The 56920-nt window shown below is 60.9% G+C and carries 50 protein-coding genes (1 of these 50 running past the window's edge); 30 read left to right on the top strand and 20 right to left on the bottom strand.

All coding sequences use genetic code 11. The features are described 5' to 3' along the window. The first annotated feature begins 259 nt into the window (after positions 1-259). The 7 genes from CAG02_RS22790 to CAG02_RS22820 all read left to right on the top strand — a co-directional run bounded on the left by CAG02_RS22790 (position 260) and on the right by CAG02_RS22820 (position 6687). Entirely contained in the window at positions 260-781 is a 522-nt protein-coding gene (locus tag CAG02_RS22790) for a spore coat U domain-containing protein (RefSeq protein WP_085712452.1), read from the top strand. A 71-nt stretch (positions 782-852) separates the two neighbouring features. Further along, positions 853-1386 carry a spore coat U domain-containing protein gene (locus CAG02_RS22795; protein WP_085712451.1) on the top strand — a complete coding sequence of 178 codons (534 nt, stop codon included), beginning with the start codon at positions 853-855 and terminating at the stop codon, positions 1384-1386. A gap of 19 nt (positions 1387-1405) precedes the next feature. After that, positions 1406-1942 carry a spore coat protein U domain-containing protein gene (locus tag CAG02_RS22800; protein ID WP_085712450.1) on the top strand — a complete coding sequence of 179 codons (537 nt, stop codon included), beginning with the start codon at positions 1406-1408 and terminating at the stop codon, positions 1940-1942. A 4-nt stretch (positions 1943-1946) separates the two neighbouring features. Next, the gene (locus tag CAG02_RS22805; RefSeq protein WP_085712449.1) at positions 1947-2447 is read left to right on the top strand and encodes a spore coat U domain-containing protein; all 501 of its coding nucleotides are present in this window, start codon (positions 1947-1949) and stop codon (positions 2445-2447) included. Positions 2448-2470: 23 nt separating this feature from the next. After that, positions 2471-3253, top strand: a complete 783-nt coding sequence (locus tag CAG02_RS22810) for a molecular chaperone (protein ID WP_085712448.1) — start codon at positions 2471-2473, stop codon at positions 3251-3253. 108 nt (positions 3254-3361) lie between these two features. Then, positions 3362-5719 (top strand): fimbria/pilus outer membrane usher protein, encoded by a 2358-nt coding sequence (locus CAG02_RS22815; protein WP_085712447.1) that lies wholly within the window; start codon positions 3362-3364, stop codon positions 5717-5719. After that, positions 5716-6687, top strand: a complete 972-nt coding sequence (locus CAG02_RS22820) for a spore coat U domain-containing protein (protein ID WP_085712446.1) — start codon at positions 5716-5718, stop codon at positions 6685-6687. The genes CAG02_RS22815 and CAG02_RS22820 overlap by 4 nt, the downstream gene beginning before the upstream one ends. A 5-nt stretch (positions 6688-6692) precedes the next feature. Here CAG02_RS22820 and CAG02_RS22825 read toward each other — a convergent pair whose 3' ends face one another. Together CAG02_RS22825 and CAG02_RS22830 are read right to left on the bottom strand one after the other, a co-directional pair. Then, positions 6693-7445 (bottom strand): anti-sigma factor, encoded by a 753-nt coding sequence (locus CAG02_RS22825; RefSeq protein WP_085712445.1) that lies wholly within the window; start codon positions 7443-7445, stop codon positions 6693-6695. Beyond that, entirely contained in the window at positions 7442-7948 is a 507-nt protein-coding gene (locus tag CAG02_RS22830) for an RNA polymerase sigma factor (protein ID WP_085712444.1), read from the bottom strand. The genes CAG02_RS22825 and CAG02_RS22830 overlap by 4 nt, the downstream gene beginning before the upstream one ends. Before the next feature lie 157 nt (positions 7949-8105). Here CAG02_RS22830 and CAG02_RS22835 point away from each other — a divergent pair, with 157 nt between their 5' ends. Then, complete coding sequence (locus CAG02_RS22835) at positions 8106-9200, top strand: catalase family peroxidase (RefSeq protein ID WP_085712443.1); 1095 nt, start codon at positions 8106-8108, stop codon at positions 9198-9200. Continuing rightward, complete coding sequence (locus CAG02_RS22840) at positions 9197-9742, top strand: cytochrome b (RefSeq protein WP_085712442.1); 546 nt, start codon at positions 9197-9199, stop codon at positions 9740-9742. The genes CAG02_RS22835 and CAG02_RS22840 overlap by 4 nt, the downstream gene beginning before the upstream one ends. 9 nt (positions 9743-9751) lie before the next feature. On the opposite strand, the gene CAG02_RS22845 is transcribed toward CAG02_RS22840, so the two are convergent. Further along, positions 9752-10960: an MFS transporter gene (locus CAG02_RS22845; protein WP_085712441.1), complete on the bottom strand. Its 1209-nt coding sequence runs from the start codon at positions 10958-10960 to the stop codon at positions 9752-9754. A gap of 149 nt (positions 10961-11109) precedes the next feature. Next, a complete protein-coding gene (locus tag CAG02_RS22850) occupies positions 11110-12261 on the bottom strand; it encodes a M14-type cytosolic carboxypeptidase (protein WP_085712440.1) in 1152 nt (383 codons plus the stop codon). Between the two features lie 97 nt (positions 12262-12358). On the opposite strand from CAG02_RS22850, the gene CAG02_RS29660 reads away from it, so the two are divergent. Further along, the gene (locus CAG02_RS29660) at positions 12359-12577 is read left to right on the top strand and encodes a hypothetical protein (RefSeq protein ID WP_134827404.1); all 219 of its coding nucleotides are present in this window, start codon (positions 12359-12361) and stop codon (positions 12575-12577) included. A 151-nt stretch (positions 12578-12728) separates the two neighbouring features. Here the strand turns inward: CAG02_RS29660 and CAG02_RS22855 are convergent, their stop codons facing one another. Beyond that, positions 12729-13067, bottom strand: a complete 339-nt coding sequence (locus CAG02_RS22855; protein ID WP_085712439.1) for a DUF6124 family protein — start codon at positions 13065-13067, stop codon at positions 12729-12731. A 129-nt stretch (positions 13068-13196) separates the two neighbouring features. Between CAG02_RS22855 and CAG02_RS22860 the strand changes: the two genes are divergently transcribed. Further along, a complete protein-coding gene (locus CAG02_RS22860; RefSeq protein ID WP_085712584.1) occupies positions 13197-13853 on the top strand; it encodes a LexA family transcriptional regulator in 657 nt (218 codons plus the stop codon). A 39-nt stretch (positions 13854-13892) separates the two neighbouring features. Here the strand turns inward: CAG02_RS22860 and CAG02_RS22865 are convergent, their stop codons facing one another. Genes CAG02_RS22865 through CAG02_RS22880 form a run of 4 tightly spaced genes read right to left on the bottom strand, consistent with a single transcriptional unit; the run spans position 13893 to position 19454 of the window. After that, positions 13893-15842 (bottom strand): acetyl/propionyl/methylcrotonyl-CoA carboxylase subunit alpha, encoded by a 1950-nt coding sequence (locus tag CAG02_RS22865; protein WP_085712438.1) that lies wholly within the window; start codon positions 15840-15842, stop codon positions 13893-13895. After that, the gene (locus tag CAG02_RS22870; RefSeq protein WP_085712437.1) at positions 15842-16657 is read right to left on the bottom strand and encodes a gamma-carboxygeranoyl-CoA hydratase; all 816 of its coding nucleotides are present in this window, start codon (positions 16655-16657) and stop codon (positions 15842-15844) included. Before CAG02_RS22870 ends, CAG02_RS22865 begins: the two co-directional genes overlap by 1 nt. A gap of 13 nt (positions 16658-16670) precedes the next feature. Then, positions 16671-18278, bottom strand: a complete 1608-nt coding sequence (locus CAG02_RS22875; RefSeq protein ID WP_085712436.1) for a carboxyl transferase domain-containing protein — start codon at positions 18276-18278, stop codon at positions 16671-16673. A gap of 12 nt (positions 18279-18290) precedes the next feature. Continuing rightward, positions 18291-19454 carry an isovaleryl-CoA dehydrogenase gene (locus tag CAG02_RS22880; protein WP_085712435.1) on the bottom strand — a complete coding sequence of 388 codons (1164 nt, stop codon included), beginning with the start codon at positions 19452-19454 and terminating at the stop codon, positions 18291-18293. A 201-nt stretch (positions 19455-19655) separates the two neighbouring features. Here CAG02_RS22880 and CAG02_RS22885 point away from each other — a divergent pair, with 201 nt between their 5' ends. After that, positions 19656-21353 (top strand): AMP-binding protein, encoded by a 1698-nt coding sequence (locus tag CAG02_RS22885; RefSeq protein ID WP_085712434.1) that lies wholly within the window; start codon positions 19656-19658, stop codon positions 21351-21353. 72 nt (positions 21354-21425) lie between these two features. Here CAG02_RS22885 and CAG02_RS22890 read toward each other — a convergent pair whose 3' ends face one another. From CAG02_RS22890 to CAG02_RS22910, 5 genes are all read right to left on the bottom strand, one after another. After that, the gene (locus CAG02_RS22890; RefSeq protein ID WP_085712433.1) at positions 21426-21785 is read right to left on the bottom strand and encodes a DUF6124 family protein; all 360 of its coding nucleotides are present in this window, start codon (positions 21783-21785) and stop codon (positions 21426-21428) included. Positions 21786-21873: 88 nt separating this feature from the next. Then, complete coding sequence (locus CAG02_RS22895; protein ID WP_085712432.1) at positions 21874-22239, bottom strand: DUF6124 family protein; 366 nt, start codon at positions 22237-22239, stop codon at positions 21874-21876. A 1050-nt stretch (positions 22240-23289) separates the two neighbouring features. After that, on the bottom strand, positions 23290-24189 hold the full coding sequence (locus tag CAG02_RS22900) for a hydroxymethylglutaryl-CoA lyase (protein WP_085712431.1): 900 nt from the start codon (positions 24187-24189) through the stop codon (positions 23290-23292). 142 nt (positions 24190-24331) lie between these two features. After that, a complete protein-coding gene (locus tag CAG02_RS22905; protein WP_085690041.1) occupies positions 24332-24733 on the bottom strand; it encodes a MerR family DNA-binding transcriptional regulator in 402 nt (133 codons plus the stop codon). Positions 24734-24788: 55 nt separating this feature from the next. Further along, positions 24789-25733 carry a LysR family transcriptional regulator gene (locus CAG02_RS22910; protein ID WP_011334997.1) on the bottom strand — a complete coding sequence of 315 codons (945 nt, stop codon included), beginning with the start codon at positions 25731-25733 and terminating at the stop codon, positions 24789-24791. A 177-nt stretch (positions 25734-25910) separates the two neighbouring features. Here CAG02_RS22910 and CAG02_RS22915 point away from each other — a divergent pair, with 177 nt between their 5' ends. Next, positions 25911-27140: an acyl-CoA dehydrogenase gene (locus tag CAG02_RS22915; protein WP_003223710.1), complete on the top strand. Its 1230-nt coding sequence runs from the start codon at positions 25911-25913 to the stop codon at positions 27138-27140. Between the two features lie 140 nt (positions 27141-27280). Here CAG02_RS22915 and CAG02_RS22920 read toward each other — a convergent pair whose 3' ends face one another. Further along, positions 27281-28615, bottom strand: coding sequence for a substrate-binding domain-containing protein (locus CAG02_RS22920; protein WP_085712583.1), 1335 nt, complete (start codon positions 28613-28615; stop codon positions 27281-27283). Positions 28616-28735: 120 nt separating this feature from the next. Further along, complete coding sequence (gene xthA, locus CAG02_RS22925; RefSeq protein ID WP_085712430.1) at positions 28736-29548, bottom strand: exodeoxyribonuclease III; 813 nt, start codon at positions 29546-29548, stop codon at positions 28736-28738. Between the two features lie 174 nt (positions 29549-29722). On the opposite strand from xthA, the gene CAG02_RS22930 reads away from it, so the two are divergent. The 8 genes from CAG02_RS22930 to CAG02_RS22965 all read left to right on the top strand — a co-directional run bounded on the left by CAG02_RS22930 (position 29723) and on the right by CAG02_RS22965 (position 42287). Beyond that, a complete protein-coding gene (locus CAG02_RS22930; protein WP_085712429.1) occupies positions 29723-30373 on the top strand; it encodes an N-acetyltransferase in 651 nt (216 codons plus the stop codon). A gap of 66 nt (positions 30374-30439) precedes the next feature. Next, positions 30440-32167, top strand: a complete 1728-nt coding sequence (locus CAG02_RS22935; RefSeq protein ID WP_085712428.1) for an autotransporter assembly complex family protein — start codon at positions 30440-30442, stop codon at positions 32165-32167. After that, entirely contained in the window at positions 32164-35838 is a 3675-nt protein-coding gene (locus tag CAG02_RS22940) for a translocation/assembly module TamB domain-containing protein (protein ID WP_085712427.1), read from the top strand. The genes CAG02_RS22935 and CAG02_RS22940 overlap by 4 nt, the downstream gene beginning before the upstream one ends. Before the next feature lie 118 nt (positions 35839-35956). Continuing rightward, positions 35957-37279: a hypothetical protein gene (locus tag CAG02_RS22945; RefSeq protein ID WP_085712426.1), complete on the top strand. Its 1323-nt coding sequence runs from the start codon at positions 35957-35959 to the stop codon at positions 37277-37279. Positions 37280-37516: 237 nt separating this feature from the next. Beyond that, a complete protein-coding gene (locus CAG02_RS22950; RefSeq protein WP_085712425.1) occupies positions 37517-37999 on the top strand; it encodes a MarR family winged helix-turn-helix transcriptional regulator in 483 nt (160 codons plus the stop codon). After that, entirely contained in the window at positions 37989-39458 is a 1470-nt protein-coding gene (locus tag CAG02_RS22955; protein WP_085712424.1) for an efflux transporter outer membrane subunit, read from the top strand. Before CAG02_RS22950 ends, CAG02_RS22955 begins: the two co-directional genes overlap by 11 nt. 15 nt (positions 39459-39473) lie before the next feature. Further along, positions 39474-40676 (top strand): efflux RND transporter periplasmic adaptor subunit, encoded by a 1203-nt coding sequence (locus tag CAG02_RS22960; RefSeq protein WP_085712423.1) that lies wholly within the window; start codon positions 39474-39476, stop codon positions 40674-40676. 81 nt (positions 40677-40757) lie between these two features. Then, positions 40758-42287 (top strand): DHA2 family efflux MFS transporter permease subunit, encoded by a 1530-nt coding sequence (locus CAG02_RS22965; RefSeq protein WP_085712422.1) that lies wholly within the window; start codon positions 40758-40760, stop codon positions 42285-42287. A 37-nt stretch (positions 42288-42324) separates the two neighbouring features. On the opposite strand, the gene lpxH is transcribed toward CAG02_RS22965, so the two are convergent. Both lpxH and CAG02_RS22975 read right to left on the bottom strand, forming a co-directional pair. Beyond that, entirely contained in the window at positions 42325-43077 is a 753-nt protein-coding gene (lpxH, locus tag CAG02_RS22970) for a UDP-2,3-diacylglucosamine diphosphatase (RefSeq protein ID WP_085712421.1), read from the bottom strand. Continuing rightward, positions 43074-43580, bottom strand: coding sequence for a peptidylprolyl isomerase (locus CAG02_RS22975; protein WP_085712420.1), 507 nt, complete (start codon positions 43578-43580; stop codon positions 43074-43076). The genes lpxH and CAG02_RS22975 overlap by 4 nt, the downstream gene beginning before the upstream one ends. A gap of 251 nt (positions 43581-43831) precedes the next feature. On the opposite strand from CAG02_RS22975, the gene CAG02_RS22980 reads away from it, so the two are divergent. The 3 genes from CAG02_RS22980 to CAG02_RS22990 all read left to right on the top strand — a co-directional run bounded on the left by CAG02_RS22980 (position 43832) and on the right by CAG02_RS22990 (position 48312). Further along, positions 43832-45532 (top strand): glutamine--tRNA ligase/YqeY domain fusion protein, encoded by a 1701-nt coding sequence (locus CAG02_RS22980; RefSeq protein ID WP_085712419.1) that lies wholly within the window; start codon positions 43832-43834, stop codon positions 45530-45532. A 20-nt stretch (positions 45533-45552) separates the two neighbouring features. After that, positions 45553-46935, top strand: a complete 1383-nt coding sequence (cysS, locus tag CAG02_RS22985; protein WP_085712418.1) for a cysteine--tRNA ligase — start codon at positions 45553-45555, stop codon at positions 46933-46935. A gap of 171 nt (positions 46936-47106) precedes the next feature. Beyond that, positions 47107-48312, top strand: a complete 1206-nt coding sequence (locus tag CAG02_RS22990; RefSeq protein ID WP_085712417.1) for an MFS transporter — start codon at positions 47107-47109, stop codon at positions 48310-48312. Between the two features lie 67 nt (positions 48313-48379). Here CAG02_RS22990 and CAG02_RS22995 read toward each other — a convergent pair whose 3' ends face one another. Next, positions 48380-49252 carry an undecaprenyl-diphosphate phosphatase gene (locus CAG02_RS22995; protein ID WP_085712416.1) on the bottom strand — a complete coding sequence of 291 codons (873 nt, stop codon included), beginning with the start codon at positions 49250-49252 and terminating at the stop codon, positions 48380-48382. Between the two features lie 133 nt (positions 49253-49385). Then, the gene (locus CAG02_RS23000) at positions 49386-51224 is read right to left on the bottom strand and encodes a sigma-54-dependent Fis family transcriptional regulator (protein WP_085712415.1); all 1839 of its coding nucleotides are present in this window, start codon (positions 51222-51224) and stop codon (positions 49386-49388) included. 249 nt (positions 51225-51473) lie between these two features. Here CAG02_RS23000 and CAG02_RS23005 point away from each other — a divergent pair, with 249 nt between their 5' ends. The 6 genes in view from CAG02_RS23005 to CAG02_RS23030 are tightly spaced (at most 47 nt apart) and all read left to right on the top strand, a layout consistent with a single transcriptional unit that may run on beyond the window. Then, on the top strand, positions 51474-52568 hold the full coding sequence (locus CAG02_RS23005) for an ABC transporter ATP-binding protein (RefSeq protein WP_085712414.1): 1095 nt from the start codon (positions 51474-51476) through the stop codon (positions 52566-52568). Further along, positions 52568-53677, top strand: a complete 1110-nt coding sequence (locus CAG02_RS23010; RefSeq protein ID WP_085712413.1) for an ABC transporter ATP-binding protein — start codon at positions 52568-52570, stop codon at positions 53675-53677. Before CAG02_RS23005 ends, CAG02_RS23010 begins: the two co-directional genes overlap by 1 nt. Next, positions 53674-54540: a carbohydrate ABC transporter permease gene (locus CAG02_RS23015; protein WP_085712412.1), complete on the top strand. Its 867-nt coding sequence runs from the start codon at positions 53674-53676 to the stop codon at positions 54538-54540. The genes CAG02_RS23010 and CAG02_RS23015 overlap by 4 nt, the downstream gene beginning before the upstream one ends. Positions 54541-54570: 30 nt before the next feature. Next, positions 54571-55365: a carbohydrate ABC transporter permease gene (locus tag CAG02_RS23020; protein ID WP_371856522.1), complete on the top strand. Its 795-nt coding sequence runs from the start codon at positions 54571-54573 to the stop codon at positions 55363-55365. 10 nt (positions 55366-55375) lie between these two features. Then, a complete protein-coding gene (locus CAG02_RS23025; RefSeq protein ID WP_039767461.1) occupies positions 55376-55648 on the top strand; it encodes a DUF2160 domain-containing protein in 273 nt (90 codons plus the stop codon). A gap of 47 nt (positions 55649-55695) precedes the next feature. Next, positions 55696-56920: the 5' portion of an ABC transporter substrate-binding protein gene (locus CAG02_RS23030; protein WP_085712410.1), read on the top strand. 518 nt of this gene lie beyond the right edge of the window; only the first 1225 of its 1743 coding nucleotides appear in the window; it begins with the start codon at positions 55696-55698; its stop codon lies beyond the right edge, outside the window.

Below are 56920 nucleotides of genomic sequence, written 5' to 3' on the forward strand. Positions count from 1 at the left end.
CCGGCTCCCCCCGAGCGCGGCGGCGTAGTGTAACCAGATGGGTAGTTTGCCTTCCACTGCGCTTTATCGGCCAACGGTCTTTCTGGACAGTAATCTGCGGCGCGTACAGGTTTTTTCAGGGCCATGGGGTAACGGATCGACAACTTTTCGAAACATATCCCGCACGTTCAGTGGATCCAATCGACTGGCGCAATCGGCGTCCGTTGCTAACCTGAAACACTGTAACGGCAGAGACGCTGTCGCCATCAAGGATCGGACGGTGAATGCAAGGGTGGTCTGGGCATTGCTGGGCGGGCTCGCAACACCGGTGCAGGCGGCCGACCTGCAGGTTGAAGTGCGGGTCGATGTGCAGCGCGGTTGCCAGTTGATCGGTCAGCAGCGCGGAGCCGGTATCGAGCAACTGGGTGTGCTCGATTTCGGCAGCACTGCACGCCTTGATGATCCGGCCGGGCCACTCGGGGCGGCGCTGATGAATGCGCGATTGCCGCGCCTGGAATGCAATCCCGACACGCCGTATCAGCTGCGCGTTGATGGCGGGCTGCATGGCGGGACCGGAGAAGTGCGCTACATGACGGGCGAGGCGGGTGGCAAAGCCATTCCTTACCGCTTGTACCAGGACGCCGCACGGCGGGTGCCGCTGGTGGTGGACGTGCCGGTCAGCGGGCGGGTGCCCGACAGCGGTTCGGTGGACCTGCCGCTGTACGGCCGGATCGAGCGGATGGCCGAGGTGCCGAGAGCCGGTCGTTATTCGGATCTGGTCAAGGTGACGGTGACCTGGTGATCGGCCGGGAGCGTGTGCGGAAGGAGCGTTCAATGACGAACGCAGTCAGGGATCGGAAGGAGTAGGGATGCATGACAGGCAAGCACTGGCTGGTCATCACCGCAGGCGCATTGCTGTTGCTCACCGAGGATGCCCAGGCGGCCATCAACGGGCAGATTCACGCCCGCCTGACCCTGATCGCCGGCTGTGAAGTGACCAATACATCCAGCCCCGCCAGCCCGGTAGGCGATTTCGGCAAGCTCGACTTCGGCCAGCAAGGCCCGACCTGGAACGCCCCCATCAAGGCCAGCCTGGCCAACGACAGCAGCGGCAGGCTCAACGTGGCCTGCAACCCCTCGGTGACCGGTTTCACCGTGAGCATAGACGGTGGCACTCATGGTGACGGCAATACCCGTCGCCTGAGCAACGGCCGCCAGACCATCCCCTATCAACTGTTTCTCGATGCCTCGGGCAGCCAGAGCTACAGCATCGGCCAACAACACAATTTCGCTGTCACCAGCGGCGCGCAGATACCCATCCCGGTATTTGGCTCGGTGGTGGCGAACACCCGTGCGGTACCGGCCGGTGTCTATACCGACACCCTGACGGTGACGCTCGATTGGTAAACCGTAGAGGAAGGACACCATGGGTACGATTGCATCAAGGATAGGTTTGTCGTTGCTCGGCCTGACGCTGGCCTCCAGCATCAATGCCGCCACCACGGTCACCGGTCAGATCACTTCCAGCCTGATCCTGATCAGCAGTTGCCAGGTCAACGGTTCCGGCGGTTCCACAGGCCTGAACTTCGGTGCCCTGAACTTCGGCACCGCCAACAGCCTGTTCACCACCGCGACCGGACAGGTGCTGGGCGGCGGTGGCGGGGCGTTGTCGATTCTCTGCTCGGCCGGCACCACGCCGTCGGTCAAGGTGCGGGCCGGTGCCCATGACGGGTTGTCGCCCGGCGGCACCCGCGCACTGTACGACGGTGTTGCCAACTACGTGCCCTACGACCTGTACACCGATGCCGGGCACTCGCAACTGCTGGCCATCGACGGCGTGATTAACCTCGCCGCCAGCACCGGCGTGGCGCAGACCGTGAACATCTACGGTCAGGCGGTGGGCAAGGCCGGCCTGCCGGCGGGCACTTACACCGACACGATTTCCGTTGAACTGACGTTCTAGTGCCATGGGCCGGCATGGCTGTGCAGCGCTGCTACTGCTGTGCGCGGGGGCTGTGCCGTTGCCGCTGGCGGCGGTGACCAGCCAGAGCTTTCAGGTCAGCGCAACGATCACACCGGGCTGCCTGGTGGTGGGAGGCGTGTCGAACTATGGCGGACTGAATTTCGGTTCGAGTTCGGCCCTGGCCACCGGCACGGTGCAAGTGGCATTGACCGGTGGCGTGCAGTTGCAATGCACGCCGGGGGTGACGCTGAACATGACGGTCGATGGCGGCCAGTACAACAGCGGCGGGCGCAGGATGCAGATCAGTGGTGGCAGCGCGAAGGTGGCGTATTCGCTGTTTCGCGATGCGGCCTACAGCCAGAGCCTGGGTATCGGGCAGAGCGTGGCGGTGGCTTATAGCGATGCGAACAACATCAGCCTGCCGATCTACGGTCAGGTGCAATTGCCGGGCAATCAGCCCGGGGGGACGTACAGCGATGTGTTGCAGGTGCAACTGTCGTGGTGATGAAAGGCACAAGGAGCGGGTTTATGGGGGTTGTCTCGTCACGGCTGTTGCGGGCGGGTTGCGCAATGCTGGTGTTGGCTTCACTCGGAGCGGTCAAGGCGCAGGCGGCCAGTTCTGTGCTGATCTGGCCGATCGATCCGGTGCTCGAAGCCGATCAGCAGGCCAGCGCGTTATGGCTGGAAAATCGTGGCGGTGAAACTGCGAATCTGCAGATCCGCGTGTTTGGCTGGAGTCAGAACGGCTTCCAGGAGCAATACCAGAATCAGCGTGACGTGATCGGCAGTCCGCCTGTGGCGAAGATCGAGCCGGGGCAGAAACAACTGGTGCGCCTGACCCGGACCAAAGAGGTGCCGCCCGGCCAGGAACTGGCCTACCGGATCATCATCGACGAAATTCCTTCGGCGCAGCCACCTGCCGCCGATGCCGGAAAGACGGCTGCGGCCATTCGCTTCCAGATGCGCTATTCGGTGCCCCTGTTTGCATACGGTGCCGGCCTGTGGAGCAAGGAGGACACCACCCGTCAGCGTGATCCCAAGGGCATCGGCCTGCCGCAATTGAGCTGGCGCACGGTCTCGGTCGACGGCAAACCCTATGTGGAAGTGCGCAACCAGGGCGCGGTGCATGCGCGGTTGACCGATGTCGCGCTCAAGCAGGGCGGGCAGAGCAAGCCGTTGGCGGAGGGGCTGTTGGGTTATGTGCTGCCCGGCGCGGTCATGCGCTGGCCGGCGCCGGGATCAACAACGGGAGAACTGGCCGGTCGGATCAATGGCGCGGCACAGGTACAGAGCATCGCTCCGGCGAAGTAAGGATTTCGGCCTGCGGGCCGGGTAGTGCGGGGCCGCCGGGCAAGCGATTGGCCGGCGGGCAGCAGCGGTTTCAGGAGGAACCAGTCCATTGACGGACGAAGCACGCTAATGAGCCCGGGATGGGCTCGCCGTATTCAGCGTCCGTTGTGGCTTGTCACCGGCGCGTGTTGCCTGATGTTCATTCATCCATCCGGGGCCGGCGAACTGCCGCCGCCCCCCAGCGGCATGGAGGCCGTCAGCGATGCACAGTTGTTTCTGGAACTGGTGGTCAACCAGATGAATACCGGACGCGTAGTGGCGGTAGAGCAGCGCGGCGGGCGGTTGTTCCTGCCGGCCAGTGTGTTGCGCGACACCGGCATGACACTGCCCGAGAGTGCCGCTGCCGAAGTCGATCTCGACGGTCTGCCGGGACTTCACAGCGACTACGACAGTGTCGGCCAGCGACTGCTGCTCGATGTGCCACCGGACTGGCTGCCGGAGCAGTTCATCGGCAATCGTCAGGTCTACCCGCGTACTCCGGCGCTGAGCAGTTTCGGCGCGCTGTTCAACTATGACCTGTACCTCAACGATACCGACGACGCGGGGACTTATCTGGCGGCGTGGAACGAGGTGCGGGTGTTCGACAGTTGGGGCACGCTCTCCAACACCGGGCAGTACCGGCGCACCTTGTCGGGTGATGCAGTCAGCACGCTGAACAATGGCTATTTGCGCTACGACACCACGTGGCGTTACTCCGACGACGAGCGGATGCTGACCTACGAGGCGGGGGACGTGGTCAGCGGCGCGTTGCCCTGGAGCAGCTCGGTGCGTCTGGGGGGCGTGCAGTTCTCTCGGGATTTTGCGGTGCGCCCGGATCTGGTGACCTATCCGCTGCCGCAGTTCGCCGGTGAAGCGGCGGTGCCATCCTCAGTGGATCTGTTCATCAACGGCTACAAGTCCAGCAGTACCGATTTGCAACCGGGACCGTATACCCTGACCAACATCCCCTTCATCAACGGCGCGGGCGAAGCCGTAGTGGTGACCACCGATGCGCTGGGTCGGCAGGTATCGACCACCGTGCCGTTCTATGTCACCAGCAGCCTGTTACAGAAGGGCTTGAGCGATTTCTCGATCAGCGCCGGTACGCTGCGCCGGGATTACGGGCTGAAGGATTTCAGCTACGGACCGGGCGTGACTTCGGGCAGCCTTCGTTACGGCATCAGCGACAGTTTCACGCTGGAAAGCCACGCCGAAGCGGCCGATTCACTGACCCTCGGCGGGCTCGGCGGCAACCTGCGGCTGGGCAATTTCGGGGTGCTCAACAGTGCGATCAGCCAGAGCCGTTTCGACGGTGAGGGCGGTCAGCAATACAGTCTCGGTTATCAGTACAGCGCCCAGCGTTTCAGCTTTTCCTGGCAACGGTTGCAACGGCGTGACCAGTACGCCGACCTCACGGTGGTTGACAGTCCTTACACCAGCCTCAGCAAGCGCAGCGAGCAGGCGACCCTGAGCCTCAACCTTGAGCGCTGGGGCAGTCTGGGTGTCGGCTATTTCGATATCCGGGCGGCGGACGATTCCCGCACGCGGTTGCTCAACCTGAGCTGGAGCAAACCCTTGTGGCGCAACAGCAGTTTCTACCTGTCGGCCAACCGCGAAATCGGCGACGCCAACTGGGCGGTGCAGGCGCAACTGGTGATCCCCTTCGACCTGCGCGGCAGCCTGGCCATCAGCAGCGAACGCAGCAAGACCGGGCAGACTCAACAACGGGTCAACTACAGCCGCGCCGTACCGTCCGAGGGCGGGGTGGGCTTCAACCTCGGTTATGCCAACGGCGACGGTCCTGATTATCGTCAGGCTGACGTGACGTGGCGTCTGCAATCGGTGCAGTTGCAGGCTGGCGTCTACGGCACTTCGGAGGCAGAAACCCGCTGGGCCGATGCCAGCGGTTCGCTGGTGTGGATGGATCACCAAGTGTTCGCCGCCAATCGCATCGACGATGCGTTCGTCGTGGTCAGCACCGATGGTTACGCGGATGTGCCGGTGCGTTACGAGAACCAGCAGGTCGGCCAGACCGATCGCAACGGTCACCTGCTGGTGCCGTGGAGCAGCGCCTACTACCGTGGCAAATATGAAATCGATCCGCTGAACCTGCCGGCCAACGTGCGCAGCCCGAATGTCGAACAGCGCATTGCCGTGCGTCGTGGCAGTGGCTATCTGCTGGAGTTTCCGCTGAGCCGTGTGATTGCCGCGAGCATCGTGCTGGTGGATTCGCAGCAGCAGGAATTGCCGCTGGGCAGCGGCGTGCTCCATGAGGAGAGTGGCACGCGCACCGTGGTGGGCTGGGACGGGCTGGTCTATCTGGAAAACCTGCAGGCGCAGAATTCGCTGCGGGTGACGCTGGCGGATGGCAAGACCTGTCAGGCGCAGTTCAAAGTTGACCTGCAACAGGATCAGATCCCGCTGATCGGGCCGCTGGTATGTCAATGACGTGGGTACGGCTCTGCCTGTGGCTGGCACTGATGCTGCCGGGCGCGGCGCAGGCGCTGTGTTCGGTGGTCACCACCACACCGGCTGGGTTCGGCACGATCAGCTCGATTGCGGTTCGCACCACATCGCAACCCAGTTCCACACTCAACGGCGGGTTGAGCTGTACAGGATCGCTGTTGTCGTTGTTGGCCAACAACGATCACTTCTGGGCCACGGTGACCTCCACCCAGAGCGGCTTGCTCGGGCCCACCGGAGACGTCATCGGCTACACGATCTACGCCAACAACAGCACCAGTTACCCGCTGACCCGGGGCACGGCTTATGACTTCGCCCGCAACGGCATTATCGATGCGCTGGGATTGTTGGGCGGCACCGTGCCGAAAACCGTGCCGCTGTACCTCGGCACAACGATTGGCAGCAATGTGGCAGCCGGGGTGTACACCGAAACCCTGAGTATCTTCTGGAACTGGAATTACTGTTCGGGCATCGGGGTCGGCGGACTCTGCCTGGGGCGCGACATCAACAGCGGCACCACGACCCTGACGGTCAACCTGACCGTGTCCAACGATTGCACCATCACCGCGCCCAACATCGCGTTTGGCAGCGCACCGGTGATCAGCGCGTTCACCCCGGTGACTGGGCAGACCATCAATCTGGCGTGCACCAAGGGCAGTGCCTACACCGTGGGTTTGGGCGACGGGCAGAATCCGGTCAGCGTCGGTGGTCGACGACGAATGATTTCCGGCAGTAACTATCTGGCCTACGACATTTTCAAAAGCGCCGGCACCACCCGCTGGGGCAGTGTCGGCGCAGCACGTCGGGCCAGCACCGATGCCGAGGTCAATCCCGGCAATGGCCTGGGCACCGGCAGTCAGATCTTCAACTACAACGCGAAGATCTACACCGACCAGACCACGCCGCCCGCCGGCACCTATCTGGACAATGTGGTGCTGGATGTCGGCTTCTGAGCCGGTCAGAAGCGCTCGGTGTGCTGGAGCAACGGCGCCGCCGGGGTATCGGTCGGGCTGACCATGGCGTAGTTGTAACCGTCGCCGGACCAGTACTCGGCCTGCAGATCCCCGTCGCGACGGCTACCCCGTGGCAGAAAGGTATTCTTCGGCCCCGGCGGGCGCACGTAGAAACTGACTTTGTGCCCGTTTTGATCCTCATACATGACCATCGCTGCCGGGCCTTCATCGGTACTCAGCAGGCGCCCGCTGACCGGTTGAAACCCGGCTGCGGTAAGGTCCGGCAGACGGTTGGCCTGCGTGAAGTAGCGGTCGAGCCAACGCTGCATGTCACCTGCGCCGCCGACCTTGTAGTCCGCCGGCAGGATCCCTTGCTGAGCGATCAGACGGTACGCCTGCAGGGCATCGCTCATCGGCGCTATCGAGCGCACGAAGGTCATTTCCCGGGCCTGCCAGCCACTGACACCGCCGAGGCTGACCGCTATCAGCAACACTGCCGCGCTGGCCCAGCGTCGGCGTGAACGATGCTTGAGCCGCTGGCGGATCAGCGCCGGGTCCAGATCCGGGTTGGCCGGTTGTTGCAACGCGCCACCGAGAGCGGCGCGCAGGTGCTGGGCATCCTGTTGCCAGGCGCGGATCAACGCGGCGTCGTCGGGGTGGCTGGCCAGCCAGTTTTCCAGCACACGCCGGTCGGCGTCGCTGAGCTGGTGGTCGATGTAGGCGTGCAAATCACGCTCGCTGGGGGGCAGGCTGATCATTTGAGTATCCGCAAGGAAGGGCTGCTGATTTCGCCGTCGCTGAGCTGGCGCAAAGCCTGGCGGGCGCGGGACAGGCGCGACATCACGGTGCCGGTGGGGACGTCGAGAATCTCGGCGACCTCCTTATAGGTCAAGCCTTCCACCGACACCATCAACAACAGGGCGCGCTGTTCGGTGGGCAGGCGATCGAAGGCTTGCAGGGTCGATTGGGCAATGACGGTGCGTTCCACCGAAGGTTCGGCGTCATCGCGACCAGTGAAGAATTCGAGCATCCGGGCGTAGCGCCGGGAGCGCCGGTGCGCATCGAGGAACTGGCGGTACAGGATCGAAAACAGCCACGCGCGCAGATCGCCCTCGGCGCGCTTGTCACCCCAACTGGAGAGGGCACGTTCAAGGCTGGCCTGGACCAGGTCGTCGGCGCTGCTGGCGTTGCGCGTCAACGACACGGCAAAGCGCCGCAATCTGGGAATGATTTCTCTCAGTTGTTCGTCGAATTCGCTCATGAAGTTCTGCTAGTCACTACGCTGTGGACTAGGAAGACGCCCGGCATTCGAGGTTATTCCACGTTCGGAAAAATAAATACCGGGCTGTGGAATAAATCCTGATGGCGTGCGTCTTGCTGATTCTTCCTACTTGTGGCCGATGGCCCTGGAGTCTTTCATGGTTGATCGCAGCTCACCGCCCGGCGGCCCACAACGCCCGCCTCTAAGTGCCGCGAGCCTGGTGTTGCGTCTCGGCGGTATCGCCGTTGTTGTCGCAGCCGTGGCCGGGGCGTTTGCCTACGTTCACGGCAACTTTGACCCACAACGACTGACACCAAAAGCGTTGGTCGATGTGCTGGAAAAGAACAACGGCGTGCATCCGGGGTTTCGTCGCAATCACGCCAAGGGTGTTTGCGTCATCGGCCATTTCGAAAGCAGTGGTGAGGCGCGCCCTTACTCTGTCGCGCAGGTGTTCAATGAGCCACGCACCCCGGTAGTCGGGCGATTCGCGCTGCCGGCGGGTAATCCTTATGCACCGGACAGCGCCGTACCGATTCGCAGCCTGGCGCTGCGTTTCACCCAGGCCAACGGCCAGCAATGGCGCACCGGGATGAACAGCATGCCGGTGTTCCCGGTCGGCACCCCGGAAGCGTTCTATCAGTTGCAGCAGGCGCAGTCGCCGGATCCGGCAACGGGCAAACCGGATCCGACCAAGGTCCCGGCGTTCTTTGCCTCACACCCGGAAGCCGTACCGTTCCTGACCTGGGTGAAGACGGCCAAACCGTCGGCCAGCTATGTCACGGAAACCTACAACAGTATCAATGCGTTCTATCTGGTCGATGCCAGCGGCAAGAAGCAGGCCGTGCGCTGGAGCATGACTCCGTTGGCACAGGATGCAGCGGGCGCTACGGCTCCGGAAGGTAGCGACTTCCTTGAAAAGGACTTGGTGCAACGTCTGGCCGAAGGGCCGCTGCGCTTTCAGTTGAACATCACGTTGGCCAACGCTGACGATCCGGTGAACGATGCGAGCAAGAACTGGCCTGCCGGTCGCAAAGTACTGAACGCCGGCACCCTGGTGCTGGAAAAGACCCAGCCGCAACTCAGTGGCGAATGCCGCGACATCAACTACGACCCACTGGTCCTGCCCGCCGGGATTGAAGGTTCCGACGACCCGTTGCTCGCTGCTCGTTCAGCCGGCTACGCCGATTCCTACCTGCGCCGCACCAGCGAAGTCAGCCAACTGCCCACTGCCAAACAGGAGGCACGCCCATGAGAACGCCACCGACGCATTTCAATCCGCTGGCGCGGCTGCTGCACTGGATGATGGCTTTGATGATCATTGCCATGTTGTTCATCGGGGCCGGCATGGTCACTTCGGTGTCGGCGCGGCATGAATGGCTGATCAACCTGCACAAGCCGCTGGGTATCGCGATCCTGCTGTTGGTGATCGTGCGCATTCTGGTGCGACTGGGTACGCGTCAGCCGCCACTGCCGGAGGATCTGCCGGGCTGGCAGGTGATGGCAGCCAAGGCGTCGCACCTGTTGCTGTACGCCTTGATGCTGGTGTTGCCGCTGCTGGGCTGGGCGATGATCAGTGCTGCGGGCGATCCGGTGATGCTTGGCCACTCGCTGCAGTTGCCGTCGATCCTGCCGGCAGATGCCCAAGTGTTTGCGCTGTTGCGAAAGGCGCACGGTTATCTGGCGTATCTGTTGTTTCTGACCGTGCTGTTGCACCTGGCGGCGGCGCTGTTCCATGGTTGGGTGCGCCGCGACGAGGTGCTCGACAGCATGCTGCGGGGACGCAATCGCAACTGACTGCAGACGTTAATCCGGCGTGGCGAGGGAGCACATTTGCTCGCCACGTTTTTGCGGTGCCAATGTTCGCCACCAATACAGCAGTGCGACGATGTTGATTCCAGCACCCAGCCAGCAGACACCCGGCCATCCTGCCCAGGCGTACATGGCTGTCGAGGCGATTGAGCCCAGGGCGCTGCCAATCGAGTAAAACAGCATGTAGCCGGCGGTCAGTCGGCTCTGTGCCTCTGGGCGGACGCTGTAGATCATGCTTTGGCTGGTGACATGCACAGCCTGCAAACCCAGATCCAGGGTGATCACGCCGAGCAACAGCGCCCATAATGAGGATTGGGTGAATGCAATCGGCAGCCAGGAGCCGAGCATCAGCAGCAGGGACAGGCCGCTGACCCATTGCCCGAATCCGCGATCCGCCAAGTGTCCGGCTCTTGCGGCGGCCAATGCCCCCGCCGCGCCGGCCAGTCCGAACAATCCGATTTCGCTGTGGGAAAGTGAAAGCGGCGGGGCGGCCAGCGGCAAAACCATTGGCGTCCACAGGACCATGGCACTGGCGAAGGTCAGCAGGGCCAGAATCGCCCGTTGCCGCAACACTGGTTCCTCTCGAAACAGGCCGAACACCGAGGTAATCAAGGCTGCGTAGGACGTTGCCGGTTGCGGGCTCTCGTCCTTGGGCAGTACACGAAACAACAACAGCGCCATGACCAGCGTCAGTCCCGCCGACAACAGATAAATCGCCCGCCAACCGGCCAGATCCGCCATCCCGCCCGCCACGGTGCGCGCGAGCAAAATGCCGACCACGATGCCGCTGGTGATCACACCGACGACACGACCGCGTTGCGCCGGAATGGCCAGGGTTGCCGCATAGGCCACCAACACCTGAGTAACGACGGCGAGCAGGCCGGTCAGGGTCATGCCGATCAGTAGCCAGATGCCGTTGGTTGCCAGTGCGATCATCAGCAAGGCTGCAGCCGATAGCAGGGTTTGCGTGACGATCAAGCGTCGACGGTTGAGCAGATCGCCGAGCGGCACGAGTAAAACCAGCCCTATGCCGTAGCCTACCTGGGTCAGCGTGATGACGATGCCGATGCTCGCGGGTGACAGGTTGAAGGCGTCGGCCATGGCGTCCAGCAACGGTTGCGCGTAATACACGTTGCCCACGGCCAGGCCGCAGGCGATAGCGAACAGCAGCACGACACCACTGCCGAGATTTTGCGCGTTCATGTCCTGATTCCTTTTCTGGTTTCAAATGGAAACTGGAATGACGGTAGGTAATCTGGTTTTGTTTTGCAACCTGATTGGGTAAAAGTGCGGCGCAAAAAAAAGATCGCAGACAGAGCTGCGATCTTTCATGGGGCGAGAAACAGGGGGGATCAGCGCAGGGTGTCGACCATGTCGGCGATGGTGGTCAGCACGTCCTTGCCCAATTGTTTCGAGCGTTGGCCCGACCAACCGGTGAGCGGGTTCGGCGCGTCGTCGTGATCCTTGAACGGCATTTCCAGGGTCAACGACAGGCAGTCGAATTTCTGGCCGACGCTGTTGCAGGCCAGGGTCATGTTGGCCTGGCCCGGTTCGTCGCGGGTGTAGCCGTACTTGGTCTGGAAGTCTTTGGTGGTGTGTTTCAGGTGGCTGCGGAAGTGCTCTTCCAGTTTCTCGATCCGTGGCGTATAGCCCGGATTGCCTTCGCAACCGGCGGTGAATACGTGGGGAATTTCTTCGTCGCCGTGTACGTCGAGGAACAGATCGACGCCGTACTTTTCCATCTGCTGCTGTACGAAAAGGACTTCCGGGCTGACTTCCTGACTGGCGTTCTGCCAGGCGCGGTTCAGGTCCTGGCCCATGGCGTTGGTGCGCAGGTGGCCGTGGAAGGCACCGTCCGGGTTCATGTTCGGCACCAGATACAGATCGGCACCTTCCAGCAGCTTGTTCAGCACTGGATCGTTGTGATGTTCCAGACGCTCGATCACGCCTTCCATGAACCATTCGGCCATGTGCTCGCCCGGATGTTGCTGGGCGATGATCCAGATCTTGCGTCGACCTTCGGCGCCGGTGCCTTTGCGCAGCAGCTGGATATCGCGGCCTTCGACGCTTTTGCCGGTGGCCAGCAGTTCGGTGCCGGCCTTGGTCAGCGCTTGCTCGATCAGCCAGTCATGACGGCCACGGCTGTAAGGTTCGAAGTAGGCGAACCAGGCGTGGGTCTGCTCGGCTTCAAGGCAGAAACGCAGGCTGTCGCCTTCGAATTGGGTCGGAATGCGGAACCAGTTGACGTGGTCGTAGGAAGCGACGGCCTGATAGCCGGTCCAGGCCTTGTTGTAGGAGGACTGGCTGGCGTTGACCAGGCGGAACCAGTGTTCCTGATGAACATGCAGGCCGCTGGCCTTGAAGTGGAACCACTGGAAATGAGCGCTGCGGGTATCTGGCCGAATTGCCAGAACCGGGTTGAGCGGGTTGCTGATGTCGATGACTTGGATGTTGCCGCTGTCGAAGTTGGCGCTGATGTCGAACGAAGATTTGGCCACGGTCATAATCGGTTCCTGAATATGATTTTTATGGCGGCTACTTTACACGCAAGACAGGGGTGAAACCGAGGGAAATTGCGGGGTGTGGCGGGGGGCGTCTTCCATGACGCGGGTGCAGCTTAGTAGCTGTGCGATTGATTCTCAAGTGCTAATTGGCATTACTTTTCCCCAATGCGGACGGGGTTCCCTTGCCAAGCGATATTCTTTTGATATTATCCGCGCCACCGAATTTGCAGCACCCAAAGACTTCATTAGCCTGAAGCCACAAGCCAGAAAACTGGCAAAAAAAAGACCCGGCAAAAAGCCGGGTCAAAAACCGTGATTAGCCTGATGAGGAGATAGTCCAGAAGACCGACCTAAGGTCTCTGGTCCATCGACTGATCTCGCGACCAGTTGCTTGCAATAATAATCATTATCATTTGCAAGTCAAACGTTTTTATCTGCGCGATTGGAAAATTCTTTCCTGTCCGTCTTCAGCGAACACCGCCATCGAGCGAGTGATCGACCATCGCCCGTGCCATGTCCACCATGTGCACTACCGAAAACGCCAGATCCCTACTGACGCCTTGCAAGCCGTCTGCAGCCTTGAACGCCGTGGCCGCCGCACATCGCAGCAAATCCGAGGCGTGGACCAGGGATTCTTCGCCACTCAAATTACTGTTCACGCCGAAAAAACGTTCTTCCACTCCCTGTTCTGACACAGCCGGTTTCAAGTAATAGTCCAATGCCCGCTGCGCGGCGGCGCAGCCCTGTGGAGACTTGAAAGTGGTATCCATTTGAAGGTCGGGCAGGTCGTTGCTGGTGATATTCATGGTGAAAGGTCACTCCTTGGTCGATTCAAATCCGTGACCCAAGAATAGTACCTATAGTATTTGTGACCAGAATTTAAATACTACAATATGTGTTTTGCCGGCCGAAGGCGGGCACGTATGGTGCCGCACATGGATAAATGGATTGAGTTGGTCAAGGCCAAAATGAGTGAACTCAACGTCACTCAAGTCGAGCTCGGCGAGCGCGTCGGCATGTCTCAGGGCGGCATCGGCCATTGGCTGAACAAACGCCGTGAGCCCGGCATCACGCAGATGAACCGCGTGCTGAAAGCGCTGGGTATGGAGTATCTCGAAGTCGCGGTGGTGATCCGCGAACCGCAAGTCGACAAGGACGACGAAATGCCGCTGGCGCAGAAGTACAACCCTTACTTCCGTTACCCGGTCAGCGATTGGAAGACGCCCATCGAGGCACGTGAAACCCAACCGGCCTATTCGAGCGGCAAGGACAAGCGACGTTTCGAACTGACGGATTACCACGCCCGTGGCCCGGCGTTCTGGCTCACAGTGGTGGGCAACTCGATGACCGCGCCTACCGGGCAGAGCATCGGCGAGGGCATGCTGATTCTGGTGGATCCGGCGCTGGAGGCAGAACCCGGAAAACTGGTGATCGTCCAATGGCCGGACAGCGATGAAGCGATTTTTCGCAAACTGATCGAAGAGGGCGGCCAGCGTTACCTGGTACCGCTCAATCCGACCTGGCCGAAAGCACTGTTCACCGACGAGTGCCGAATCATCGGTGTCGTGGTTCAGGCGTCGGCCAAATACTAGTCAGATCGATCCTCGCCAGGCGTAGGATCGATCCACCTCTCAAGCCTCTTCCAGCTCGACCAGTGCGCTGCCTTCGCTGACCATTTCACCTTCCTGGCAATACAGCGCCTTGATCACGCCGGCATGGGGCGCGCGGATGCTGTGTTCCATTTTCATCGCTTCCAGCACCACCAGTTGAGCGCCGGCTTCAACCGATTGACCGGCCTCCACCAGCACCCGCACGATGCTGCCGTTCATCGGCGCAGTCAGACCGCCCTGATGACTGTGACTGGCTTCGACAGCGCTGATCGGGTCGTACGTTTCAACGCGTCGCAGCTCGCCGTCCCATTGCAGAAACAGAACCTCTCCACGACGAATCGCCCGTAGCTGTCGACGCAAACCATCACGCTCGATCACCAATTGCTCGCCGATCAGTTTTGCATTGCCACTAGCACCGAGCGTCAGCGCCCGATCCTGCCCCTCGCAGCTCAAATGTAGAGTGATTTCTCGTGGCAAACCTGCGCGCAAACCACTGTGAATTGCCCAAGGCGAAGCCGGATCATCCACCCGAGCCGTCCCCGACAAGCTCTGCGCAAAAGCCTGCGCCGCCGCATCCCAGAACTCATCGCTCAGCGCAGCAGGCGCTGGCAGCAACTGCTCCTGATAGCGCGGAATGAACCCGGTATCCAGCTCCGCCGCCGCAAACGCCGAATGACCGATGATCCGCCGCAGGAAGTTGATGTTGGTCTTCAACCCGCCAATCGCGAACTCATCAAGCATGCTCAGCAGTCGCAAACGCGCCTGCTCACGATCCTCGCCCCAGGCAATCAGCTTGCCGAGCATCGGGTCGTAGAAAGGCGAAATCTCGTCGCCTTCCTCGACGCCACTGTCCACCCGGCGCCCTGGCCCGGCGGCGGATTCGCGATACAGCTCCAGACGTCCGGTGGCCGGCAGGAAATCATTGGAAGGATCTTCCGCATACAACCGAACCTCAATCGCATGCCCGTTCAGCGGCACCTGATCCTGAGTGATCGGCAACACCTCACCACGGGCGACACGAATCTGCCAGGCCACCAGATCAAGGCCGGTGATGGCTTCGGTGACCGGGTGCTCGACCTGCAACCGCGTGTTCATCTCCATAAAGAAGAACTCGCCGCGCGCATCCAGCAAAAACTCCACCGTACCGGCGCCGACGTAACCGATGGCCTGCGCCGAACGCACCGCCGCTTCGCCCATCGCCCGACGCAGTTCTGGGTTCAGACCCGGTGCCGGTGCCTCTTCAACGACCTTCTGGTGCCGGCGCTGAATCGAGCAGTCGCGCTCGTTCAGGTACAGGCAATTGCCATGCTGATCGGCAAACACCTGGATTTCCACGTGACGCGGCTTGAGCAGGTATTTCTCCACCAGCATCCGCGAATCGCCAAACGACGACTGCGCTTCACGCTGGGCCGAGGCGAGGGCTTCAGCCAGTTGGCTAACGTCCTCGACCACTTTCATGCCTTTGCCGCCACCGCCGGCAGTGGCCTTCAGCAGCACCGGATAGCCGATGCGTTCGCAGGCGTCGCGGAAGGTGTCCAGATCTTGCGCCTCGCCGTGATAGCCCGGCACCAGCGGCACACCAGCAGTTTCCATCAACGCCTTGGCGGCGGACTTGCTGCCCATCGCATCGATGGCCGAGGCCGGCGGGCCAAGGAAAATCAGGCCGGCCGCTTCGATGGCGCGGGCAAAACCAGCGTTCTCCGAAAGAAAACCATAACCCGGATGAATCGCCTGAGCGCCGCTGGCCTTGGCCGCTGCAATCAGTTTGTCGATTTGCAGGTAACTGTCAGCCGCTTTGCTGCCGCCCAGATCGACGCGGATATCCGCTTCACGGCTGTGCCGGGCTTCACGGTCGGTGGCGCTGTGTACGGCGACGGTGGTCAGGCCCAGCGCCTTGGCGGTGCGCATGACCCGGCAAGCGATTTCGCCACGGTTGGCCACCAGCAGGGTGGTGAGAACAGGTGCGCTCATCAACGCGGCTCCTTGGTGGTGGTTGCGGCTTGCCAGCTCGGTGGACGTTTCTGCAAAAAGGCCCGCAGACCTTCCTGGCCTTCCGGGCTGACGCGGATGCGGGCGATGGCGTTTTCGGTGTAGCGGCGCAGGGCCGGGGTCAGTGCGCCGTTGCCGACTTCACGCAGCAGATCCTTGCTGGCGCGCATGGCGGCGGGGCTGTTGAGCAGCAGGTTGTCGATCCATTGTTCGACTTTCTGCTCCAGTTCAGTCGCCGGATAGCTTTCCGACAATAAACCGATTTCCCGCGCCCGCTGCCCGCCGAAACGCTCGGCCGTCAGCGCATAACGCCGCGCTGCCCGCTCGCCGATGGCTTGCACCACGAAAGGGCTGATCACCGCCGGCGCCAGGCCAATGCGCACTTCCGACAGACAGAACTGTGCGTCATCGGCGCCAATCGCCATGTCGCAGCAACTGATCAGCCCCAACGCGCCGCCGAACGCCGCGCCTTGCACCACGGCCACGGTCGGGATTTTCAGTTTGGCGAGGTTGTACATCAGCTCCGCCAGTTCCCGGGCGTCGTCGAGGTTGGTGTGGTAATCGAGTTCGGCCGATTGCTGCATCCAGGCCAGATCGGCGCCGGCGCTGAAGTGTTTGCCGCGTCCGCGCACCAGCAGGAAACGCAGGCTGGCGTCGCTGGCGACCTTGTCCAGCGCCAGGATCAGTTCGCGGATCATCTCGGCGTTGAACGCGTTGTTCTTTTCTTCACGGCTCAGCCACAGGGTCGCGAAGCCCCGTGGATCGCTCTGCAATTCGAGGGTGTTGAAGTCGCTCATGAGGTTCTCCCGATCACATCCGGAACACGCCGAAACGGCTCGGTTCGATAGGCGCGTTCAACGACGCGGACAAGGCCAGGGCCAGTACATCGCGGGTCTGCGCCGGGTCGATGACGCCGTCGTCCCACAGCCGTGCGCTGGAATAGTAGGGGTGACCCTGCTCTTCGTACTGGTCGAGAATCGGTTGCTTGATCTCGCTTTCCTGCTCGGGGCTGAAGACCTGGCCGCTGCGTTCGGCCTGTTCGCGCTTGACCTGAACCAGCACGCCGGCCGCCTGTTCGGCGCCCATCACGCCGATCCGCGCGTTCGGCCACATCCACAGGAAACGCGGATCGTAGGCCCGCCCGCACATGCCGTAGTTACCGGCGCCGAAGCTGCCGCCGATGATCACGGTGAATTTCGGCACTTTGGCGCATGCCACGGCGGTCACCAGTTTCGCGCCGTGTTTGGCGATGCCACCGGCCTCGTACTTCTGACCGACCATGAAGCCGGTGATGTTCTGCAGGAACAGCAGCGGGATGCCGCGCTGGCAGGCCAGTTCGATGAAGTGCGCGCCTTTCTGCGCGGCTTCGGCGAACAGGATGCCATTGTTGGCGAGGATCGCGATCGGGTAGCCGTGCAGGTGAGCGAAGCCGCACACCAGCGTCGTACCGAACAGTGCCTTGAACTCATCGAATACCGAACCGTCGACCAGCCGCGCAATTACTTCGCGCACATCGAACGGCTGCTTGGCGTCCGCCGACACCACACCGTACAACTCGTCGCTGGCGTACAGCGGCGCAATCGGCGTGCGCCGCTGTACTTCGCCGAGCTTGCGCCAGTTGAGGTTGGCGATGCTGCGGCGGGCGAGGGCGAGGGCGTGCTCATCGCTTTCGGCGTAATGGTCGGCGACCCCGGAAATCTTGCAATGCACATCGGCCCCGCCGAGGTCTTCGGCGCTGACCACTTCACCGGTGGCGGCTTTCACCAGCGGCGGGCCGGCGAGGAAAATCGTCGCCTGATTGCGCACCATGATCGCTTCGTCAGCCATCGCCGGCACATACGCCCCGCCCGCGGTGCACGAGCCCATGACCACGGCAATCTGCGGAATGCCCATGGCGCTCATGTTGGCCTGGTTGAAGAAGATCCGCCCGAAGTGCTCGCGATCCGGGAACACTTCGTCCTGACGCGGCAGGTTGGCGCCACCGGAGTCCACCAGATAGATGCACGGCAGGCGGTTCTGCTGGGCGATGGTCTGGGCACGCAGGTGTTTCTTCACAGTCAGCGGATAGTACGAGCCACCTTTCACTGTCGCGTCGTTGGCGACGATCATGCACTCGACGCCTTCCACGCGACCGATCCCGGCAATCACGCCAGCGGCGGGCACGTCTTCGCCGTACACAGCGTGAGCAGCCAGCTGACTGATTTCCAGAAACGGCGAGCCCGGATCGAGCAAGCGGTTGATCCGCTCACGCGGCAGCAGTTTGCCCCGCGAGGTGTGCCGTTCCTGAGCTTTCGCGCCACCGCCCTGTGCCACTTGGGCGAGCAGGGTGTGCAGGGCGTCGACCTGAGTGAGCATTGCCGCGCTGTTGGCGGCGAACTCCGCTGAACGAGGGTTGAGCTGGGTATGCAGGATAGCCATGGACAGCTCCGTTTAGCGGGTTTCGTTGAACAGTTCGCGACCGATCAGCATGCGACGGATCTCACTGGTGCCGGCGCCGATTTCGTACAGTTTGGCGTCACGCAGCAGACGGCCGGCTGGGAATTCGTTGATGTAACCGTTGCCGCCGAGAATCTGGATTGCGTCGAGGGCCATTTGCGTGGCGCGTTCGGCGGTGTAGAGGATCACGCCGGCGGCGTCCTTGCGCGTGGTTTCGTTGCGCTCGCAGGCCTGGGCCACGGCGTAGAGGTAGGCGCGGCTGGCGTTGAGCTGGGTGTACATGTCGGCGACTTTGCCCTGGATCAGCTGGAATTCGCCGATGCTCTGGCCGAACTGCTTGCGGTCGTGGATGTACGGCACGATCAGGTCCATGCACGACTGCATGATCCCGGTCGGTCCACCGGACAGCACGACGCGTTCGTAATCGAGGCCGCTCATCAGCACTTTCACGCCGCCGTTGAGTACGCCGAGGATGTTCTCTTCCGGCACTTCGACGTCATCGAAGAACAGTTCGCAGGTGTTGGAGCCGCGCATGCCGAGCTTGTCGAACTTGTTGCTGCGGCTGAAGCCTTTCCAGTCGCGCTCGACGATGAACGCGGTGATGCCGTGGGGGCCTTTTTCCAGGTCAGTCTTGGCGTAGATCACGTAGGTGTTGGCGTCGGGGCCGTTGGTGATCCAGGTCTTGCTGCCGTTGAGCACGAAACGGTCGCCGCGTTTATCGGCGCGCAGTTTCATCGAGACCACGTCGGAACCGGCATTCGGTTCGCTCATCGCGAGTGCGCCGACGTGTTCGCCGCTGATCAGTTTTGGCAGGTATTTGGATTTCTGTTCGTGGTTGCCGTTGCGGTTGATCTGGTTCACGCAGAGGTTGGAGTGGGCGCCGTAGGACAACGCCACGGAAGCCGAGCCACGGCTGATTTCTTCCATCGCCACGACGTGCGCCAGGTAACCCAGGCCTGCGCCGCCGTACTCTTCCGGCACGGTGATACCGAGCAGGCCCATGTCGCCGAACTTGCGCCACAGATCGGCCGGGAACAGGTTGTCGCTGTCGATCTGCGCGGCGCGCGGGGCGATCTCTTTGGCGACAAAGGACTGAACCTGATCGCGCAGCATGTCGATGGTTTCGCCGAGGGCAAAGTTCAGGGATGGGTAGCTCATGGGTCACCTTTTGGCTTTTTTGTAGGGCGGGGAGGGCGGCGGTTTGGCTCTCACCTTTACGTTAACGTAAGCCTGTGACGAATGGCTGTCAATCACCCTTTACGTTAACGTCAACTTGAGCGAGAGTAGGGCCAGTTCTGAACGGTCGGAGCTCATATGGCTCCCGTCCAACACCCACTAATAAAGACAATAGGGGTCGTCATGGATCAACCCAGTACAAACCCGCAGCGCAGCTACACCCGTGGTTCCCAGGACAAAGCCTTGCTGGCGATGACCATCGGGCAGAAGTTCGACGAGACCGTCGCGCAGTACCCGGACGGCGAGGCGCTGGTGGTGCGTCATCAGCAGCTGCGTTACACCTGGCGGCAACTGGCCGACGCGGTGGACGTGCATGCCAGAGCGCTTCTGGCGTTGGGTTTGCAGGCCGGCGACCGGCTCGGCATCTGGGCGCCGAACTGCGCGCAGTGGTGCATCACTCAGTTCGCCACCGCGAAAATCGGCGTGATTCTGGTCAACATCAACCCGGCCTACCGCAGTTCCGAACTCGAATACGTGCTCAAGCAATCCGGTTGCCAATGGCTGGTCTGCGCCGGGGCGTTCAAGAGCTCCAACTATCACGGCATGCTGCAAGGCTTGCTGCCGGAACTGGCCGAGCAATCCATCGGCGAACTGCACAGCGAACGCCTGCCGGAGTTGCGCGGTCTGATCAGTCTCGATCCACAACCGCCTTCGGGTTTTCTCCCGTGGTCGCAACTGGCAGATCTGGCCGCCAGTGTCTCTCCAGAACAATTGCGTGAACGCAGCGACAGCCTGCACTTCGATCAACCGGTCAACATTCAGTACACCTCCGGCACCACCGGTTTCCCCAAGGGCGCGACCCTCAGTCACTACAACATCCTCAACAACGGTTACATGGTTGGCGAAAGCCTCGGCCTGACCGCCGCTGATCGGCTGGTGATCCCGGTGCCGCTGTATCACTGCTTCGGCATGGTCATGGGCAACCTCGGCTGTATCACCCACGGCAGCACGATGATTTATCCCAACGATGCCTTCGATCCGCTGCTGACCCTGAACACCGTCGCCGAAGAAAAGGCTACGGGGCTGTACGGCGTGCCGACCATGTTCATCGCCATGCTCGATCAGCCGCAACGTGCCGAGTTCGACCTGTCGACCCTGCGCACCGGCATCATGGCCGGCGCCACTTGCCCGATCGAAGTGATGCGCCGGGTCATCAGCGAAATGCACATGAGCGAAGTGCAGATCGCCTACGGCATGACTGAAACCAGTCCTGTCTCCCTGCAGACTGGGCCATCCGACGAACTGGAACTGCGTGTCACCACCGTCGGTCGCACCCAGCCACAACTCGAAAGCAAGATCATCGACGAGGCCGGCAACCCGGTGCCACGCGGCACCATCGGCGAACTGTGCACCCGTGGCTACAGCGTGATGCTCGGCTACTGGAACAACCCGAATGCCACCGCCGAAGCCATCGACGCAGCGGGATGGATGCACACCGGCGACCTGGCGAGCATGAACGACGAGGGTTACGTGTGCATCGCCGGCCGTAACAAGGACATGATCATCCGTGGCGGCGAAAACATTTACCCGCGCGAACTGGAAGAGTTCTTCTTCACCCATCCAGCGGTGGCGGACGTGCAGGTGATCGGCATTCCCTGCTCACGCTACGGCGAAGAGATCGTCGCCTGGATCAAATTCCATCCCGGCCACAGCGCCACCGAACAAGAGCTGCAAGCGTGGTGCAAGGAACGCATCGCCCACTTCAAGACGCCGCGTTACTTTAAATTCGTCGAGGAATTTCCGATGACGGTGACGGGCAAGATCCAGAAATTCCGGATGCGTGAGATCAGTATCGAAGAGTTGCGTAGCAACGAGGGCTGACACAGTTTCAACTTTCTATATCGATCAGAACCTTCGAAGCCAGGGCGCGGACCCTGGCTTCGAAAGCGGCGCTTATTGCTTTACCTCTACATTTTCCAACGCCTGATTAACTGCCAACTCCCCCAACATCACCACTTGCGCAATGCCCAACAGGGTCTTGCGGTTCGGCCCTTCCAGCAGGCCGGCAAAGTCACCGAGCATGACCGTGGCTGACGCGAGTGACTCGCAGGCGTTGGCCAGCAAGGACTCCGTGTCGGTTTGCGGGTTGACCATGAACATGTCGTTTGGGGTGTAGGGCGTGGCCATGATCCGGGCTGCGGGTGTGAGGTAATAGTCGAGGGCGCGTTCGGCCGCGTCGTGGAGTTTTCTTGAATCGGGAAATTCGTAGGGGGACACCGGATCTTCTAACGGTGGAATGACGGTCGTGGACATCAGCTAAAACTCCGGACAAGAGTCGCTTGAGGATTTGTGTAGACGGCTGCCAGGCAGTGAGGGGACAAGCCCCCCACCGAGGCGGCAACTACCGCGAGACGTGATGGTTATCCAGCACACGATTGACCAGCAGCTCACTCAGCATGATGACCTGCTGCAGAATCTGCATCGCCTTGCGCTGCGACGGATCGACGGTGTCGCCGAGATCCCGGGCCATATCACTGGCCGACGACAGCGTTTCGCACGCTTCGACCAGCAGCGTTTCGTCATCCACCGTTGGATTGACCAGATAGATCTTTCCGGGCTTGCGCGATGGCTTGGACGTCTTCTGCGCCCCGGGATTGAGGTAATGATTGATCGCCCGCTCGGTTGCCGTTTTTATGTTTTCGGCTTCGAGTGCGGCGTCGTAGGGGATCGGATCTGCATCCGGAGGGTTAGGCGTAATCTTGAACATATATCTAATTCCTGAAATAGGGCCGCGACCGTTCTCTACTAAAAGAAGGGTGGCGGCTGTGCGCAGGTTAGTAGACCGGAGGAATTAGCAAGACCGGCGCGCTCGAGAGCGCCCTGCGCACAACCACCATCAAGTGCAGGACTAGATGTACCTGACTGAATGGGGCTCATGCACTTACTAAGACCATACGGGCTACTAAACCCGACCACTGATGGGCAGTGGCAGGTAAACGATAGAGTCCGAGGTCTAAGCGCACAAGCCGGCGGATTCTGGCGTACGCGTAGGCAACGACGCAAGGTGTTGTAGCCCTTATGGCGTAACGGTTCGTGTATTTTAAACGCCCGTGCGGCGTGGTGTTTACACACAGCGAAAGCCGTGAATCCTTAGTGTTTTAGATGGGGTTGCTAGCAGTGAGTGGCTGGAAGTCGAGGCGCGTGAATCTATGCAGAGTGAGCGCTTGTAGGAAGATCGAGATGAGGGAGGAGATCCGTCGCGGACAATTTCAGAACGCCAGACAGCACAAAGGGGAGCCGAAGCTCCCCTTTAATTTTGTCGTCGCGTGCTCTTTTTATTATTGAGGGGCGGTCTGTTGTTGTTTTTGGCAACCGTGGCCCTTTACCGCTGTTTTTGGCGACCCCCATCCGGGGTCAAGAGCAAACGTATTTTTTTGAGCGCTGATCTGCTTTCTCGCCAGGCGATCCAACCGATTCGGGAGCTACCTGAAGGTAGTTTTATTGTTCTCTGCCCGGTTGCGGGTCATTCCGAGGAACACCCTGAAAAGCACACCTTCTCCAAAAAAATCTGTTAGCTGCGTCTCTGCCGTGTTGTTTTTGTTATGTCAGAGTCGGTACGTCTTATTTTTATTGGTTTGCTGCTTTTTATTCTTGTTATGCCATAGAGATAGCAGAAGCCGTGCCAACTTTTCAAAACCCTTGTAAATCAAGGGTTTGAGTTTTTTGAAGGATTTTTCCTTCAGGCAAAACCAGACAATTTGTTTCCGTGTTACTCGTCTATGCCCACGTTTCGGACACAGCGGTAACACCTTCGCCCTCACTGTGCGCTACGGGCCTTGGCCACGCGCGAACCCGTCGGGCGACCCAGTACCGCGCTGATCTGCTGGCCGGCGGCAATCAAGGCGTCGAGGTCGATCCCGGTCTCGATACCCAGTCCGTTGAGCAGGTACACCACGTCTTCGGTGGCGACGTTACCGCTGGCGCCTTTGGCGTACGGGCAGCCGCCGAGGCCGGCGATCGAGCTGTCGAACACTGCGATGCCTTCCAGCAGGCTGGCGTAGATGTTGGCCATGGCCTGGCCGTAGGTGTCGTGGAAGTGGCCGGCGAGTTTTTCTCGGGGCACCTGCTTCGAGACTACTTCGAACAGCCGGCGGGTCGCGCCAGCGGTGCCGGTGCCGATGGTGTCACCCAGCGAAACTTCATAGCAGCCCATTGCATATAGCTCGCGGGCCACCATGGCCACCTGTTCCGGGGCGACCTCGCCTTCATAAGGGCAACCCAGCACACAGGAGACGTAACCGCGCACGGTAACGCCGTGCTGTTTCGCCGATTCCATGATCGGCGCGAACCGCGCCAGGCTTTCGCTGATCGAGCAATTGATGTTGCGCTGCGAAAACGCTTCGGACGCAGCGGCAAACACCGCGACTTCCTTGACCCCGGCCGCCAGCGCGTCTTCAAAGCCGCGCAGGTTCGGCGCCAGCGCGCCATAGGTCACGCCGGGTTTGCGCTGGATCTGCGCGAACACCTCGGCGGAACCGGCCATCTGCGGCACCCACTTGGGCGAGACGAAACTGCCGACTTCTATATAGCCGAGGCCGGCGGCGCTCAATGCGTCGACCAGTTGCACTTTGTCGGCAACGCTGATGGGCTGGGCTTCGTTCTGCAGGCCGTCACGGGGGCCGACTTCGATCAGGCGTACTTGGGAGGGGAGGGACATGGCGTTGACCTGCTCTTTTGAATTCCTGCGGAGACCTTGTGGGAGCGGGCTTGCTCGCGAAAGCGGAGTGTCAGTCGACAAATATGTTTCTGAAACACCGCTTTCGCGAGCAAGCCCGCTCCCACATCGGGATTTATTTGGATTACTGAACTGATTGCTGACTCTTGAGCGTCTGCTCCAGCGCCTGCACGCAGCGTTCTTCGGCGGTGTCGAGTTCCAGTTTCATCTGTTCGATGTCCAGCAACTGCTGCTCAAGCTGTTCCCGGCGCTCGCTGATTTTCGCCAGCATGCTGTTGAGTTGTTTGGTGTTACCGCTGGAGGGGTCGTAGAGCTCGATCAGCTCGCGGCACTCGGCCAGGGAAAACCCGATGCGCTTGCCCCGCAGGATCAGCTTCAGGCTGACCTTGTCGCGCGGCGAATAAATGCGTTCCTGGCCTCGGCGCTCGGGGCTGAGCAGGCCTTGTTCTTCATAGAAGCGGATCGCCCGGGTGGTGATGTCCAGCTCGCGGGCGAGGTCGGAAATGCTGTAGGTCTGGCTGCTCATGAAAGCGCTCGAAATAAGGTCTTGGCGCTAAGCTAATGGCAGGTTGACGTTTACGTCAAGTGGCGGGCGCCTGCAGCTTGTCGAGCTTCTTCTCGTGCGCTGTCACTTGCTGGCACAACTCGATCATCTGCTCGCGCATCCAGCGGTTGGCCGGGTCCTGATCGGTGCTTTCGTGCCAGTACAAATGGGTTTCCACCGGCGGCACATCGTTGACCGGCAGATTGAATGCGTGCAGGTCATGACGGCGGGCGAAACGCTCCGGCACGGTCATCACCATGTCGGTCTGCTGCAACACCTGGGACGCCATCAGATAGTGCTGCGAGCGCAGGGCGATCTTGCGCTGGATGCCCATTTTGCCCAGCGCCAGATCGACGTGGCCCAGGCCACTGCGACGGCTGGAAATATGAATGTGGGTCAGCGACAGGTAGTCATCGAGGGTGAACTTTTCCTTGGTCGCCAACGGATGACCCTTGCGCATCGCGCAGACGTAACGGTCTTCCATCAGCTTGACGTGGCGCACCTGCGGGTCGGTGTTGAGCGGCGCGTCCACGGCGAAATCGAGACGCCCGGCAGCCAGTTCCTTGGTGGTTTCCCGGCGTTTGGACAGGAAGCTCTCGATGATCACCGTCGGCGCCAGGCGACGCAGACGCTGGAACAGCGGCGGCAGAATCACCGCTTCGGTAAGGTCAGTCATGCTGATGCGGTAAGTCTTGACCGCTTGCGAGGGGTTGAAAATCCGGCTTTCCTGAACCGATACCCGCAACAGCGACAGCGCGTTGCGCACCGGGCCGATGATGTTCTGCGCCATGGGCGTCGGCACCATGCCCTGAGCCGTACGTACGAAGAGCGGGTCGTTGAAGGTCTCGCGCAACCGTGCCAGGGCGTTGGACACCGCCGGCTGGGTGATGCCGACAATCTGCCCGGCGCGGGTCAGGTTGGCTTCGGTGTAGATCGCGTCGAAGACGATGAAAAGGTTGAGGTCGACCTTGCTCAGATTCATTACGCGGCTCTCTTTTTATAGGTGGATGGCGCGGGTCAGGGCGGCCAGGAAAATCAACCAATCATATATCGGTGATGAATGTTTATACACGCCGAGAATAGGCTAGGTAAATTATCAGCGCTGTTCTAGCATCGATTGCATGACCTAAACAACCTCTGCCACAGAAGGTAATTGCTCATGGATTTCGCTTATTCGCCCAAGGTTCAGGAACTGCGTGAGCGCGTGACCGCGTTCATGGACACTTACGTTTACCCCGCCGAAGCCGTGTTCGAACGGCAGGTTGCCGAGGGCGACCGCTGGCAGCCGACCGCAATCATGGAAGAGCTCAAGGCCAAGGCCAAGGCCGAAGGGCTGTGGAATTTGTTTCTGCCTGAGTCGGAACTGGGTGCCGGCCTGACCAACCTCGAATACGCGCCATTGGCGGAAATCATGGGCCGTTCGTTGCTCGGTCCCGAACCGTTCAACTGTTCGGCACCGGACACCGGCAACATGGAAGTGCTGGTGCGTTACGCCAACGAAGAACAGAAACAGCGCTGGCTCGAACCGCTGCTGCGCGGCGAGATCCGCTCGGCGTTCGCCATGACCGAGCCGGACGTTGCGTCCTCCGATGCCACCAACATGGCCGCCCGTGCCGTGCGCGATGGTGACGAGTGGGTCATCAACGGCAAGAAATGGTGGACCTCCGGCGCTTGTGATCCGCGCTGCAAGATCCTGATCTTCATGGGGCTGAGCAACCCCGACGCCCCGCGCCATGCCCAGCACTCGATGATCCTGGTGCCGGTCGACACCCCCGGCGTGAAGATCGTCCGCCCGCTGCCGGTGTTCGGTTACGACGACGCGCCTCACGGCCACGCCGAAGTGCTGTTCGACAACGTGCGGGTGCCGTACGAAAACGTCCTGCTCGGTGAAGGACGCGGCTTCGAAATTGCTCAAGGTCGTCTCGGCCCAGGCCGGATTCACCACTGCATGCGTTCGATCGGCATGGCCGAGCGCGCGCTGGAACTGATGTGCAAACGTTCGGTGAGCCGCACTGCATTCGGCAAACCGCTGGCGCGTCTGGGCGGTAACGTCGACAAGATCGCCGACTCGCGGATGGAAATCGACATGGCACGTCTGCTGACGCTGAAAGCGGCATACATGATGGACACCGTGGGTAACAAGGTCGCCAAGAGCGAAATCGCGCAGATCAAGGTCGTCGCACCGAACGTCGCGTTGCGGGTGATCGACCGGGCGATCCAGATTCATGGCGGGGCAGGGGTGTCGAACGATTTCCCGCTGGCCTACATGTACGCCATGCAACGCACCCTGCGCCTGGCCGACGGCCCGGACGAAGTGCACCGCGCGGCGATCGGCAAGTTCGAGATCGGCAAGTATGTGCCGAAGGAAATGCTGCGTAGCGGTCATTGAGACCGCGGTGCCTGCTATCGCGAGCAGGCTCTCTCCCACGGATTTGCAGGTGTCCACACACTTTGTGTTCGCTGGAGATCTAATGTGGGAGCGAGCCTGCTCGCGATGGGGCCTGCTCGTTCAACGCATCAACATCAGGCTCAGTAAACCCAAACCTCAACCCGCCGATTCTTGATCCGCCCTTCATCCCCGCTGTTGGTCGCCACCGGCATCAGCGCGCCAAACCCGCGCACTTCGCGCAACACCACGCCGTTCTTCACCAACTCCCGGCGTACCGCCATCGCCCGCAGCTTCGACAGCAAATCCGCCCGGGCCGGGTCGTCCTTGGCATCGCCGAATCCCACCAACGTTACCGCGCGGTCGGTCTTGTCGTGGTGCTTTATATAGTCGAACACCCGGGCCAGATCCTGACGGGCCTTGTTATCGAGGCTGGCGCTGCCTTCTTCGAAGCGGAAATTCACGGTCAGACGCTGGGCATGCCGGCTGAGGGATTGATAACCCTCGGGCATCAGCGCATTCGGCGTGACCGAAATGGCGTGCACGGTCTGGGCGATAAAACCGTTGGCCGCGACAATCGCCTGGCCCTGGCGGCTTTGCGCAAAATCCACCAAGGCTGCGGCCCATGGATTTTGATTGTCGGGTGGCAAATAGAAGAACAGCCGACGGGACAGTGGATAGTCTTCAGTCGCAATCAGGCTGGCCAGGGGCAGCATGGCCTGGGACTGCCCGTCGACGATTGCCACGGCTTTTGCCTGGCGCACGTAAGGCAGGCCGATAAAACCGATACCTTGTGGATCGGCACTGACCGCGTCGGACAATTGCTCGCTCGACTCGAAACGTTTCGCGGAACTGTTCAGAGTTTTTCCACGACGGCTGAGGACCAGTTCCTTGAACGTGTCGTAGGTGCCGGACTGATCATCCCTCGCATACAGATGAATCGTCCCACCCTTGCCGCCGAGTTCTTCCCACGTCTTGGCCTCGCCGCTGAAGATCCGCGCCAGTTGCTCGGTGTTCAGTTGATTCAGCGGATTGTCGGGGTGAAGGATGATCGCCAGGCCATCGATGGCGATGACCTGCTCGGCGCCGGGGCTTTTCAGATCGCCGAGCGAAACAAGGCTGGCGAGTTCGCTGTCCTTGATCGGACGGGAAGAGGCAGCGAGATCGGCGCTGTTGTTTTTGAGCGCGGAGAAACCGGTGCTGGAACCATGGGCGGCGATTTCCACCACGACCCGTTTACCTTGAGCCGTGAGACCGACGACCCGTTGCTCGTTAGCGGTGTCCGGCGTTTCGCTGTGGACTTTCACTAGTCCCTGATCTTCGAGCAGGCCTTCAACCAGCGCCGGGCCGAGGGCTGCGCCAATGGTGTTGGAACCCTGGATGCGCAGGACCGCGCCGTTCTCGGGAATGGGCAATGCAGCGGCCGAAACCTGCAGCCAGGCACTCAGGAGAAAGACGAACAGAACGCGCAGGGTCATGCCGGCACCGAATGCAGCCAAGGGGATTGCCGGGGAGATTAAGTCAGGGACGTTTCTGAAAGATGACAGTCTTCAGGCTGTGGGAGCGAACTCCCACAGCGATGTGAGGTGATTGAGCTATCAGCTCAACTCGAGCCAGATCGGCGCATGGTCCGAAGGCTTTTCCATCCCGCGCAGTTCATAGTCGACACCGGCGGCTTTCACCCGTGGCAGCAAACCATGGGAAGCCAGGATCACGTCGATCCGCAGACCGCGCTTCGGCTCGTCTTCAAAGCCACGGCTGCGGTAGTCGAACCAGCTGAAGACGTCGGCCACGTCCGGGTTCAGGTGACGGAAGCTGTCGGTCAGGCCCCAGTTTTTCAGGCGGGCCATCCACTCGCGTTCCTCCGGCAGGAAGCTGCATTTGCCGGTTTTCAGCCAGCGCTTCATGTTGTCCGGGCCGATGCCGATGTCGCAGTCTTCTGGGGAAATGTTCACGTCGCCCATCACCACCAGCGGCTGCTCATTGTTGAACTGGCTTTCCAGCAGCGTTTGCAGATCGCTGTAGAAACGTTGCTTGGCCGGGAATTTGGTCGGATGGTCGCGGCTTTCACCCTGTGGGAAATAGCCGTTCATGATCGTCACCGGCACGCCGTTGGCGTCGGCGAAAGTGCCCCAGATAAAGCGCCGCTGCGCGTCTTCTTCATCGGTGGCGAAGCCTTTGTGCACGGCAATCGGCTCCTGGCGCGAGAGCAGGGCGACGCCGTAATGACCTTTCTGGCCGTGGAAATACACGTGATAACCCAGGGCCCGCACTTCTTCCAGCGGGAACTGGTCGTCGTGGACCTTGGTTTCCTGCAGGCCGATGACGTCCGGCTGATGCTTTTCGATCAGCGCCGCCAGCTGATGCGGACGGGCCCGCAGTCCGTTGATGTTGAAGGAAACGATCTTCATGGTCGGCAGTCCTGGCAAAAGGGCGATGCTAGCTGACATGTAGGATCTGGGCCAGCGTGGCGGTAGTCCATATGCGCTGCTAATGTCTTTCGGGTGTGGGAACGATCCCTTCAGCCCAAGGCTCGTATAACAAGAACGGGGCCTGTTGAGTCCCGTCCAGGGAGAATCACCGTCATGCCTGAAACCTCGACCGCCATCGCCGACATCCACATGCTCGACCGCGGCTATTCCCGTGAAGCGCGATCCCTGCTGTATCAGGCTTACCGTCACGAGCCGACCTTCGCTTACCTGTTCGAGGCCGAACGCCCGGGTTACGAACAACGGGTGCGCGCCACGGTGCGGGAGCTGGTCAAACAGCATTTTTTGCAGGATCTGCCGGCCATTGGCCTGTTGGTCAACGATCGCTTGATCGGCATCGCCCTGATCGCGCCGCCGCAACGGCGTCTGGGCGTCACCGAGAGCTGGGCCTGGCGTTTGCGCATGGTGCTGAGCACCGGTTTCCGCTGCACGCGGCGTTATCTGGAATATCACGCCGCCGTTGAAGCCTGCGTGCCGACCGATTCGGTGCACATGCTGCCGCTGCTGGGCGTTCATCCACAATTTCAGGGCAAACACTTCGGTGAACAGCTGCTGCAAGCGGTGCACAACTGGTGCGCGGTGGACGAAAGCTCCCAGGGCGTGATCCTCGATACCGGCAATCCGCGTTACCTGGAGTTTTACAAACGTCAGGGGTATGAGGAGATCGGCGAAGTCGCCGTCGGCCCGGTACGTGAGCATGTGTTTTTCCACGCCAATCCACAGGTGTTACAAACTGCAACGGCATAACCATCGAACTTTTTCAGAAAAGTCTGGTTCTATCACGCTCCCAAGCACGTGATAGCATCCGCCCCTATGAAGTTTCCAGGAAGATTTACCAGTGGCGTGCTCATGCTGTTAACCAGCTGCGCGGCGCTGGCGCAAAGTGAATTGGATGTGCGGGTCAAACCGTCCAACGATGAACTCAAGGCCAATATAGAAGGCTATATCGGCAGCCTCGGCGATCGTGACGAAGAAGCCTTGCAGCGCTTCAGTCGCGGTGCCGAAGAGCAGGCGCGCAAGGCCGCCCAGGCTTTGGGCTACTACCAGCCGCAGATCGACAGCGAAGTGAAGGGCGGTGAAAAACCGCGCCTGGTGCTGAAGATCGATCCCGGCGAGCCGATTCGCCTGCGCAATGTCACCGTACGTGTCGACGGACCCGCTGCCGCCCTCAAATCCTTTCGTGTACCGAAAAGCGACGTGCTCAAGCCCGGCGCGGTGCTCAACCATGGCCGCTACGAAGACGCCAAGCGCCTGATCCAGAATCAGGCCTCGCGCTTCGGTTTCTTCAGTGGTCATTTCACCAGTCAGAAACTGATGGTCGATCCACGTGCCGGGGTGGCCGATGTCGAGTTGATCTATGAGAGCGGCCCGCGTTATGCGCTCGGTAAAGTCAGTTTTGAAGGCGATACGCCGTTCGACGAAGACCTGCTCCAGCGAATGGTGCCGTTCAAACCGGGCGAGCCTTACGACTCCGAGCTGATCGCCGAACTCAATCGCGACCTGCAATCGAGCGGCTACTTCGAAGGCGTGCGGGTCGATGCGGCACCGACCGCTGCCAAAAACGACGTGATCCCGGTCGCGGTCAAACTCGATACCCGCAAGCCGCGCACCATGGGCCTCGGCCTCGGTTACTCCACCGACGTCGGCCCGCGGATCAAGGCCAACTGGACCCGCCACTGGGTCAACCCGCAGGGCGACAGTTACGGCTGGGAGGCCGAACTCTCGGCGCCACGACAGAACGTCGGCCTGTTTTATGACATTCCGCTGGACCCGCCGCTGACCGACAAATTGCGCTGGGCCGGCGGTTATCAGTACGAAGACATCGACGGCTCCGACACCCTGAGCAAACTGCTGACCTTCGGCCCGGAATGGCACAGCAAACTGCCCAGCGGCTGGCAGCGGGTGATCTCGCTAAAATGGCAGCGCGAGGAATACCAGCTCGGTGACGATTCGGGCCTGAGTACCTTGCTGATGCCCGGCATCAGTTACTCCTACCTGAAAAGTGACAATCGCATCGACCCGCACAACGGTTATCGCCTGACCTTCGAAAGCAAGGTGGCGAAAGAAGGCCTCGGCTCGGACAACAATCTGCTGTACGGCACGGCGCTGATCAAAGGTCTGACCACGGTGTTCGACAACCACCGATTCCTCGGACGTGTCCAGGTCGGTGGCAGTGCCACCAACGGTTACAGTTCGGTGCCGCCATCGCTGCGGTTCTTCGCCGGTGGCGACCAGAGTGTGCGCGGTTACGACTATCAGAGTCTGTCCCCGGAAAACTCCAAAGGCGACCGCATCGGCGGGCGCTACATGGTGGCCGGCAGCGTCGAGTACCAATACTCGATCGCCGAAAAATGGCGGGTCGCGACCTTTGTCGACCAGGGCAACTCTTTCAACAAACTCGAACTGCCGAACCTCAAGACCGGGGTCGGTATCGGTGTGCGCTGGGTCTCGCCGGTGGGGCCGATCCGCCTCGACCTGGCCCATGCGCTGGACGACGATGGCGGCATCCGGCTGCACTTTTCCATGGGGCCTGAGCTGTGAAGCGTGGTTTGAAAATTTCGGCGCTGGCGCTGTTGTCGCTGGTGCTGTTGATTGTATTGAGCATTGCCGCCGTGCTCGGTACCCAGGCTGGCAGCCGTTGGGTGCTGGGTCTGGTTCCGGGTTTGAGTGCCGACAATTTCCAGGGTCGCCTCGGTGGACAGTGGAGCGCCGATCACTTGCTCTGGCAGCAGGATGGCAGCCGCGTCGAGCTCAACAAGCCGATCTTCGAATGGTCGCCGCTGTGCCTGACACGCATGACGCTGTGCATCGAGCAGCTCAAGGCCGATCAGGTCATTCTGCAATTCCCGCCCGGCGAAGAAACCACCGACAGCGGCCCGATCAAACTGCCGGATCTGCAATTGCCGGTGGCCATCGAGCTGGGTGACGTGCAAGTCGGCAGCCTGCTGTTCAACGGCAGCGAACAGCTTAAAGGCCTGCAACTGGCGGCACACTGGACTGCCAAGGGCATGCAGATCGACAGCGTGAAACTGCAGCGCGACGACCTGAGCCTGAATCTTTCCGGCCTGTTGCAGCCCACCGGTAACTGGCCGTTGAACATTGCCGGTGATCTGACCTTGCCGTCACCGGGCACCGGCCCATGGACGCTGGGACTGAAAGTCGATGGCGATCTGCTCAAGACCCTCAACCTGCACGCCGACAGCCGTGGCTACCTCGACGGCCAGTTGAGCGGCGAGTTGCAACCGCTGGCGGAAAACCTGCCGGCCAAGGTGCGCATCACCTCGGAGGCGTTCAAGCCGAGCGCCGATCTGCCGGACACCCTGCAACTCAATCAACTGGTATTGACCGGCGAAGGCGACCTGAAAAACGGTTACCAATTGCTCGGCAATGCGACGTTGCCTGCGGATAAAGGCCCAGTAGCGTTGTTGCTCAAAGGCAAAGTCGACGCCAAAGGCGCACAGATTGCCGGCCTCGACCTGACCGCTAATGACAAACAAAGCCTCAAGCTCACCGGCAATGTCGACTGGAGCAAAGGCCTCAGCGCCCAGGCCAACATCAACTGGCAGGACTTTCCGTGGCATCGGCTCTATTCCGAGATTGATGAACCGCAAGTCGCCTTGCGCACATTCAACGGCGAAGTCTCCTACACCGACGGCCAATACCTTGGCAATTTCGCCGCCGCACTGGATGGCCCGGCGGGGGCGTTCAGCCTGAGCAGTCCGTTCAGTGGCAACCTCAAACAGATCTTCCTGCCGCAATTCAAGCTCGAAGCGGGGCAGGGCAAGGCCGAAGGGCACGTGAACGTGCAGTTCGCCGACGGCATTGCCTGGGACACGGCGCTGGAACTGTCCGCGCTCAACCCGGCGTACTGGATGGCGGAGCTGCCGGGCACACTGGCCGGGCCGCTGAAAAGCACCGGCGAAATGAAGAATGAACGCCTGAGCCTCAACGCCGACCTCGACCTCAAAGGCAAACTGCGCGGGCAACCGGCGGTGCTGCAAGCCAAGGCTGACGGCGCCGGTGAACAGTGGAATCTGAACGCCCTGCAAATCCGTCTCGGCGACAACAGCATTAACGGCAAGGGCAGCCTGCAACAGAAGCTCACCGGGCAGATCGACATCAAGCTGCCGCGTCTGGCCCAGCTCTGGCCGCAGCTGCGCGGGCAGGTCAACGGTCGGGTCGATGTCGCCGGTACGCTGAAAGCCCCGCAAGGCAAGCTCGATCTGCAAGGCTCGCAACTGGTGTTCCAGGACAATCGCCTGCAAAGCCTCAATCTCGACGCCACCCTCGACAGCGCGCAGCGGGCGAAAATCGATCTGAAGGGCAGCGGTATCCAGGCTGGCGACACGAACCTGGGTGTGCTGACTGTCAGCGCGCAGGGCGATATCAAAAGCCAGAAACTCAACCTCGACCTGCTCGGTCCGAAGCTGAAACTTGCGCTGGGCCTGGACGGCAATCTGGACAAAGGCAACTGGCGCGGGCGTCTGGCCAGTGGCGACATTCAGGCCGGTGGTCAGGACTGGAAGCTGCAGAACCCGGCGAAACTCGAACGTCTGGCCGACGGCAAGATCAACTTCGGCGCCCATTGCTGGATGTCCGGCAACGCCAGCCTGTGCGGCGAAGACCAGCGCTTGATGCCGGAACCGAAGCTGCGTTACCACCTCAAGCAATTCCCGATCGAAAGCCTGGCGCAATGGTTGCCCAAGGACTTCGCCTGGCAGGGCAAGCTCAATGCCGACCTGCAACTGGACCTGCCGGCCAGCGGCCCGAACGGCCAGATCAGCGTCGATGCCAGCGGCGGCACCTTGCGCATGAAGGAAAAGGACCAGTGGCTGGACTTCCCGTACCAGACCCTCAAGCTCACCAGCAAACTCACGCCGAAACGCATCGACACCGACCTCAATTTCGTCGGTGGCAAACTCGGTGAACTGATGGTGCAGGCGCAGCTCAATCCGCTGCCGAAGAACAAACCGCTGAACGGCTCGTTCCGCCTCAGCGGGCTGGATCTCTCGGTGGCCCGGCCGTTCGTGCCGATGGTCGAGAAACTCACCGGGCGCCTGAACGGCAGCGGCACGATCTCCGGCGGGCTGCTCGCGCCGCTGGTCAACGGCACCGTGCAACTCAGTGACGGTGAGGTCTCCGGCCCGGAACTGCCGTTGCAGTTGCAGGATCTGCGACTGCAAGCGGTGATCGCCGGCGAATCGGTGCGCCTGGATGGCGGCTGGAAAAGCGGCAAGACCGGGCAGGGCAGCCTCAGCGGCAACGTCGCCTGGGGTCAGGCGCTGATGGTGGATCTGGCGCTCAAGGGCACGCAATTGCCGGTCACCGTCGAACCCTACGCCAAGCTTGAAGTGGCGCCGGACCTGAAGATTTCCATGGCTGGCGACGAGCTGGCGATTGCCGGCAAGGTACTGGTGCCCCGAGGCGAAATCACCGTGCGCGAACTGCCGCCATCGACGGTGAAAGTCTCCGATGACACGATCATCGTCGGCGCGCAGACCGAAGAGGGCAAACCACCGATGGCCATGAAGATGGACATCGACGTGGTGGTCGGCGAGGACAAACTGAGCTTCGCCGGATTCGGCCTGACCGCCAATCTGCAAGGACACGTGCACATTGGCGACAACATGGACACCCGTGGCGAACTCTGGCTGAACGACGGTCGCTACCGCGCCTACGGCCAGCGCCTGACGGTGCGTCGTGCGCGTCTGTTGTTTGCCGGGCCGATCGACCAGCCGTATCTCGACATCGAGGCGATTCGCCAGACCGATGACGTCATTGCCGGCATCCGCCTGAGCGGCAGCGCCGAGCAGCCGACCACGCAGATCTTCTCCGAGCCGGCGATGAGCCAGGAGCAGGCGTTGTCCTATCTGGTGCTGGGGCGTCCGCTGAGCAGCAACGGCGAAGACAACAACATGCTCGCGCAAGCGGCGCTCGGTCTGGGCCTGATGGGCAGTTCCGGGGTGACCAGCAACCTGGCCAAGGATCTGGGCATCCAGGATTTCCAGCTCGACACCCAGGGCAGCGGCAACACCACCAGCGTGGTGGCCAGCGGCAATATCTCGGAGAAGCTCAGCCTGCGTTATGGCGTCGGCGTGTTCGAACCGGCCAACACCATTGCCTTGCGCTACAAGTTGAGCAAAAAGGTCTACCTCGAAGCCGCCAGCGGCGTGGCCAGTTCGCTGGACATCTTCTACAAGCGGGACTTCTAGGCCTCGCTCCCACAGAGCCGGATCATGTCACCACGATCCGGCTTTTTTTTGATGTATTAGACTGACCTCAGCTTCAAGGCTGCAGATTGCGACTGCCCGAAACGTCCCGGGGGCGCCTATGGTCCGTTTGAGTATGGTCTTGCTCGGTAAGGATTTTGTCCGTCGGCGTTGGTCAGCACTGGCGTTGACCGGCATCGTCTGGGGCGCGGCCGGGGTGGCGATCTTCATCGATGCGCTGGATGGCGTTCTGTACTTCCCGCTGCATGTGTTCGGCTATCTGTTGTTGCTCGAAGCCTTGATCATCTTGCTGGTGCCGGCCCCGCAAACCGGCACGGCGGCGGCGTTGCGCAAGGCACGGGGGCTGGCTTTTCTGCTGTTGGGGCTGCTGATCGTCGACCGGCAACATGCTGCCGGCCTGATTCTCGCGGTGCTGTTCGGTGCGGCTTTTCTGCTCGACGGCGGTTTTCGCCTGGCGGCCGCCGTGGTGGTGCGTTTTGTCGGTTGGCAAATGTCACTGCTGGCGGGGTTGTTCGAGATCGGCTTCGCGCTGTTCATCCTCGAACCGTACCCGACGCTTTACAAGGGAACGGTGCCATTCTGCATTGGCATGAGTATCTTTCTCTCGGGCTGCGCCTTGTTGCAGCAGGCCTTGCGGTTCAGGAACGGGCATACGCCGGTGGCACCTTCCCCGGTGTACGCACCGGCAAACGGTGGCGCGTTGGTGATCCATGTCTGGACGCCCAGCGGTACGGTTGACGACACCCTGGTGCGTAACCGGTTGCTTAACCGTTACATCGCCGCCGTCGACATCAACGGCGTTATCTCCGCCGGCCATGCGGCACTCGAATGTGGGCCGGACCTCTATATCAGCCATTACCCGCTGGATGACATCGATCGTTCGGCGGGGGATTTCGTGCGGTTGCTGCGGGCCACGCCGAACAACGATGTTCCCGGCAGGTTTCTGCAGGACTATGCGAGTGAAGTCGCCGACTGGTGCCCGTCGTCGGTTCAGGTGAGTTTCGTGCATTACGACGCCGCACGGCTGCAGGCTTTCTGGGCGGATTATCGGCAGAACACCACCTATAACCTCACCAGCCGCAATTGCTCGAGTGCCGTTGCGCACAGCCTGGAAGCGGCACTGGAAGGTGCGATGAACCGCGGCCATTCGAGCATGCTGGATTTTGCCCGGGTCATCATCAGCCCTGAGTTCTGGGTCGCGGCCCAGGTGCGCAAGCGCGCTGAGGCCATGGCCTGGACGCCGGGGTTTGTGCTCGATTATGCACTGGCATTGCATGCTGCCATCGAGCCGGCACCGCCGGGCTGGCACGGCATTTATGCGGGAGCCCGACGCGCCTGCGGTTATGTGGCGACCGCTTTGCGTGGACAGGAAGTCCATCCACTTCAGCCGCCCTCGATGAATCATCCCTCCGATAAATCCTGACTGGCTCTATACCGAGTCGCTGCCTTCGCGAGCAAGCTCGCTCCCACAGGGATCTCATGCCTGCACAAATCAATGTGGGAGCGAGCTTGCTCGCGAAGGCCTCCGCTTGGGCGCCCGAAAAACCCAGTCCGCTGGTCAACTAATTACAAAGCAACCTAACTATTACGTTGACATTCGCTGCCTAGGCAGTAACATCTCGACATACATTCACTGCCTAGGCAGTTATTAGGTGCGCACATGAAGCATTTCACCCCGGACGAATTCAAGCATTGCCATCTCGGCCTGTTGCTCGGCCGTGCAGCCTTGCTCAAGGACAGGATCATCGACACCCACATGGAACCCCACGGCATCACCGCCGCGCAGTTCAAGGTGTTGATCATCATGGCCCAGTACGGCGTCGACACCCCGGCCGAGCTGTGCCGGCACCTGTCGCTGGACAGCGGTTCGATGACCCGCATGCTCGACCGTCTGGAGCAGAAAGACTTCCTGGTGCGCCAGCGCAGCGAAGGCGATCGCCGTCAGGTGCAGTTGAAGCTCACCGGGCAAGGTCAGGCGCTGGCCGATCGTCTGCCGCACATCGGTGCCGACGCCATGAACGAGTTGGCCGGCGGCATTACTCCGGACGAGTTGAAAACCCTGGAATACATCCTCAAGAAAATTTTGCTGGCGGCCGGTGACCCCATCACCATCCAGCGGTTAGGTGAACACAATGAGCGGTAAAACCTTGCGCAGCAGCCTGACACTGGTGCTGTCGGCGATGATTCTCGCCGGTTGCGCCAACTACAGTGGCCTCGATACCCATGGCAAAAACCTTGATGCGAAAGACCTCAAGGTCGGCCAGTCCCTCAACGGCGTGACACTGTCGCCGGCCGCGTGGCCGAAGAGCGACTGGTGGACCAGCCTCGGCGATCCGCAGCTCGACGGTCTGATCCGAGAAGCCCTGCACGACAGCCCGGACATGCAAATCGCCGACGCCCGCGCCCATCAGGCCAGCGCCGCCGCGTATGCCGCCGATGCCGAACGTTATCCGACCCTCGACGCCAGCGCCGGCATCAGCCGTTCGCGTCTGGCCAAGGATCAGGACCCGCGAGGGCAGGGCGATGCCTACGCCACCGTGCGCAACATCAGCGCAGGCTTCAATTACAACTTCGACCTTTGGGGCGGTCAGCGTGACGCCTGGGAAGCCGCACTCGGCCAGGCCCGAGCCGCTGAAGTCGACCGTCAGGCCGCGCAACTGACCCTGGCTGCCGACGTGGCCCGGGCCTACAGCGATCTGGGTCAGGCGCATATCGTTTATGACCTGGCCAACGAAGATTTGAAGCGCACCAAACAGATGCTCGACCTGAGCCAGCGCCGTTTGAGCTCGGGGATCGACAGCCAGTACCAGTTCCAGCAGACCCAAAGTCTGGAAGCCAGCTCCGAAGCCAGCCTGATCGACGCTGAAAAGCGCCTGAACAGCGCGAAAATCGCCCTGGCCGTATTGCTCGGCAAAGGCCCGGATCGCGGCAACGAAATCGCCCGGCCGAAAGTCTTGCAGGCCAGTGCCGTCGCTGTTCCATCTGTTCTGCCTGCGGAACTGCTCGGTCGTCGCCCGGATCTGGTCGCCGCGCGCTGGCGCGTCGAGGCCGCGAGCAAGGACATCGACTCGGCCAAGACCCGCTTCTATCCCAACTTGAACCTGTCGGCCTCCGCTGGTGCCGAATCGTTATTGGGTGACGCGATGTTCGGTTCCGCCAGTCGCTTCTTCAACATCGCGCCGACCATTTCGCTGCCGATCTTCGATGGCGGACGCCTGCGCGCCAACCTCGACGCTCGCGATGCCGATTACGACCTGGCCGTGGCGCAGTACAACAAAAGCCTGGTGAAAGCCCTGGGCGATGTCGGCGACACCATCAACCAGTTGCGTGACATCGGCCGGCAGATCGGCGCCCAGCAGCACGCGACCGAGATTGCCCAGGATTCTTACAACACCGTGGTCCAGCGTTACGGTTCCGGAATCGGCAACTACCTGGACGTGCTCAGCATCGAGCAGCAATTGCTGCAGGCCCAGCGTCAGCTGGCGACCCTGAATGCCGAGCAGATCGACCTGTCGATTCAACTGATGCAAGCGCTGGGTGGCGGCTTTCAGGGGCAGACCCTGACCGCAAGCAACGCCAGCCCAGCCACCACGCACAACTAATTCAAGGTATTTGTCATGGCCACTGCCGAAAACACTCAAGCTCAAGACAACACCCCCGACACCGGCAATCCGCGCAAACGCAAAGTGATGCTGCTGGTGCTGGCCGTCGTGGTTGCCCTCGCCGGTGCCGGCGTCTGGGCGTATCACGAATTCATCGGTCGCTGGAATGAAAGCACCGATGACGCCTACGTCAACGGCAACGTCGTGGAAATCACCCCGCTGGTCACCGGCACCGTGGTCAGCATCGGCGCCGACGATGGCGATCTGGTCCATGAAGGTCAGGTACTGGTCAACTTCGACCCGAACGACGCCGAAGTCGGCCTGCAAAGTGCCCAGGCCAAACTGGCGCGCACCGTGCGTCAGGTTCGCGGCTTGTACAGCAACGTCGATGGCATGAAGGCCCAGGTCAACGCGCAACAGGCGAACGTGCAGAAAGCCCAGGACAACTACAACCGCCGGAAAAACCTCGCCGCCGGCGGCGCGATTTCCCAGGAAGAACTGTCCCACGCTCGCGATGACCTGACCTCGGCACAAAACGCCCTGGCCAACGCCCAGCAACAACTGAAGACCACCAGCGCGCTGGTGGATGACACCGTGGTTTCGTCGCACCCGGACGTGATGTCGGCCGCAGCCGATCTGCGTCAGGCCTACCTGACCAACGCTCGCAGCACGCTGATCGCGCCGGTTACCGGTTACGTCGCCAAGCGCACCGTGCAACTTGGCCAGCGTGTGCAGCCGGGCACCGCGTTGATGGCAGTGATCCCGCTGGATCAGCTGTGGATCGACGCCAACTTCAAGGAAACCCAGCTGCGCGACATGCGCATCGGCCAACCGGTGGACATCGAATCCGACATCTACGGCAGCGACGTGAAATTCAGCGGCACCGTCGACAGCCTCGGCGCGGGCACCGGCAGTGCGTTCGCCCTGTTGCCGGCGCAGAACGCCACCGGTAACTGGATCAAGATCGTGCAGCGTGTACCGGTGCGGATTCACATCAACGCCGAAGAGCTGGCCAAGCATCCGCTGCGCGTCGGTCTGTCGACCAATGTCGAGGTCAACCTGCACGACCAGAGCGGCCCGGTTCTGGCGCAGCAACCGCCGCAACAGGCCTCGTTCAGCACCAGCGTCTACGACCGTCAGTTGGGCGAAGCCGACGCGATGATCGCGCAACTGATCCACGACAACAGCGCTGCAGTCAGCAAGACCGCGCAACGCTGATTCGCCAATCCCTTCGCTGCGCCCCGTAACGGGCGCGGCGCCCGTCTCCGCTCCAGAAAATTCGGCTCCAAAGGATTCGCGATGAGCAATAACGCCTCTTTTTCGCCGCCCAGCCTGTTGCTCAGCACCATTGGCCTGTCGCTGGCGACCTTCATGCAAGTGCTCGACACCACCATCGCCAACGTGGCGCTGCCGACCATCTCCGGCAACCTCGGTGTGAGTTCGGAGCAGGGCACCTGGGTCATCACCTCATTCGCCGTGAGCAACGCCATCGCGCTGCCGCTCACCGGCTGGCTGAGCCGGCGTTTCGGCGAGGTGAAGCTGTTTCTCTGGGCCACCATGCTGTTCGTGCTGGCCTCGTTTCTCTGCGGCATTTCCACGTCGATGCCCGAGCTGATCGGCTTCCGCGTCCTACAAGGACTGGTGGCCGGGCCGCTGTACCCGATGACCCAGACGCTGCTGATCGCGGTGTATCCGCCCGCGAGGCGAGGGATGGCCCTCGCGTTACTGGCGATGGTCACGGTGGTGGCGCCGATTGCCGGCCCGATTCTCGGCGGCTGGATCACCGACAGTTACAGCTGGCCGTGGATCTTCTTCATCAACGTACCGATTGGCGTGTTCGCGGTGATGGTGGTGCGTTCGCAACTGGCGAAACGTCCGGTAGTCACCAGCCGTCAGCCGATGGACTACGTCGGGCTGATCACGCTGATCATCGGCGTAGGTGCGTTGCAGGTGATCCTCGACAAGGGCAATGACCTGGACTGGTTCGAATCGAACTTCATCATCATCGGCGCGGCGATTTCGGTGATTGCCCTGGCGGTGTTCGTGATCTGGGAAATGACCGACCAGCATCCGGTGGTCAATCTGCGCCTGTTCGCCCACCGCAACTTCCGCATCGGTACGCTGGTGCTGGTGTTGGGTTACGCCGGGTTCTTCGGTATCAACCTGATCCTGCCGCAATGGTTGCAGACCCAGATGGGCTACACCGCGACCTGGGCCGGGCTGGCGGTGGCGCCGATCGGCATTCTGCCGGTAGTTCTGTCACCGTTTGTCGGCAAATACGCGCACAAGTTCGACCTGCGCCTGCTGGCCGGGCTGGCGTTCCTGGCGATCGGCCTGAGCTGCTTCATGCGCGCCGAATTCACCAACGAAGTGGACTTCCAGCACATCGCCCTGGTGCAACTGTTCATGGGCATCGGTGTGGCACTGTTCTTCATGCCGACCCTGAGCATCCTGATGTCGGACCTGCCACCGAGCCAGATCGCTGACGGCGCCGGTCTGGCGACGTTCCTGCGGACCTTGGGCGGCAGCTTTGCGGCGTCGCTGACCACCTGGATCTGGATTCGCCGGGCGGACCAGCATCATGCCTACATGAGTGAAAGTATCAGCACTTATGAGCCGGCGACCCGTGAGGCGTTGAATCAGTTGGGTGGGGCGGGTAATCCGGCGTATGCGCAGCTTGATCATGTGCTGACCAGTCAGGCGTACATGCTCTCCACCGTGGATTACTTCACGCTGCTGGGGTGGGGGTTCATGGGGTTGATTCTGATTGTGTGGCTGGCGAAACCGCCGTTTGCCGCTAAAGCAGGCCCTGCCGCCAGCGGTCACTGAGTCGGCGAGATCGTTCCCACGCAGAGCGTGGGAACGATCATGCGGTTGGGGCGGGCAGTGCCGGCGGCGGTGCGAAGTCAAACGGCGCCAACACAAACCCGTTCTCATCCACCTGCAAAGCCCAGCCCTGACGATCCCAATCCCCCAGCACAATCCGCTTCGCCGCCTGATCGCCGATCTGCAACTTGTGGATGGCCGGTCGATGGGTATGCCCGTGAATCAGGGTTTTCACGCCGTATTCCTGCATGATCCGCGGAATTTCCTCCGGCGTGACATCGACGATGTCATTGGCCTTCATCCGCGTTTGCGCCCGGCTCTCACTGCGCAGCTTGCGCGCCAGTTTGTGGCGGGTGCTCAACGGCAGGTGCCGCAGGATGAACAGAGTGACCGGGTTGCGCAGGTAGCGACGCAGCTTCATATAGCTTTCGTCGCGGGTGCAGAGGCTGTCGCCGTGCATCAGCAGCACCGGCTCGCCTGCGAGTTGCACGACACTCGGATCCTTCAACAGCGTGCAGCCGGCTTCCTTGCAGAAAGCCTTGCCGAGCAGAAAGTCGCGATTGCCGTGCATCAGAAAAATGACCGTGCCGCTGTCGCTCAATTCGCGCAGGGCCTGGCAGATGGAACGCTGGAAAGGGGTCATGGCATCGTCGCCGATCCACGCCTCGAAAAAGTCGCCCAGGATGTACAACGCACTCGCCGAGCGGGCGCGTCCGGCGAGCAAATCCAGAAACGCCCGGGTGATGTCCGGGCGCTCCTCTTCCAGATGCAAGTCTGAAATCAGCAATATCACGCTTCGATGATCTCGGCTTTCTCGATGATCACGTCGTCGCTTGGTACGTCCTGGTGGCCAGCCTTGGAGCCGGTCGAGACTTTCTTGATGCTGTCGACCACTTCAGTACCGGCGGTCACTTTACCGAATACGGCGTAGCCCCAGCCTTGAACGTTCTTGCCGCTGTGGTTCAGGAAGCTGTTGTCAGCCACGTTGATGAAGAACTGCGCGGAAGCCGAATGCGGCTCCATGGTGCGGGCCATGGCGATGGTGTATTTGTCGTTGGAAAGACCGTTGTCGGCTTCGTTCTGGATGCTTGGACGCTTGTCTTTCTTTTCCTTCATGCCTGGCTCGAAACCGCCGCCCTGGATCATGAAGTTACCGATGACACGGTGGAAAACGGTGTTTTCGTAGTGACCGGCTTTGACGTACTCGATGAAGTTGGCCACGGTGATCGGGGCTTTTTCAGCGTTCAGTTCGATGACGATGTCACCGTGGTTGGTGGTCAGTTTGACTTGAGTCATGGTCAGTACTCTTTATAAGGAATTCGTGGTCTTGGAGCCTCACGCCCCGCAACCGGTTCAGCCTGCTTAGGCCAAGGTGCGCAGTTTAGCGTGACAGGCGCGAATTTCGAGGCAGTTTTTCAATTGCCGGCGATTAAATGCGCGCCTTTATAAGAGTGTGCTCTGTCAGGCCCTTGACAGCATCGGCTATGATAGCGGCTTTGTTTTGTCTGGCCCCCTTTGCGGCCGCGCACATGTAAGTCAAGGATCCTATGAGCAAGCCCACTGTCGACCCTACCTCGAATGCCAAGTCCGGCCCTGCCGTGCCGGTCAATTTCCTGCGGCCGATCATCCAGGCAGACCTGGACTCGGGCAAGCACACCCAGATCGTCACCCGTTTCCCGCCTGAGCCCAACGGCTACCTGCACATCGGCCACGCCAAGTCGATCTGCGTGAACTTCGGCCTGGCCCAGGAGTTCGGCGGCGTCACGCACCTGCGTTTCGACGACACCAACCCGGCCAAGGAAGACCAGGAATACATCGACGCGATCGAAAGCGACGTCAAATGGCTGGGCTTCGAATGGTCCGGCGAAGTGCGCTACGCCTCGCAATACTTCGACCAGTTGCACGACTGGGCCGTCGAGCTGATCAAGGCCGGCAAGGCCTACGTCGACGACCTGACGCCTGAACAGGCCAAGGAATACCGCGGCAGCCTGACCGAGCCGGGCAAGAACAGCCCGTTCCGCGACCGTTCGGTGGAAGAGAACCTGGACTGGTTCGCCCGCATGCGCGCCGGTGAGTTCCCGGACGGTGCCCGCGTGCTGCGCGCCAAGATCGACATGGCCTCGCCGAACATGAACCTGCGCGACCCGATCATGTACCGCATCCGCCACGCTCATCACCACCAGACCGGTGACAAGTGGTGCATCTACCCGAACTACGACTTCACCCACGGTCAGTCGGACGCCATCGAAGGCATCACCCACTCGATCTGCACCCTGGAGTTCGAAAGCCATCGTCCGCTGTACGAGTGGTTCCTCGACGCACTGCCAGTGCCGGCGCACCCGCGTCAGTACGAATTCAGCCGTCTGAACCTCAACTACACCATCACCAGCAAGCGCAAGCTCAAGCAACTGGTCGATGAAAAGCACGTCAATGGCTGGGACGATCCGCGCATGTCCACGCTGTCGGGCTTCCGCCGCCGTGGCTACACCCCGGCGTCGATCCGCAGCTTCTGCGACATGATCGGCACCAACCGTTCCGACGGCGTGGTCGACTTCGGCATGCTCGAGTTCAGCATCCGTCAGGATCTGGACGCCAACGCTCCGCGCGCCATGTGCGTGCTGCGTCCGTTGAAGGTCGTGATCACGAACTACCCGGAAGACCAGGTCGAAAACCTCGAACTGCCGCGTCATCCGCAGAAAGAAGAACTCGGCGTGCGCCAGCTGCCGTTCGCCCGTGAAATCTACATCGACCGCGATGACTTCATGGAAGAACCGCCAAAGGGCTACAAGCGCCTGGAGCCGAATGGCGAAGTGCGTCTGCGCGGCAGCTACGTGATCCGTGCCGACGAAGCGATCAAGGACGCCGACGGCAACATCGTCGAGCTGCGTTGCTCCTACGATCCGGACACCCTGGGCAAGAACCCTGAAGGCCGCAAGGTCAAGGGCGTGATCCACTGGGTGCCGGCCGCTGCCAGCGTCGAGTGCGAAGTGCGTCTGTACGATCGCCTGTTCCGCTCTCCGAACCCGGAGAAGGCCGAAGACAGTGCGAGTTTCCTGGACAACATCAACCCTGACTCACTGCAAGTGCTGACCGGTTGTCGTGCTGAACCCTCGCTGGGCAATGCACAGCCGGAAGACCGTTTCCAGTTCGAGCGCGAAGGTTACTTCGTCGCGGATATCAAGGACTCGAAACCAGGTCAGCCGGTATTCAACCGTACCGTGACCCTGCGTGATTCGTGGGGCCAGTGATCAAGTCTTAAGGAATGACCGTGCTTTCGATCTACAACACGCTCACCAAGAGCAAAGAAGTCTTCAAGCCGCTGGATGGCAACAAGGTGCGCATGTACGTCTGCGGGATGACCGTGTACGACTACTGCCACCTGGGCCACGGCCGCAGCATGGTCGCGTTCGACCTGGTGACCCGCTGGTTGCGGTTCAGCGGTTATGACCTGACCTACGTGCGCAACATCACCGACATCGACGACAAGATCATCAACCGGGCCAACGAGAACGGCGAGTCGTTCGAAGCGTTGACCGAGCGCATGATCGCCGCGATGCACGAAGACGAAGCGCGCCTGAACATCAAGAAGCCGGACATGGAGCCGCGCGCCACGGATCACATCCCTGGCATGCACGCGATGATCCAGACCCTGATCGACAAGGGTTTCGCCTACGCCCCGGGCAATGGCGACGTGTACTACCGCGTCGGCAAGTTCATGGGCTACGGCAAGCTCTCGCGCAAGAAGATCGAAGACCTGCGCATCGGTGCGCGGATCGAGGTCGACGAAGCCAAGGAAGATCCGCTGGACTTCGTGCTGTGGAAAGGCGTCAAGCCGGGCGAGCCGAGCTGGGAATCGCCGTGGGGCGCCGGGCGTCCGGGCTGGCACATCGAGTGCTCGGTGATGTCCACCTGCTGCCTGGGCGAGACCTTCGACATTCATGGCGGCGGCAGCGACCTGGAGTTCCCGCACCACGAAAACGAAATCGCCCAGAGCGAAGCGGCCACCGGCAAGACCTACGCCAACGCGTGGATGCATTGCGGCATGATCCGTATCAATGGCGAGAAGATGTCCAAGTCCTTGAACAACTTCTTCACCATTCGCGACGTGCTCGACAAGTATCACCCGGAAGTCGTGCGTTATCTGCTGGTGTCGAGCCACTACCGCAGCGCGATCAACTACTCGGAAGACAACCTCAAGGACGCCAAGGGCGCCCTGGAGCGTTTCTATCACGCGTTGAAAGGCTTGCCGAACGTGGCGCCGGCTGGCGGCGAAGCCTTCGTCGAGCGTTTCACCACGGTGATGAACGACGACTTCGGCACGCCGGAAGCCTGCGCGGTGCTGTTCGAGATGGTCCGCGAGATCAACCGTCTGCGCGAGAGCGATCTCGATGCGGCGGCCGGTCTGGCGGCGCGCCTGAAAGAACTGGCCAGCGTGCTGGGTGTGTTGCAGCTCGAAGCCGATGACTTCCTGCAGGCCGGCGCCGAAGGGCGTGTCGATGCAGCCGAAGTCGATGCGCTGATCGCTGCGCGTCTGGCGGCTCGTGCCGGCAAGGACTGGGCCGAATCCGACCGCATCCGCGACCAGCTCACCGCCATGGGCGTGGTGCTGGAAGACGGCAAGGGCGGTACGACCTGGCGTCTGGCTGACTGATTGCGGTGATTGCTACAAACAAAACCCGCCTTGTGCGGGTTTTTGTTTTTCTGCTGTTCAAGTGGTGTTGCTTTTGCTCTGCGCGTAGGTCTTGATGTCTGGCGCGACCAACATGGGCTGCAGCCCTTGTAGCGGGATGCTGGTCAGCGACGTATATGGAAGGGAGAAATCATGGCAAACCACTATCGCGAACTCCTGACAACCCCGGGCGCAACGGGGTTGGTGCTCGCGAGCGCTATCGCACGATTACCGCAAGCGATGATCGGCATTGGCATCATTACCATGCTGGTGGAGCAAAGCGGTATCTACTGGCTGGCCGGTGCAGTCGCCGGTACGTTCACCCTCGCCAATGCACTGATCGGCCCGTACATCTCGAAACTCGTCGATCAGCGTGGCCAGAGCCGTGTGCTGCCTGTCGTGACGACTTTCAGCATCGGCATGTTGCTGGCGCTGATATTTGCCGTCTATATGAGGGCACCGGCGGCATTGCTTTTTGTTCTGGCTGCATTGGCGGGCACCATGCCGAGCATGCCGTCGATGATCCGGGCCCGCTGGACGCAATTGTTCCGGGGCAAGCCGCAACTGCACACGGCGTTCTCTCTGGATACGGTGCTGACCGAACTCGCTTACATCATCGGCCCACCCATGGCGATCGGTTTGAGCGTGAGTCTTTTTGCCGAAGCCGGGCCGCTGGTCGCGGTCGGGCTGCTGGCCGTCGGGGTGACGGCGTTTGTCCTGCAACGTCAGACCGAACCCAAGGTTGTTGTGGGTCAAACGAGGCATACGGGTTCAACTTTGCTGATTCCCGGCGTTCCCACCATCGTGCTGGCGCTGTTGGCGATGGGGGCAATCGGAGGCTCGATCGATGTCGCCGTTGTCGCCTTCGCTAATGCGCAAGGATGGCCTGCCTCAGCGACCTTCATCCTCGCCGCCTATGCATTCGGCTCGCTGGTGGCGGGCCTGACGTTCGGTGCCTTGAGGGTTACCCTGCCGATAGAAAAGCAGTTCTTTATCGGGATCCTGGTCACGGCCATCACAGGCGTATTGCCTTTGTTTTCACCGGACGTTTATGTCCTCTCGGCGATGCTGTTTATCGCCGGCATATCGTTTGCGCCAACCATGGTCGTGGTCATGAAGCTGGGGACGATCATCATCCCGCCATCGAGGATTACCGAAGGGCTGACCTGGATGACCACTGGCATCAGCATCGGCGTCGCCCTGGGTGGATTGCTCTCGGGTTTGATCGTTGATGCCTATGGCGCTCGGGCAGGTTTCGGCGTAGCCGTTTTCGCCGGGCTGGGGATGCTGATAGTGGTGCTGGCCGGGCTGCGTACCTTGGGTGCCGTATCAACGAGTGTTGAGCCGACCTGCCAGTAACCTGCGTTGTACGAAGGCGCAATAAACAAAACCCGCACCAGGCGGGTTTTGTTTATTGCGGTGGACCTTAACTCAAGAGCCCGGTGCTGACCGCGACGATCAGGAAAATCCCCAGTACTGCGCGGTAAATCACGAATGGCCAAGTGGAGAATTTCTCCAGAAACCGCATCAGGCCCCAGATTGCGAAAAACGCCGAGATGCTGGCAATCACCAGACCGAAAATCAGGTGCGCCCAGGCCTGCGCCGGCAGTTGCGCATGAAACAACACCCACAACTCCTTCAACCCCGCCAGCGCGATGGCCGGCAGCCCGAGCAGGAAGGAGAAGCGTGCCGCTTCCTCACGTTTGAAGTTGAGGAACAGCGCCGCCGTCAGCGTCGAGCCGGAGCGCGAAACGCCGGGAATCAGCGCCCCGATCTGCGCGATCCCCACGATCAGCGCGTCGCGCAAACGCATTTCGCCGACGGTACGGCGATGGCGACAGGTGAGTTCGGCAATGGCCAGCAACACTGCCATCACCACGCAGGAAATCCCGATCACCATCAAACCGCGCAACGGCGAGTTGCAGGCATTGAGTGTCGACGACAAGGCGATGCCGGCAATACCGATGGGGATGGTCGCCAGCACGATGGCCACCGCGAGGATGAACCATTGATTGTTGAAATCCCGTTGTCGCACCGCCTCCAGACTGCCGGTCGCGACCTGTCTCACGTCGCGCCAGAAATAACTGACCACCGCCGCCAGTGCGGCCAGTTGCATGGCGGCGGAAAACGCCGAGCCAGGATCCGGCCAGCCGAGCAGGGCCGGGACGATGCGCATGTGGGCGGTGGAGGAAACGGGCAACAACTCGGTGATGCCTTGAATGACGCCGAGGATGCCGATTTGCAGGTAATCCAGCGAGGCGAAGCCGATATCAAGGCCGGTAGAACAGATGTTGGTCAAAGAACTTACCCTGTGAGGATCAGGAAGAGGGGGCGAAAACCTGAAACATTTCGTCACAGTCTAGCGGGTACGGTCAATGGGTGCAGTGAAGGGTTTTTTAGGGTGATCGGGCTGACGCCTTCGCGAGCAGCAGTCAGCCTTCAGCCTGACGCAAACGCTTATAAAGGGTATTGCGGCTCACCCCCAACCGCCGCGCCAGATGGGAAATATTGCCCCCGGCCGCCAGCAGCTCTCGATTCAACGCCTCGCTGTCATTCAGATCGATCCCCAACGGTTCAGGGGTTTCCAGCGGCTCCATCTCCAGGTCGACAAAGAAATCATCCGGCAGATGCTCAGGTCTTACCGGTTGCTCTTCGGCCATGGCCAGCGCGACCTGCATCACGCTGCTGACCTGACGCAGATTGCCCGGCCACGGGTGCCGGTCGAACAATTCCAATACTTCGCGGCTCAATCCTGCCCACTGCGTCGGTTCCCGATGCTGTTCCCACAAACGTTTGAACAGCGCCTGTTTGTCACTGCGCTCGCGCAGCGGCGGTAACTCCAGGGTCAGGCCGCCGATGCGGTAGTACAAATCCTCGCGAAAGCGCCCCAGTTGCACCTGTTCGCGCAACGAGCGGTTGGTGGCGGAGATGATCCGCAGATCCACCGGGAACAACTCGCTGCTGCCCACCGGTTGCACGCAACGTTCCTGCAATACCCGCAGCAGGCGGGCCTGGGTTGGCAGCGGCATGTCGCCGATCTCGTCGAGGAACAGCGTGCCCTTGTCGGCCTTGCGGATCAGGCCGATGCTGCCTTTCTGGTTGGCACCGGTGAAGGCGCCTTTCTCGTAGCCAAACAGTTCTGACTCCACCAGTTCGGCGGGAATCGCTGCGCAATTCACGGCGATGAACGCCTGTTTGCTGCGAGAGCTGGCCTGGTGCAGGGCTTTGACGAAGACTTCCTTGCCGACCCCGGTTTCACCGTGGATCAACAGCGGAATGTCTTTTTCCAGCAGGCGCTCGGCCTGACGCACGGCTTTTTCCACGCGGCTGTCGCCGAAGTGCAGAGTGTTGAGGCTGATCACTGCAGGTGGGACAGGTTTGGATTCCTCTGTAAACACCCGCGCCTGAACCGGTGCCTGCTTGGGCCGTTTCAACAGGCACTGGAATCGATTGCGCCCCGACGTCTGCAAGGAAAACGGCAAACCGTCCGGCTGATTCAGCAACTCCAGCAACGACACCTTGAACAGACTCTCGACACTCACCCGCGACAACCGCACGCCCAACAGATTGTCAGCCCGGCGGTTGGCCGACAGAACCTGACCGCTCTCATCGAAAATCAGCAAACCCGCCCATTGGCTGTCGAGGTTGTTCAACCCGGTGTTGAAGGTCAGTTGAAAATGCTGGCCGTGGAACAGGTTGAGGATCAGCCGGTTCTCAACGGTCTGACTCATCATCTTGACCATGCCGAGGGTGTGCGAGGGCGGCAGGTAGCTGTCGCTGGACACATCAAGCACCGCGATGACCTTGCGTTCGGCGTTGAAAATCGGCGCGGCGGAACCGGTCATGAAGCGGTTGGCCTTGAGGAAATGCTCGTCGTGCTCGATGTGCACCGCCTGCTCGCAAGCCAGCGCCGTGCCGATGGCATTGGTGCCGCTGGCGTGTTCCATCCAGCTTGCCCCGGCCTGAAAGCCCCGCGCCAGATTCGGCTCGATAAAGCGCTGGGTGCCCCAGGACGTCAGCACCTGGCCCTGATTGTCGGCCAGCATGATCAGACAGTTGGAGTTGCTCAGGATGTTCTCGTAGTACGGCAGCACTTCCTGATGGGTGGTCTGTACCAGCGAATGGTGACTGTCGAGCAACTGCGCGATACCGGAGGCGGGCAACTGGTCAAACGCCGGAGCATTTTGATGCTTGAGACCGAAGGCGCGGCAACGGGACCAGGAGTCCTGGACGATGGCTTCGTGGGAAAGCGGCGGGGCAGGTGCGGACATGGCAGTCAGCCTCTGAAAGCAGCGTTTTTATTATTGTTATGAGGCCCCTCGGGACCCGAAAAGCATCGATAGAGTGTTGTTCACTATTGTTCATTGTCAATCGTTGAACTGTTCAAATGTGTTCAGCAATGAAGGTGGCTTATCCGCGTTTTCGGCGATTTTCGCGGCGAATCAACGGCTTGGGATTTCTGGCACGAATGTCGCTCTGTTGCACACGTCGCTTGACTCCAATAATAAAAAGGCCGAGCCATGTCACTCACCCTGGAGCACGTCAGCCGCACCGTCGAGGGCCAGACCTGGATCGACGATGCGAACCTGAAATTCGAAGCCGGATCCTTCAATGTCCTGCTCGGGCGCACGCTGTCCGGCAAGACCAGCCTCATGCGCCTGATGGCCGGTCTGGACAAGCCCGACAGCGGCCGCATCCTGATGAACGGCGTCGACGTCACACAGAGGCCGGTGCGTCTGCGCAACGTGTCGATGGTGTATCAGCAGTTCATCAACTACCCGACCATGACGGTGTTCGAAAACATCGCCTCGCCGCTGCGTCAGGCCGGGATCTCCAACGAGCAGATCCAGAGCAAGGTGCAGGACACCGCGAAGATGCTGCGCATCGAGAAGTTCTTGAAGCGCTATCCGCTGGAGCTGTCCGGCGGCCAGCAACAGCGCACCGCCATGGCCCGGGCGTTGGTCAAGGATGCCGAGCTGATCCTGTTCGATGAGCCGCTGGTCAACCTCGACTACAAACTGCGCGAAGAACTGCGCCAGGAAATGCGCGAGCTGTTCAAGGCCCGCCACACCATCGCCATCTACGCCACCACCGAGCCCAACGAAGCGCTGGCGCTGGGTGGCACCACCACCATTCTTCACGAAGGCCGGGTGATCCAGAGCGGCCCGTCGACCGAGGTCTATCACCAGCCACAAACGGTGCTGGCGGCGGAATTGTTCTCCGAGCCGCCGATCAACCTGATGCCGGGGCGCATCGCCGGTAACGAGGTGAGTTTCGCCAACTTCGTGCACTTCCCGTTGAACGTCGACCTGCGCCCGGTGGGCGAGGGCGAGTTCCGTTTTGGCGTGCGGCCCAGCCATATCTCGCTGGTGCCGAGCAACGACGACGACCTCGAATTGGCGGTGACCGTCGAGGTGGCGGAGATCAGCGGTTCGGAAACCTTCCTCCACGTGCGCAACGAGCATTTCCTGCTGGTGCTGCACTTGCCCGGCGTTCACGAATACGACGTCGATGCGCCGATCCGCATCTATATCCCGACCCATAAACTGTTTGTGTTCGATGCGCAGGGCCGTCTGGTGCAGGCACCGGGCCGGCGTGTCGCGAGGGTTGCCTGATGGCCGAAATCCGTTTGCAGCACCTCGCCCACAGTTACAGCAAAAGCCCTGGCGGGCCGGAAGATTACGCGATCCGCGAAATGGACCACATCTGGGAGCAGGGCGGTGCCTATGCCTTGCTCGGGCCGTCGGGTTGCGGCAAGTCGACCTTGCTCAACATCATTTCCGGCCTGCTCAGCCCGTCTCAGGGGCATGTGCTGTTCGACGGCAAAGCGGTCAACGACCTGACCCCGGAGAAGCGCAATATCGCCCAGGTGTTCCAGTTCCCGGTGGTCTACGACACCATGACCGTGTTCGACAACCTGGCCTTTCCGTTGCGCAATCAGGGCCTGGCCGAGGCCAAAGTCCATAGCAAGGTGCAGGAAATTGCCGAAGTCCTCGACCTGCAAAACCTGCTGAGCAAAAAGGCGCGCAACCTCACCGCCGATGAAAAACAGAAAGTCTCCATGGGCCGTGGGCTGGTGCGCGACGACGTTTCGGCAATCCTCTTCGACGAGCCGCTGACGGTGATCGACCCGCACCTGAAATGGAAACTGCGGCGCAAGCTCAAGCAGATCCACGAGCAGTTCAACATCACCATGGTCTACGTCACCCACGATCAACTGGAGGCCTCGACCTTCGCCGACAAGATCGCGGTGATGTACGGCGGCCAGATCGTCCAGTTCGGTACACCTCGGGAATTGTTCGAGCGCCCGAGTCACACCTTTGTCGGCTACTTCATCGGCAGCCCCGGAATGAACCTGATCGAGGTGCAGCCGCAACAGGGCGGGGTGGGTTTCAACTCGACCCACCTGCCGCTTTCCGACGCCTTGCAACGCCATATCGAACACGGTCAATGGAAAAATCTGAAGGTCGGCATCCGCCCCGAGTTCATTCATGTGTGGGACGAGCCGTTTGACGACGCGATGCAGGCGCGGGTCGTACATGTCGAAGACCTCGGCACCTACAAGATCATGACCCTGGATCTGGACGGCGCACCGCTGAAAGTGCGTCTGGCCGAAGACAAACCGGTGCCCCGGGGCACGGCGTACATCAGTTTTCCGGCGCAGTGGCTGATGGTCTACGCCGATGAATTCCTGCTCGAAGCCAGCGAAGAGGTGCAGCCATGAACAAGGTGCAGAACAACAAGGCCTGGTGGCTGGTGTTGCCGGTGTTCCTGCTGGTGGCCTTCAGTGCGGTGATCCCGATGATGACCGTGGTCAATTACTCGGTGCAGGACATCTTCGATCAGTCCAGCCGCTACTTTGTCGGCGCCGATTGGTACAAGCAGGTGCTGCTTGATCCGCGTCTGCATGACTCGTTGCTGCGCCAGTTCATCTATTCGGCGTGTGTGCTGCTGATCGAAATCCCGCTGGGAATTGCCATTGCGCTGACCATGCCGACCAAGGGCCGCTGGTCGTCGGTGGTGCTGATCGTGCTGGCGATTCCGCTGCTGATTCCATGGAACGTGGTCGGCACCATCTGGCAGATCTTCGGCCGCGCCGACATTGGTCTGATGGGATCGAGCCTCAATGCGATGGGCATCAGCTACAACTACGCGGCCAACACCATGGACGCCTGGGTCACGGTGTTGGTGATGGACGTGTGGCACTGGACCTCGCTGGTGGCGCTGTTGTGTTTCTCCGGGCTGCGGGCGATTCCCGATGTGTATTACCAGGCGGCGCGGATCGACCGGGCTTCGGCCTGGGCGGTGTTCCGGCATATTCAACTGCCCAAGCTGAAAAGCGTGCTGCTGATCGCGGTGATGCTGCGCTTCATGGACAGCTTCATGATCTACACCGAGCCCTTCGTGCTCACCGGCGGCGGGCCGGGCAATGCCACGACCTTCCTGAGTCAGACGTTGACCCAGATGGCCGTAGGCCAATTCGACCTGGGGCCGGCGGCAGCCTTTTCGCTGGTGTACTTCCTGATCATCCTGCTGGTGTCCTGGCTGTTCTATACCGCCATGACCCACAGCGACGCCAACCGCTGAGGCCCGGCCATGAGCAAACGTCTTACCCCTATGAAAAAAGTGATCCCACTGCTGCTCTACATCCTGTTCCTGCTGGTGCCGATTTACTGGCTGCTGAACATGTCGTTCAAGAGCAACACCGAAATTCTCGGTGGCCTCACGCTGTTTCCCCAGGACTTCACGCTGCACAACTACAAGGTGATCTTCACCGATCCGAGCTGGTACACCGGTTATCTCAACTCGCTGTATTACGTGAGCCTGAACACGGTGATTTCCCTGAGCGTGGCATTGCCGGCGGCTTACGCGTTTTCCCGTTACCGCTTCCTCGGTGACAAGCACCTGTTCTTCTGGCTGCTGACCAACCGCATGGCGCCGCCGGCGGTGTTTCTGCTGCCGTTCTTTCAGCTGTATTCATCGATTGGTCTGTTCGACACCCACATCGCGGTGGCGCTGGCGCACTGCCTGTTCAACGTGCCGCTGGCGGTGTGGATTCTCGAAGGATTCATGTCCGGCGTGCCCAAGGAAATCGACGAAACCGCCTACATCGACGGCTACAGCTTTCCCAAGTTCTTCGTGAAGATTTTCATCCCGCTGATCGGCTCCGGGATCGGGGTGACAGCGTTTTTCTGCTTCATGTTTTCCTGGGTCGAACTGCTGCTGGCGCGCACGCTGACGTCGGTGAATGCCAAGCCGATTGCGGCGGTGATGACGCGCACGGTGTCGGCGTCCGGCATCGACTGGGGCGTGCTGGCGGCGGCGGGGGTGCTGACCATTCTGCCGGGCATGCTGGTGATCTGGTTTGTTCGCAACCATGTGGCCAAGGGCTTTGCCCTGGGCCGGGTCTGAGGAACTGATGATGGAATGGATGAGCTGGACCGTCCCGACGGCGGCGTTTTTCATCGTGATTGGCTTGATCCTGGTGGGCATGACCACCTGGGAGCTGCGCTCGCCGAGCATCCTGCGGCGAGGGTTTCTGCCGATTGCCACCACCCGTGGCGATCGCTTGTTCATTGGTCTTCTCGGCAGCGCCTACCTGCATCTGCTGGTGATCGGCGTAACCGACTGGAGCATCTGGGTGGCGTCCGCGTTGTCCCTGGTGTGGCTGTTGGCTGTGATGCGTTGGGGCTAGTCGAATCGCTCGGCAATGTTGCTCCAGAACTTAAACAGGAGGTCTCTATGTTCGACAAAAACAATAAGCTGCGACATAGCATTTCATTGGCAGCCATGCTGGCACTCAGCGGTTTGAGCGCATCCGCCTGGGCCGATGCCTACGAGGACGCGGCAAAAAAATGGATCGGCAGCGAGTTCAAGCCGTCGACCCTGACGCCGGAACAGCAACTCGAAGAACTGAAGTGGTTCATCAAGGCCGCCGAGCCGTTTCGCGGGATGGACATCAAGGTCGTCTCGGAAACCCTGACCACCCACGAATATGAATCCAAGGTGCTGGCCAAGGCCTTCAGCGAAATCACCGGGATCAAGCTGACCCACGACCTGCTGCAGGAAGGCGACGTCGTGGAAAAAATGCAGACGGTGATGCAGTCGGACAAGAACATCTACGACGGCTGGGTCAATGACTCGGACCTGATCGGTACGCACTTTCGCTACGGCAAGACCGAGTCGATTACCGACCTGATGGCCAACGAAGGCAAGAACTTCACCTCGCCGACCCTCGACATCAAGGACTTCATCGGCATCTCCTTCACCACCGCGCCGGACGGCAAGATCTATCAATTGCCCGACCAGCAATTCGCCAACCTGTACTGGTTCCGCGCCGACTGGTTCGAGCGCGCCGACCTGAAAGCCAAGTTCAAGGAGAAATACGGCTATGACCTGGGCGTGCCGGTGAACTGGTCCGCTTATGAAGACATCGCCAAATTCTTCAGCGAAGACGTCAAGGAAATCGACGGCAAGCGCATCTACGGGCACATGGACTACGGCAAGAAAGACCCGTCCCTGGGCTGGCGCTTCACCGACGCCTGGTTCTCCATGGCCGGTGGCGGCGACAAGGGCCTGCCCAACGGCTTGCCGGTGGACGAGTGGGGCATCCGCGTCGAAGACTGCCACCCGGTGGGTTCCAGCGTGACCCGCGGTGGCGATACCAACGGCCCGGCGGCGGTGTTCGCCACGACCAAGTATGTGGACTGGCTCAAGGCCTACGCGCCACCGGAAGCGGCAGGCATGACCTTCTCCGAGTCCGGCCCCGTGCCGTCCCAAGGCAACATTGCCCAGCAGATCTTCTGGTACACCGCGTTCACCGCCGACATGACCAAACCGGGCCTGCCGGTGGTCAACGCCGACGGCACGCCGAAATGGCGGATGGCGCCGTCGCCACGCGGACCGTATTGGGAGGAGGGGATGAAGCTGGGGTATCAGGACGTGGGTTCCTGGACCTTCATGAAAT

Source organism: Pseudomonas sp. R43(2017) (assembly GCF_002112345.1).
Taxonomy (GTDB): domain Bacteria; phylum Pseudomonadota; class Gammaproteobacteria; order Pseudomonadales; family Pseudomonadaceae; genus Aquipseudomonas; species Aquipseudomonas kribbensis.

What these genes read in the sequence shown, in the direction of transcription:
- CAG02_RS22795 (WP_085712451.1), top strand. Translation starts at nt 853, where the DNA reads ATGACAGGCAAGCACTGGCTGGTCATCACCGCAGGCGCATTGCTGTTG.
- CAG02_RS22800 (WP_085712450.1), top strand. Translation starts at nt 1,406, where the DNA reads ATGGGTACGATTGCATCAAGGATAGGTTTGTCGTTGCTCGGCCTGACG.
- CAG02_RS22805 (WP_085712449.1), top strand. Translation starts at nt 1,947, where the DNA reads ATGGGCCGGCATGGCTGTGCAGCGCTGCTACTGCTGTGCGCGGGGGCT.
- CAG02_RS22810 (WP_085712448.1), top strand. Translation starts at nt 2,471, where the DNA reads ATGGGGGTTGTCTCGTCACGGCTGTTGCGGGCGGGTTGCGCAATGCTG.
- CAG02_RS22815 (WP_085712447.1), top strand. Translation starts at nt 3,362, where the DNA reads ATGAGCCCGGGATGGGCTCGCCGTATTCAGCGTCCGTTGTGGCTTGTC.
- CAG02_RS22820 (WP_085712446.1), top strand. Translation starts at nt 5,716, where the DNA reads ATGACGTGGGTACGGCTCTGCCTGTGGCTGGCACTGATGCTGCCGGGC.
- CAG02_RS22825 (WP_085712445.1), bottom strand. Translation starts at nt 7,445, where the DNA reads ATGATCAGCCTGCCCCCCAGCGAGCGTGATTTGCACGCCTACATCGAC.
- CAG02_RS22830 (WP_085712444.1), bottom strand. Translation starts at nt 7,948, where the DNA reads ATGAGCGAATTCGACGAACAACTGAGAGAAATCATTCCCAGATTGCGG.
- CAG02_RS22835 (WP_085712443.1), top strand. Translation starts at nt 8,106, where the DNA reads ATGGTTGATCGCAGCTCACCGCCCGGCGGCCCACAACGCCCGCCTCTA.
- CAG02_RS22840 (WP_085712442.1), top strand. Translation starts at nt 9,197, where the DNA reads ATGAGAACGCCACCGACGCATTTCAATCCGCTGGCGCGGCTGCTGCAC.
- CAG02_RS22845 (WP_085712441.1), bottom strand. Translation starts at nt 10,960, where the DNA reads ATGAACGCGCAAAATCTCGGCAGTGGTGTCGTGCTGCTGTTCGCTATC.
- CAG02_RS22850 (WP_085712440.1), bottom strand. Translation starts at nt 12,261, where the DNA reads ATGACCGTGGCCAAATCTTCGTTCGACATCAGCGCCAACTTCGACAGC.
- CAG02_RS29660 (WP_134827404.1), top strand. Translation starts at nt 12,359, where the DNA reads ATGACGCGGGTGCAGCTTAGTAGCTGTGCGATTGATTCTCAAGTGCTA.
- CAG02_RS22855 (WP_085712439.1), bottom strand. Translation starts at nt 13,067, where the DNA reads ATGAATATCACCAGCAACGACCTGCCCGACCTTCAAATGGATACCACT.
- CAG02_RS22860 (WP_085712584.1), top strand. Translation starts at nt 13,197, where the DNA reads ATGGATAAATGGATTGAGTTGGTCAAGGCCAAAATGAGTGAACTCAAC.
- CAG02_RS22865 (WP_085712438.1), bottom strand. Translation starts at nt 15,842, where the DNA reads ATGAGCGCACCTGTTCTCACCACCCTGCTGGTGGCCAACCGTGGCGAA.
- CAG02_RS22870 (WP_085712437.1), bottom strand. Translation starts at nt 16,657, where the DNA reads ATGAGCGACTTCAACACCCTCGAATTGCAGAGCGATCCACGGGGCTTC.
- CAG02_RS22875 (WP_085712436.1), bottom strand. Translation starts at nt 18,278, where the DNA reads ATGGCTATCCTGCATACCCAGCTCAACCCTCGTTCAGCGGAGTTCGCC.
- CAG02_RS22880 (WP_085712435.1), bottom strand. Translation starts at nt 19,454, where the DNA reads ATGAGCTACCCATCCCTGAACTTTGCCCTCGGCGAAACCATCGACATG.
- CAG02_RS22885 (WP_085712434.1), top strand. Translation starts at nt 19,656, where the DNA reads ATGGATCAACCCAGTACAAACCCGCAGCGCAGCTACACCCGTGGTTCC.
- CAG02_RS22890 (WP_085712433.1), bottom strand. Translation starts at nt 21,785, where the DNA reads ATGTCCACGACCGTCATTCCACCGTTAGAAGATCCGGTGTCCCCCTAC.
- CAG02_RS22895 (WP_085712432.1), bottom strand. Translation starts at nt 22,239, where the DNA reads ATGTTCAAGATTACGCCTAACCCTCCGGATGCAGATCCGATCCCCTAC.
- CAG02_RS22900 (WP_085712431.1), bottom strand. Translation starts at nt 24,189, where the DNA reads ATGTCCCTCCCCTCCCAAGTACGCCTGATCGAAGTCGGCCCCCGTGAC.
- CAG02_RS22905 (WP_085690041.1), bottom strand. Translation starts at nt 24,733, where the DNA reads ATGAGCAGCCAGACCTACAGCATTTCCGACCTCGCCCGCGAGCTGGAC.
- CAG02_RS22910 (WP_011334997.1), bottom strand. Translation starts at nt 25,733, where the DNA reads ATGAATCTGAGCAAGGTCGACCTCAACCTTTTCATCGTCTTCGACGCG.
- CAG02_RS22915 (WP_003223710.1), top strand. Translation starts at nt 25,911, where the DNA reads ATGGATTTCGCTTATTCGCCCAAGGTTCAGGAACTGCGTGAGCGCGTG.
- CAG02_RS22920 (WP_085712583.1), bottom strand. Translation starts at nt 28,615, where the DNA reads ATGACCCTGCGCGTTCTGTTCGTCTTTCTCCTGAGTGCCTGGCTGCAG.
- xthA (WP_085712430.1), bottom strand. Translation starts at nt 29,548, where the DNA reads ATGAAGATCGTTTCCTTCAACATCAACGGACTGCGGGCCCGTCCGCAT.
- CAG02_RS22930 (WP_085712429.1), top strand. Translation starts at nt 29,723, where the DNA reads ATGCCTGAAACCTCGACCGCCATCGCCGACATCCACATGCTCGACCGC.
- CAG02_RS22935 (WP_085712428.1), top strand. Translation starts at nt 30,440, where the DNA reads ATGAAGTTTCCAGGAAGATTTACCAGTGGCGTGCTCATGCTGTTAACC.
- CAG02_RS22945 (WP_085712426.1), top strand. Translation starts at nt 35,957, where the DNA reads ATGGTCCGTTTGAGTATGGTCTTGCTCGGTAAGGATTTTGTCCGTCGG.
- CAG02_RS22950 (WP_085712425.1), top strand. Translation starts at nt 37,517, where the DNA reads ATGAAGCATTTCACCCCGGACGAATTCAAGCATTGCCATCTCGGCCTG.
- CAG02_RS22955 (WP_085712424.1), top strand. Translation starts at nt 37,989, where the DNA reads ATGAGCGGTAAAACCTTGCGCAGCAGCCTGACACTGGTGCTGTCGGCG.
- CAG02_RS22960 (WP_085712423.1), top strand. Translation starts at nt 39,474, where the DNA reads ATGGCCACTGCCGAAAACACTCAAGCTCAAGACAACACCCCCGACACC.
- CAG02_RS22965 (WP_085712422.1), top strand. Translation starts at nt 40,758, where the DNA reads ATGAGCAATAACGCCTCTTTTTCGCCGCCCAGCCTGTTGCTCAGCACC.
- CAG02_RS22975 (WP_085712420.1), bottom strand. Translation starts at nt 43,580, where the DNA reads ATGACTCAAGTCAAACTGACCACCAACCACGGTGACATCGTCATCGAA.
- CAG02_RS22980 (WP_085712419.1), top strand. Translation starts at nt 43,832, where the DNA reads ATGAGCAAGCCCACTGTCGACCCTACCTCGAATGCCAAGTCCGGCCCT.
- CAG02_RS22990 (WP_085712417.1), top strand. Translation starts at nt 47,107, where the DNA reads ATGGCAAACCACTATCGCGAACTCCTGACAACCCCGGGCGCAACGGGG.
- CAG02_RS23000 (WP_085712415.1), bottom strand. Translation starts at nt 51,224, where the DNA reads ATGTCCGCACCTGCCCCGCCGCTTTCCCACGAAGCCATCGTCCAGGAC.
- CAG02_RS23005 (WP_085712414.1), top strand. Translation starts at nt 51,474, where the DNA reads ATGTCACTCACCCTGGAGCACGTCAGCCGCACCGTCGAGGGCCAGACC.
- CAG02_RS23010 (WP_085712413.1), top strand. Translation starts at nt 52,568, where the DNA reads ATGGCCGAAATCCGTTTGCAGCACCTCGCCCACAGTTACAGCAAAAGC.
- CAG02_RS23015 (WP_085712412.1), top strand. Translation starts at nt 53,674, where the DNA reads ATGAACAAGGTGCAGAACAACAAGGCCTGGTGGCTGGTGTTGCCGGTG.
- CAG02_RS23020 (WP_371856522.1), top strand. Translation starts at nt 54,571, where the DNA reads ATGAAAAAAGTGATCCCACTGCTGCTCTACATCCTGTTCCTGCTGGTG.
- CAG02_RS23025 (WP_039767461.1), top strand. Translation starts at nt 55,376, where the DNA reads ATGGAATGGATGAGCTGGACCGTCCCGACGGCGGCGTTTTTCATCGTG.